Raw genomic sequence first — 55,066 nt, forward strand, 5'->3', positions numbered from 1 at the left:
TCTTGAAGGCAGGCAGGCCCAAGGCGAAGCGTTCGGCAACGTTGCGCAGCTCGCGCACGTTCCCTGGCCAGTCGTGGGACATCAGCCGCGAAAGGGTCTGGCTGTCCAGTTGCGGCAACTCCCGATCAAAGCGCAACGCCGATTGCTGCAGGAAGTGCTCGAACAACTGGCGAATGTCTTCGCGGCGCTCGCGCAGGGGTGGCAATTCCAGGGTGACCACGTTCAGCCGGTAGTAGAGGTCGCTGCGGAACTGGCCGCTCTGGCCCAGGCTGGCCAGGTCGGCTTTGGTCGCGGCGATCACTCGGCAGTCCACCGGGATGCTCTGGTTCGAGCCCAAACGCTCCAGGGTGCGCTCCTGGAGTACGCGCAGCAGCTTGATCTGCAAGTTGATTGGCATGCTCTCGACCTCGTCGAGGAACAGTGTGCCGCCATTGGCATGCTCGATCTTGCCAATGCGGCGCTTGCCGGCGCCGGTGAAGGCATTGGCTTCGTGGCCGAAAATTTCGCTCTCGAACAGGTTCTCCGGCAGCCCGCCGCAGTTCAGCGCGACGAAAGGCTGGCCCTGGCGTCGGCTGAAATCATGCAGGCAGCGTGCGACAAGCTCCTTGCCCGTACCGGTTTCGCCTTCGATCAGTACGTTGGCCGATGTGTCGGCCACGTTGGTGATCAGTTCGCGCAAGTGTTCCATGGCCGGCGAGCGGCCAATGATGCGCCCCTCCAGGCTGCTCTGCTCGGCCAGCTGGCGGCGCAGGGCAAACACCTCGCGGGACAGGCCGCGTTGTTCCAGGGCTCGCCTGACCACTTCGACCAGGCGTTCTGGCGAGAAGGGTTTTTCCATGAAGTCGTAGGCGCCGTTGCGCATGGCGCCGACGGCCATGTCGATATCGCCGTGGCCGGTGATCAACACCACGGGCAGGCTGCGGTCACGGGCCTTGAGGCGGTTGAGCAGTTCCAGGCCGTCGATGCCTGGCAGGCGAATGTCGCTGACGACGATACCGGCGAAGTCATCACCGATGCGCTCAAGGGCCTGCTCGGCGCTGCCGACCCCTTCGCAGGCGATGTCTTCCAGGGCCAGGGCTTGCTGGCAGCCGAGCAGCACATGCGGGTCGTCTTCGACGATCAGGACAGTAAGGGGTGCTGGGTTCATGGATGATCTGCCGTTTCGCTAGGGGGCGTGACCAGGCGCAGGGCCAGGACGAAGGCGGTTCCGCCGTTGGCGGGGTGCTCGACGTTCAGGCTGCCCTTGGCGGCGGCGGCGAGGCTCGCCGACAGGGTCAGGCCCAGGCCCAGGCCGTGTTCGCCGGGTTTGGTGGTGAAGAAGGGTTCGAACAGGTGCTTGCGCGCCTCGGCGTCGATACCGTGGCCATTATCGCGTACCCGCAGGCGATACTTGTCGCCTTGCAGCTCACCTTCGAGCCACAGCTCAGGCAGCGGCTGGGAGGCCATGGCATCGAGGGCGTTGCCGATCAGGTTGACCAGGATCTGCTCCAGGCGCGTCTGGTCGATGGCCAGTTGGTGGTCCTCGAACTGGCTGTGCAGTTGCAGGTGGCAGGCGCTGATTCGGTTGGCAAGCACCTGCAGCGTGGCGTCGACGGCCTTGGCCAGCGATGCCTGGCCGGTGTCGTCGCCGCGTCGGGCAAACGAGCGCAGGCTGGCGGTGATGCGGCCCATGCGGTCGATCAGGTCGTTCATGGTGCGCAGGTTGGTGCTGGCGGTTTCCAGCGCGCCACGTTCGAGGAAGCGCACCGTGTTGCCGGACAAGGTGCGCAGTGCCGCCAGCGGCTGGTTGAGTTCGTGGGCGATGCTGGTGGACATCTGCCCGATGGCCGCCAGTTTGCCGGCTTGCACCAGTTCGTCCTGGGCGTGGCGCAAGGTCTGTTCGGCGTGCCGACGTTCGCGGATCTGGCCCTTGAGCCGTTCGTTACTGGCGCGCAGGTCGGCGGTCCGGTCGGCGATGCGCCGCTCCAACTGGCTGTTGGCTTCTTCCAGCGCTTCGCGGGCGGCCAAGCGGGTGGCGACCACCTTGCGCCGCTCGTTCCAGGCGATGCCGAGGATCGCCAGCAAGGCGAACGCCACGCCCACCAGAATGCCTTGCACCATCGACTCGCGGCGCAGGTCCTGTAAAGGCGTGAGCAAGGTGAAATGCCACGGCGTATCGACCAGCCGCCGCGTTTGTGCCAGGTAGGCCACCTCACGGGGCTTGCCCTGGGCGGTTTCGCTGTTGGCCGGGAACGTGAGCTTTTCCACGCCATCGGCCAGGGTCTCGCGGGCCAGGGGCTGCAACTCGTTGAGTGGCCACCAGTAGTATTGCAGGCTGCGCGCCAGGCGCTCCTTGATCTGGGGGGTTAGCGGGCGTACCGATTTCAGCCGCCGCGCCGGGTCGCTGGACAGGATGATGATGCCGTTCTCGTCGCTGACGAAGGCTTCCAGGCGCGCCCGTTGCCAGCGTTCCTCCAGGGTGTCCAGGCGCACTTTGATCACCGCCACGCCGATGATCTTGCCGTGCTCTTCCAGGCCATGGGCCAGGAAGTAGCCGGCTTCGCCGGTGGTGCTGCCGATGCCGTAGAAGCGCCCGGGTTCGCCGCGCACGGCGTTCTGGAAGTAGGCCCGGAACGACAGGTCCTCACCGAGGAACGAGTCGGCATCGCGCCAGTTGCTGGTGGCTTGTACGCGGCCGTTGGTATCCAGGACGAAGATCGCCCGGCTGCGGCTGCGCCGGTTCAGGCCTTCGAGGTATTCGTTGACGACTTGCCGGTTGGCACCGTCGGGGTCGGTGAGCAGCTGAGACACGCTGTCTTCCAGCTCCAGCAGGCTCGGCAGGTAGGTGTATTTGCTGATTTCGCTCTCGACCGTGCGCGCGTGCAGCTCCAGCTGGCGTTCGCCGTTTTCGCTGAGGGTGCGGATGCCGTTGCTTTCGCTGATCAGGTAGCCGGCCAGGCCCAGGCCGACCATCAGCAGGATGACCAGTGGCGGCAGCAGCAATTGACGGATCAGGCGGGATTTCACGGCAGGTTTGGCAGGGCGAAGAAGCGAGGGGTCGCATTTCATCACAGTGGCCTTGTCACGACCAGCGTCCGCTGCCCGATGAATGCAGGGGCAGCGGACACTGTGGCCGACTTAGTGTTGCAGGATCTTGCTGAGGAAGTGCTGGGTGCGCTGGTCGCGGGCGTTCTGGTCACCGAAGAACTCTTCCTTGGTGCAGTCTTCGATGATGCTGCCCTTGTCCATGAAGATGACCCGGTTGGCGACCTTGCGGGCAAAGCCCATCTCGTGGGTCACGCACATCATGGTCATGCCTTCGTGGGCCAGCTGAACCATTACGTCCAGTACCTCGCTGACCATTTCCGGGTCCAGCGCCGAGGTGGGTTCGTCGAACAGCATGACGATCGGGTCCATTGCCAGGGCACGGGCGATCGCCACACGCTGCTGCTGGCCGCCGGAGAGCTGGCCAGGGTGCTTCTTGGCATGCGCGCTGAGGCCGACGCGGTCGAGCAAGGCCAGGCCCTTCTTGGAGGCTTCCGCCTCGCTGCGGCCCAGCACCTTGCGCTGGGCGATGGTCAGGTTCTCGGTGATGGTCAGGTGCGGGAACAGCTCGAAATGCTGGAACACCATGCCCACCCGCGAGCGCAGTTTCGGCAGGTTGGTCTTCGGGTCGGCAATCGAGGTGCCATCGACCACGATGTCACCCTTCTGGAAGGGTTCCAGGGCGTTGACGCACTTGATCAGGGTGGACTTGCCCGAGCCCGACGGGCCGCAGACCACCACCACCTCGCCCTTCTTGACCTCGGTGCTGCAGTCGGTCAGTACCTGGAAGTCGCCGTACCACTTGTTGACGTTCTTGATGGAAATCATACGGTGATCCTTTTTTGCAGGCGCTTGACCAGCCACGAAGCGGAGAAGCTGACGAGGAAGTAGACGATCCCGGCGAAGATCAGGAACTCATGGGAGCGCCCGATGATGTCGCCGTTGGAGCGTGCCGAGTTGAGGAAGTCCACCAGGCCCACGGTGTACACCAGCGAGGTGTCCTGGAACAGGATGATGCTCTGCTGCAGCAGCAGCGGGGTCATCTTGCGGAAGGCCTGGGGCAGGATGATCAGGCGCATGGTTTGTGCGTAGTTCATGCCCAGCGCTTGCGCGGCGCCCATCTGCCCTTTGGAGATCGACTGCACACCGGCGCGGACGATTTCGCAGAAGTACGCGGCCTCGAACATCATGAAGGCGACCACGCAGGAGGTGAACGCGCCCACCGGGGTGTCCTCGCCGGTGATCCAGCGCAGCACGAACGGAACCGCCAGGTAGAACCAGGTGATCACCAGCAGCAGAGGGATCGACCGGAAGTAGTTGACGTAGGCACCTGCCAGCCGCGACAGCAGCTTGCTCGACGACAGGCGCATCAGCGCCAGGATGGTGCCCAGCACGATACCGCCGACCACGCCCATGACCATCAGCTTGAGGGTCATCAGCATGCCTTCCCAGAGGGCAGGCAGGGCCGGGATGATTTCGCTGAAATCCATTTCCATTTACTTGCCCCCCACGGAAATCAGGCCCGGCACGGCGACTTTCTTCTCGACCATGCGCATGAGCAGCATCAGGCCCATGTTCAGGGTGAAGTAGATCAGCGTGGCCAGGGTGAATGCCTCAAACAGGTTGGCGGAAAACTCGGCGGTCTGCTTGGTCTGCGCCAGCAGTTCCATCAGGCCGATCAGCGATGCCACTGACGAGTTCTTGAACACGTTGAGGAACTCGGAGGTAAGCGGCGGAATGATGATCCGGTAGGCCTGTGGCAGCAGCACGTTGTTGTAGATCTGCGGCAGGCTGAAGCCCATGGCGCGGGCGGCGGCTTCCTGGCCCCGCGGCAGCGCCTGGATACCGGTGCGCACCTGCTCGCAGACGCGGGCAGCGGTGAACAGACCCAGACAGATGACCACGCTGATCAACGCCGAAGTCGTCGGGTTGAGGTCCTGCTTGAACCATTCCTGCAGGCCTTCGGGCAGCAGGTCCGGTACCAGGAAGTACCAGACGAACAGCTGCACCAGCAGCGGCACGTTGCGGAACAGTTCCACATAGGCAGTGGCGATGCCCGATACCAGGCGATTCGGCACGGTACGCATGACGCCGAGCACCGACCCCAGCAGCAAGGCGATGATCCAGGCGGAAATGGCGATGGCGATGGTCCAGCCCAGGCCGGTGATGTACCAGTCCAGATAGGTTTCGCTGCCCACGCCGGTGGACTTGAAGAACACGCCCCAGTCCCAGTTGTAATTCATCGGGATTTCCCCTCAGACGGTTGTTTCACGGGCACCTTCGAGCATCCGGGGGCGCATGGCGCCCTCGGATGAAAGGTTAGACACTAATGAGTGGCCTGCAGAATTGATTCGTGCGCGTGCGCACCAGGCCACTAGCTGAGGATCAGGACTTCTTCTCGTCCGCGGCCTTGTCGGTCGGCTCGGCGATCAGTTTTTTCAGCTCGTCGCTCATCTTGAAGTCCAGGTTCAGGCCCTTCGGTGGGATTGGCTGAGTGAACCACTTGTCGTAGCTCTTGTTGACTTCGCCCGACTTGAAGTAGGCGATGATCGCGTCGTCGACCGCTTTCTTGAACGCTGCGTCATCCTTGCGCACCATGCAGCCGTAGATTTCGTACGACTGTGGGGTACCCGTGATGACCCAGTCTTTCGGGTTGCGCGCCTTGGCCATTTCACCGGCCAGCAAGGCGTCGTCCATCATGAAGGCCACGGCGCGGCCGCTTTCGAGCATGTTGAAGGCTTCACCGTGGTCCTTGGCGGAAATCACGTTCATCTTCATCTGCTTGTCGGCGTTCATCGCCTTGAGGATGCGTTCGGAGGTGGTGCCGGCGGTGGTCACCACGTTCTTGCCGGCCAGGTCAGGGAAGTCCTTGTAGGAAGGCTGACCGTCCTTGACCTTGGTCAGCAGGCGGGTACCGACTTCGAAGATGCCCACCGAGAAGCCAACCTGCTGCTGGCGCTCGACGTTGTTGGTGGTGGAGCCGCACTCCAGGTCGACGGTGCCGTTCTGCACCAGCGGGATGCGGGTCTGGGAGGTGACCAGGTTGTACTTGACCTTGATGTCCGTACCCAGTTGCTTCTTCAGGGCGTCGACGACAGCCAGCTGAATGTCGTGCGAGTAGCCCACGGGCTCGGGCTTGCCGGCCAGGTAGGAAAATGGAATGGAGGAGTCACGGTGCCCCAGGGTGATGGTGCCCGAATCCTTGATCTTCTTCAGGGTGCCGGTCAGCTCCTCGGCCATGGCCGGCGAAGCGATGACTGCAGCCGCGATGGCGGCGCCCAGCAATTGACGAACGATGCGCATCAAATTTTCCTCGACATGTTTGTTTTTTTTATGGAGCCGTTGGCGGACTCTTTCGTTCAACGGATACAGCATGAAGCGGTGTGCATTCGGCTTCCAAGTGTAGAGCATGACTCGTGCCAAGCCCTTCCCTCGATCATAACCTCCCGAAAATGCTGGGGATGAAGGATTTATGGCGCTTTTGCGGGGAATAGGGCGCACGGACTTCCGAACGAATGGCGGATGCCTGTTCGGAAATCCGAATGAGTGGCGGGAGGGCGAGCGCCCTGAAATGAGAACACCGCCCCGGTGCCGGGGCGGGGATTGAACGTCAGGCTGCGCGAATCTGCGCCTGCAGCCTTTGCAGGTACTCACGCAGTGCCTGCTGTTCGGCCTCGGTGGTGAACAGGCCCAACTTGGTCCGCCGCCAAAGGATGTCTTCGGCGCTGATAGCCCACTCCTCGCTGCGCAGGTAATCCACCTCGCGGCTGAACAGACCTCCACCGATGGCCTGGCCCAGGTCCTGAGGCCCTTCTACACCTTCGAGCAGACGCCATACGCGATTACCGTAGGTCAGCGCCCAGCGTTTGGCGATGTCCACGGGCAGCCAGCCGCAGCGCGCCATCACGGCGTCGACCAGGGCTGGTACGGTGCTCATGTTTTCGCCGCCCGGCAGGGGTGCGCTGGCGGTCCAGCTGCCGCGCATCTGGCTGAAGTAAGGCTTGAGCTCATCCATGGCCGACTCGGCCAGCTTGCGGTACGTGGTCAGCTTGCCGCCGAACACCGACAGCAGGGGTGCCTGGCCCTCGCTGACGGACGTCGCCAGGGTGTAGTCGCGCGTGACGGCCGAAGGGTTGTCCGACTCGTCGTTGCACAGTGGCCGCACACCGGAATAGGTGTGCAGGATGTCGGCGCGGCTCAGTTGATGGTTGAAGTGGGCATTGACCACCTTGAGCAGGTAGTCGGTTTCCTGCTCGGTGATCGCGACCTTGGCCGGGTCGCCGCTGTATTCGCGGTCGGTGGTGCCGATCAGGGTGAAGCGGTCCAGATAAGGAATGCAGAAGACGATGCGCTGATCTTCGTTCTGCAGGATGTAGGCATGTTCGCCCTCGTAGAGGCGCGGCACGATCAGGTGGCTGCCCTGGATCAGGCGGATGCCATAGGGCGCGTCGAGCTTGAGGTCGTCCTTGATGAAGCTGGCGACCCACGGGCCCGCGGCATTGACCAGGGCGCGCGCGCGGATGGTCTGCAGGCTGCCGTCGGCATGCTGCAGTTCGACCAGCCACAGGCCGTCGCTGCGTTCGGCACGCAGGCAGCGAGTGCGGGTCTGGATGTGCGCACCGTTCTCCCGCGCGGCCATGGCATTGAGCACTACCAGGCGGGCGTCGTCCACGGCGCAGTCGGCGTATTCGAACCCACGGGTGATCGACGGCTTGAGCGGGTAGCCCGGGCCGAAGCGCAGGCTGCGCGAAGCGCCCAGGCGCTTGCGCTTGCCCAGGTGGTCGTATAGGAACAGGCCCGCACGGATCATCCACGCCGGGCGCAGGTGCGGGCGGTGGGGCAGCACGAAACGCATCGGCTTGACGATGTGCGGGGCCTTGGCCAACAGCACTTCCCGTTCTGCCAGTGCCTCGCGCACCAGGCGGAATTCATAATGTTCGAGGTAACGCAGGCCACCGTGGATCAGCTTGCTACTGGCCGACGACGTGTGCTGCGCGAGGTCGTCCTTTTCGCAGAGAAACACCTTCAGGCCACGTCCGGCGGCGTCGGCAGCGATGCCCACGCCATTGATGCCACCGCCAATTACGGCGAGGTCATAGCAGTCGGCGAGTGGGGGCTGGGACGAAACGGGCTGGGACACGGGCAAGGCCTCCTGGGGCTGTGCACATCGAATATGAACATTGATGTTCGTTTACGAAAATACTAGCGCAAGAGAAAGCCCGTCGCCAGTCAGTCTTTATAGAAAAAACTGATCTGATGACAATAAAGTGAACAATTACGAAAATGGCGGGCCGCCCAATGGCCCACCATTCGATCAGACCACCTCGAGGCGGATCTTGTACTGATTGAGCAACTGGCTCAGGGCCGGCGTGGGGGGCAGGTCGGTCACCAGGCAATCGACCAGGCTGATCGAGCCCAGGCGCACCATGGCATTACGCCCGAACTTGCTGGAGTCGGCCGCCAGGATCACTTGCCGTGCGTTGGTGATGATCGCCTGGGAAACGCGCACTTCCTGATAGTCGAAATCCAGCAGGCTGCCGTCTTCGTCGATGCCGCTGATGCCGACCAGTGCGAAGTCGACCTTGAACTGGTTGATGAAGTCGACGCTGGCTTGGCCGACCACGCCGCCGTCACGGCGTACCGTGCCGCCAGCGACCAGAACTTCGAAGTCGTCCTTGGCGGCCAGGATCGCGGCTACGTGCAGGTTGTTGGTGATGACCTTGAGGTGGTTGTGGTTGAGCAGGGCGCGGGCGATGGATTCGGTGGTGGTGCCGATGTTGATGAATACTGAGGCATGGTCGGGAATCTGCCGGGCCACGGCTTCTGCGATGCGTTGCTTCTCATCACGCATCTGGTCGGCGCGCATGGCGTAGGCGGTGTTTTCGATGCTCGAGTCATAGGCTGCACCACCGTGATAACGGCGCAGCAGGTTGAGTTCGGCCAACTGATTGATATCGCGGCGGATGGTTTGCGGGGTGACGATGAACAGCTGCGCCATTTCCTCGATGCTGACGTAGCCGCGTTCGCGGACCAGCTCAAGGATTTGTTGTTGGCGTGGGGGCAGATTCATGGGCGGTCCTTCTGGGCTGCCGGACAAATTCTGCAATGATGCCGTAGGAAGGGAGTGGCGGCCAGTAGACTATTGGGGCCGCTATGCGGCCCAATCGCCGGCAAGCCGGCTCCCACACCGATCAGCAGCGCGCCAGAGAATGGCGCTCTACCTGTGGGAGCCGGCTTGCCGGCGATGGGGCCATGCAGATCAGGCCTCGTGATCTTCCCAATCACGGGTACGATCGACCGCTTTGCGCCAGCCAGCGTACAGCTTTTCTTTCTGCGACTCGTCCAACTGCGGACTGAACTCGCGCTCGATGATCGCCTTGTCGCGCAACTCGTCCAGGCCACTCCAGAACCCACAGGCCAGGCCCGCCAGGTAGGCAGCGCCAAGCGCCGTGGTTTCGCGCATTTGTGGGCGCTCTACGCAGGTGCCGAGAATGTCGGCCTGGAACTGCATGAGGAAGTTGTTGGCCACTGCGCCACCGTCCACGCGCAGTTCGGACAGGCGCTGGCCGCAGTCCTGTTGCATGGCGTCGAGCACGTCGCGGGTCTGGTAGGCAATGGACTCCAGCGCGGCGCGGATGATGTGGTCGACCTTCACCCCACGGGTCAGGCCGAACAGTGCGCCACGCGCATACGGGTCCCAGTAGGGGGCGCCCAGGCCGGTGAAGGCAGGTACCAGGTACACGCCGTTGCTGTCCTTGACCTTGCTCGCGAAGTACTCGGTATCGAGGGCATCGTTGACGATCTTCAGTTCATCGCGCAGCCATTGCACGGTGGAACCGCCGTTGAACACCGCGCCCTCCAGCGCATAGGCCACTTCGCCCCGCGGGCCACAGGCGATGGTCGTGAGCAGGCCATGGGATGACTTCACCGCCTTGTCGCCCGTGTTCATCAGCAGGAAACAGCCGGTGCCGTAGGTGTTCTTGGCCTGGCCGGGCTCCACGCACATCTGGCCGAACAATGCGGACTGCTGATCACCGGCGATACCGGCGATGGGGATACCGCTCTTGGTATGGCCATAGACTTCCGACGAAGGCCGCACGTCAGGCAGCATCTGCCGAGGAATACCGAGGATTTCGAGCAGCTTGTCGTCCCACTGCAGGCTATGGATGTTGAACATCAGCGTGCGCGAGGCGTTGGTGTAGTCGGTGACATGCACCTTGCCGCCGGAGAATTTCCAGATCAGCCAGGTATCGACGGTGCCGAACAGCAGTTCGCCACGTTCGGCACGTTCGCGGGCACCTTCGACGTTGTCCAGGATCCACTTGAGCTTGGTGCCCGAGAAGTACGGGTCGGTGACCAGGCCGGTGGTTTCGCGGATGTAGTCCTCATGCCCGTCACGCTTGAGCTGCGCGCAGATTTCGGTACTGCGGCGGCATTGCCAGACGATGGCGTTGTACACCGGGCGACCGGTTTCCTTGTCCCACACCACCGTGGTTTCACGCTGGTTGGTGATGCCCAGCGCGGCGACCTGGGCATGGCTGATGCCAGCCTGGGCCAGGGCCTCGACCATGGTCGCGCTCTGGGTGGCGAAAATTTCCATCGGGTCGTGTTCGACCCAGCCGGCTTGTGGGTAATGCTGGGCGAACTCGCGCTGGGAGGTCCCGACCACATTGGCGTCGCGGTCGAAAATGATGGCCCGCGAACTGGTGGTTCCCTGGTCCAGGGCGATGATGTAGTTCTTATCCTGGGTGTCTGTCATGGTCGTAGGCCTTGCAAAATAAGGAGAACAGGGCGTCAGCATCAGTTGGCTTGAGTATCGCCCTGGCAATTGTCGTTTGTCTCTGGATTCGCGATTGACGTCGTCGGCAGGTTGCGAGCGATCAGGCCGCGATAGGTCGCGGCACCCAGGCAAGCGCCGAGGATCGGTGCAAACACCGGAACCAGGAAATAAGGGATGTCCCGACCGCCAGTGAAGGCGATTTCGCCCCAGCCGGCCAGGAACGTCATCAGTTTTGGTCCGAAGTCGCGTGCGGGGTTCATCGCAAAGCCCGTCAGGGGGCCCATGGCGCTGCCAATTACCGCGATCAGCAAGCCGATCAACAGAGGGGCCATTGCCCCACGTGGGAGGCCATTGTTGTCGTCGGTCAGGGCCATGATCACGGCCATGAGGATGGCGGTGATCACCACTTCGACCAGAAATGCCTGGCCAGTGGACAGTAACGGGTGTGGATAGGTGGAGAACACCGAGGCCAGCTCCAGGCTCTCGCTGCTGCCACGCAGCATGGCGTGGGCTTGTTCGAAATCGAAGAACAGGTTGCTGTACAAGGTGTAGACCAGCGCCGCGCCGCAGAACGCACCACCGACCTGGGCAAGCATGTAGAACGGCAGCTTGCGTTTGTCGAAGCTGGCGAACAGGGTGAGCGCAATGCTCACGGCCGGGTTCAGGTGTGCGCCGGAAATCCCGGCGGTGAGGTAGATCGCCATGCTCACGCCGACCCCCCAGATGATGCTGATTTCCCACAGCCCGAAGCTGGCGCCCGCGACCTTGAGGGCGGCGACACAACCGGTGCCGAAGAAAATGAGCAGCGCTGTGCCGAGGAATTCGGCCAGGCATTGGCTGGACAGTGTGGGTTCGCGTAGCGCAGTCGTCATGTATGACCTCGTTTTTTTTGTTGTGAGGCGCGTGGCGCTCGACAGCAAGGCCCGGTGTCTATCTCCATCGACCCCGGGCGGATACAGGAATGCACCTTAAAAGTGCACCAATTTATTCAGAAACGAAAAAATATAGACAAGAAACGCATATGTCAAAGGTCGAAAGTGAACGGCTGGTCACGTTATGAGCGCTAGATAAGGGTTCGAATGCGCACGCTAGACAGGCGCGTAAGTGATGAGCTGGCTGGGATGTGGGAATTGTCCTAAAGTAGCCGCCGACCTGTCCCTTGACCGGAGCCTTGCATGACCCCCGCCCTTGACCTCTTGAAAAAAGCCCGCGCCGAGCACCGTGTGCACAGTTATGAACATGACCCCAAGTCGGCGTCATACGGGCTGGAGGCGGCCGAAAAGCTGGGGCTCGATCCGCAGCAGGTGTTCAAGACCTTGCTGGCGAGCAGCGAGAAGGGCGAGTTGCTGGTGGCGGTGGTGCCTGTGGTCGGCACGCTGGACCTCAAGGCGTTGGCCCATGCTGCTGGCGTGAAGAAGTGCGAAATGGCCGACCCTGCGGCCGCGCAGCGCGCCACCGGTTATTTGGTAGGAGGCATCAGCCCGCTTGGTCAGAAAAAACGCCTGCGCACGTTCATCGATGACTCTGCGCAGAACTTTGCAACCATCCATGTCAGCGCAGGACGGCGGGGGCTGGAAGTCGAGTTGGCAGCGACGGTGCTGGCCGAGCATACCCAGGGCAAGTTCGCCGGGATTGGCCGAGGCTAGAAAGCAGCAGGGGCTGCACTGCAGCCCCTGCTTGATGATCAGGTCGCCGAACTGTAGCGACGAACCCCATTCTCTTGCCGCGGCAATTGCGCCGCGACACTGCCCGGCACCGGGAACAGCACCAGGTGGTCGGCTTTGACGGCAATCCCCACATCCTCGCCCAGCTGATGGTCGATATGGCTTGGGAAGATCGCTTCCAGCTGGCTGCCGGTCGGCAGCTGCAGGCGGTACAGGGTCGAAGCACCGAGGAAGCTCTTGCCGACGATGTTGGCGCGCAGTGCGCTGTCCGGCGCATGGACGATATCGTCAGGGCGTAGCAGCACGTCCACCGAACTGCCGGGAGCCATGATGTAGGCGCGGTTGCCACGCAACTCGCCCAGCTCGGTATTGACCGCCTCATGGCTGCTCATCTGACCACGGATGAAATAGCCTTGGCCGATGAAGCTGGCGACGAACGGTGTCTGCGGTTCGTGGTAGAGGTTGTAGGGCGTGTCCCATTGCTCCAGGCGACCTTCCTTGAACACCCCCACATGGTCGCTGACCGCGAACGCTTCTTCCTGATCATGGGTGACCAGGATGGCGCTGGTGCCGCGGCTCTTGAGAATGTCGCGGACCTCGTGGCTGAGGCGCCGGCGCAGCTCCACGTCGAGGTTGGAAAACGGCTCGTCGAGCAGCAGCAGTTGCGGCTCCGGGGCCAGTGCACGGGCCAGTGCGACGCGCTGTTGCTGTCCACCGGACAGTTCATGCGGGTAGCGACCGCCCAGGCCGCCGAGCTTGACCAGCTCCAGCATCTCTTCGACCACCTGCGCCTGGCGCGGGTGCTTGGCGATGCCAAAGGCAATGTTCTGTGCCACGGTCAGGTGTGGGAACAGGGCATAGTCCTGGAACACCATGCCGATTCGGCGTTTTTCCGGTGCCTGGGTAAAGCCGGCGCGGGAAATGACCTCGCCGGCCAGCTGGATTTCACCCTCGTGCACCGGCTCGAAGCCAGCGATGGCGCGCAGGGTGGTGGTCTTGCCGCATCCCGAAGACCCCAGCAGGCAACCGATGTCGCCTGCATTGAGGTGCAGGTTGAGGTTCTGGACGATGCGCTGGTCGCCGTAGCCGCAGGCGAGGTTGCGCAGGTTGAGCAGTAGGGGTTGACTCATGCGTGGTGGTAAGCCGGTTCGACAAGGTATTCGAGAAGGGCCTTCTGCGCATGCAGCCGGTTTTCAGCCTGGTCCCAGGCGACCGATCGCGGGTCGTCGAGCAGGTCCTGGCTGATTTCCTCACCGCGGTGAGCGGGCAGGCAATGCATGAACAGGGCATCGGGTGCCGCCAGGTCGAGCAGTTCGCGGGTGACCTGGTAAGGCGCGAAATGCGCCAGGCGCCGTGCAGTTTCCTCCTCCTGACCCATGGAAGTCCAGACGTCGGTGGTCACCAGGTGGGCGCCACGCACGGCTTCTTTCGGATCACGGATGATCTGTACCCGGTCACCGCCCAGCGCCATGAAGCGTGGGTCCGGCTCATAACCCTCGGGGCAGGCGATGCGCAGCTGGAAGTCGAACTGGCGGGCCGCTTCGATGTACGAGTTGCACATGTTGAAACCGTCGCCGATCCAGGCCACGGTCTTGCCCTGAATCGAACCACGGTGTTCGAGGAACGTCTGCATGTCGGCCAGCAGCTGGCAAGGATGCGATTCGTCCGACAGACCGTTGATTACCGGTACCCGCGAATTGGCGGCGAATTCGGTGAGCGTGCTGTGGGCGTGGGTACGGATCATGACCGCATCGAGCATGCTCGAGAGCACGATGGCGCTGTCGCTGATCGGCTCGCCACGGCCCAGCTGCGTATCGCGTGGGGACAGGAAGATGGCCTGGCCACCGAGCTGGATCATGCCGGCCTCGAACGACACGCGGGTACGGGTCGAAGACTTTTCGAAGATCATGCCCAGTACGCGATTCTTCAGCGGCTCGAACAGCACGCCTCGCTTGCGCAGGTCCTTCAGCTCGATGCCTCGGCGGATCACCCCGAGCAATTCGTCGGTGGTGAAGTCCAGCAGGGAGAGAAAGTGCCTAGCGCTCATGATTGACTACCTTATCTGCAACGGTATGCAGGTCGACCGTATGGTTTTTTTTGACAACGGGAGTGACCTGCGGCGTAAGCCGCACGGGGCGGACGAAATAGGGAAAGGCGCAATACTATAATTAAATGTCGCCTAAAACCAAGAGGGGAAACAGCGGCTCTGTTGCAAAGGGTGTATTTACCCGTTGAGCCCTTGCTGTTTTTTATTTGCTACAGGGGTTGTACACGGCTTGCTGGCAATTTGGCAAATGGCTTTGCCGTAGGTTGGCGTGAATCGTGCGCCTGATGTCGCGGGATTCACACCACGAAACTGGCTGGATGGGCACCGGCGCAGGGCGCATAGTCACCCTTCGACAACAACAAGGCAGAGGCGGCCATGACCAAGACCCTGCATCACCGTGCCTGTCACCTGTGCGAAGCCATCTGCGGACTGAATATCGAAGTCAGCCATGAGCCTGGCGAGCCTGCGCGCATCAGCTCGATCAAAGGCGACCCAGACGATCCTTTCAGCCGCGGTCACATCTGCCCCAAGGCCGTGGCACTGCAGGATATCCAGCAGGATCCCGACCGCCTGCGCCAACCGCATAAACGGGTTGGCGACCAATGGCAGGCTATCAGCTGGGACGAAGCGTTCGCCCTGGCCGCCGACAAGCTCTGGGCGATACAACAGGCCCATGGACGCAACGCCGTGGCGGTGTACCAGGGCAACCCCAGCGTGCACAACTACGGGTTGATGACCCACAGCAACTATTTCCTTGGCTTGCTCAAGACCCGCAACCGCTTCTCCGCCACCTCGGTGGACCAGTTGCCCCAGCACCTGACCAGTCACTTGATGTACGGCCACGGCCTGCTCTTGCCGATCCCCGATATTGATCACACCCAGTTCATGCTGATTCTCGGGGGCAATCCACTGGCTTCCAATGGCAGCATCATGACCGTGCCGGATGTGGAAAAGCGCCTGAAGGCATTGCGTGCACGGGGTGGGCGGCTGGTGGTGATAGATCCGCGACGCAGCGAAACGGCAGCGATGGCCGACCAGCACCTGTTCGTGCGCCCCGGTGGCGACGCGGCCTTGCTGTGCGGCCTGCTGCACACCCTGTTCGACGAAGGCCTGGCGCGCGGCACGCACTTGCCGGTGAATGGCCTGCAGCAGGTGCGCGAGGCGATCGTGCCGTTCAGCGCCGAGGCCATGAGTGCGCACTGCGGCATCGACGCAGCCGACATTCGCCAGCTGGCACGGGATTTCGCCGCTGCCGACAAAGCCGTCTGCTACGGTCGCATGGGGGTCTCCACCCAAGCCTTCGGCACCTTGTGTCATTGGCTGGTGCAATTGATCAACCTGGTCACGGGCAACCTTGATCGCGAGGGCGGGGCGTTGTGCACCGAGCCTGCCGTCGACTTGGTGGCGAGCACGTCGGGCGGGCACTTCAATGCGTGGCAGAGCCGAGTGTCGGGCTTGCCCGAATACGGTGGAGAACTGCCGGTGGCGGCCTTGGCCGAAGAAATGCTCACGCCTGGCGAAGGCCAGGTTCGCGCACTGGTGACCGTGGCGGGTAACCCGGTGCTGTCGACCCCCAACGGTCGTCAACTCGACAGGGCGCTGCAGGGCCTGGAGTTCATGCTCAGCATCGACCTTTATATCAACGAAACAACCCGCCACGCCGACCTGATCCTGCCATCCACTTCGGCGCTGGAAAACGACCATTACGACAGCACCTTCAACCTGCTGGCGATACGCAACGTCACGCGCTTCAACCGGGCCATTCTGGCCAAGCCGGACGGGGCACTGCATGACTGGGAAATTTTCGTAGGCCTGGCGCGGGCGTTTGCCGAGCGTGCAGGGCTGGAACTGAAACCGACCCAGCCGCCGGCACAGATGATCGACCTGGCCTTGCGCAAGGGGCGCTACGGTGATGCCTGCGCTTTCAAGCTTTCGCTGGAGACCCTGGACCAACATCCCCACGGTCTTGACCTCGGCCCCCTGCAGGCCAACCTCGGCCCGCGTCTGGGGACCGCCAGCAAGATGATCGAGGCGGCGCCTCAGGTGCTGCTGGACGACTTGCGCCGGCTTGCCTGTCAGGCACCACCGGCGGCAGGTGATTTGCTCTTGATCGGCCGTCGGCACATTCGCAGCAACAACTCATGGATGCACAATTTCCATCGCCTGGTGAAAGGCAAGCCGCGCCATCACTTGTTGATGCACCCAGAGGATCTGCAGCAACGACAGCTGCAGGATGGCCAGCGAGTACGTATCCGTTCGCGCACAGGCGTGCTGGAAGTCGAAGTGCAAGCCTGCGAAGACATGATGCCTGGTGTGGTCAGCCTGCCCCATGGATTCGGCCATGGTCGCCTGGGCGTACACCTGCAGATTGCCCAGTCGCAGCCGGGGGTAAGTGCCAACGACCTGACCGATGAGAGCCTGCGCGATCAGGTTTCCGGCAATGCTGCGCTCAATGGCGTGCCCGTGCAGGTGGAGGCCGCCTGAGCGATGGCAGAGGCCGAGCACGCCGCTCGGCTTTCCGATACAATGCGTCACCGTGCCGACGACCATGTCGGAAAGTTCAGCCGAGGTGCTACATGGATATCATCGAAACGATCAAAGAGCAGATTGCCAACAACACCATTCTGCTTTACATGAAAGGCTCGCCGAATGCCCCGCAGTGCGGCTTCTCTTCGCGCGCCTCGCAAGCCGTCATGCAGTGTGGCGAGAAGTTCGCCTACGTCGACATCCTGCAGAACCCGGAAATTCGCGCCAACCTGCCCAAGTACGCCAACTGGCCAACCTTCCCGCAACTGTGGGTAGCAGGCGAGCTGGTCGGCGGTAGCGACATCATGCTGGAAATGTTCGAGAAGGGTGAGCTGCAGACCCTGATCAAGGAAGCCGCCGCCAAGGCCAAGGCTGCCGAAGCCTGATCATCAGACAGGCAATAAAAAACCCGCTCAAGGCGGGTTTTTTATTGCCTGCGAAAATTACTCTTCGCCCATCTGCGACTGCAGGTAGTTCTCGATGGTGATCTTGTCGATCAGGCTCAGCTGAGTTTCCAGCCAGTCGATGTGTTCTTCCTCGGATTCGAGGATGTCTTCCAGCATTTCACGCGAGCCGAAGTCACCGACGGTTTCGCAGTGGGCGATGGCCGCTTTCAGATCGACCAGGCCCTGCTTTTCGATCTTCAGGTCGCACTCGAGCATTTCCTTGGTGTGCTCACCGATCAGCAGCTTGCCCAGGTCCTGGACGTTGGGGATGCCTTCGAGGAAGAGAATACGCTTGATCAGTTTGTCAGCGTGCTTCATCTCGTCGATGGATTCCTTGTACTCGTGCTTGCCGAGCTTGTTCAGGCCCCAATCTTCGTACATGCGTGCGTGCAGGAAGTACTGGTTGATCGCGACCAGCTCGTTTCCGAGGATCTTGTTGAGATGCTGGATGACGCTTACGTCGCCTTTCATTTCGGGTTCCTGCCCTGTTGAAGTATGCCAATACAGAGAAGTTTGAGCCCGATACATAGGCCTGTCAAACCTAAGTTCTTGAATAATAAGTGAAAATTAATAGGAATAAGAATGTTTGTGAACCGCGTTGGAACGCTAACTTATTGAATTTCAGGCATAAAAAAACCGGACACGAGGTCCGGTTCTTCAAATTCGGTAACATCAAGCGGCAGTAAATTCTACCGGGTAGGGCAGGGCGGCTTGCTGGCTCACCTGCAACTCGGTGATCGTTTCACGAACCACCTGCTTGGCCAGGCAGGCGCATTTGCCACATTGGCTGGCGACATTGGTCGCAGCGCGCACTTCCTTGTAACTGCAGCATCCTTCATAGATCGCATCGCGGATCTGTCCGTCGGTAACGCCGACACAAAGACACACATACATAAGGGCTGACCATCGCGGTTGAGTCGATGGATTGGAGCTTAATGTTAATGAGAATGCTTGTCAAAGGAGTTTCTGGGATGGCCGGGCTTGAGCGACCGGCGGTTGAATTCGGCCTGTCATCAGAAGCCGTGTATGATGGTCGGCCTTTGTTGGATGTCGGGCAAGCCTGCTTGGCCCGGCAAACGGTTCTTCACCCTCATCAGGAGATTACAATGAGCGTACTCGTTGGCAAACAAGCCCCCGACTTCACCGTTCCAGCCGTGCTGGGCAACGGCGAAATCGTCGACAGCTTCAACCTGGCCTCGGCCATCAAGGGCAAGTACGGCCTGGTGTTCTTCTACCCACTGGACTTCACCTTCGTCTGCCCGTCCGAGCTGATCGCCCTGGACAACCGCATTCCGGACTTCCAGGCGCGCAACGTCGAAGTGATCGGCGTTTCGATCGACTCGCACTTCACCCACAACGCCTGGCGTAACACCCCGGTCAACAATGGCGGCATCGGTCAGGTGAAGTACACCCTGGCGGCCGACATGACCCACGAAATCTGCAAGGCCTACGACGTCGAGTCCGAAGGCGGCGTGGCCTTCCGTGGCGCCTTCCTGATCGACACCAACGGTGTTGTTCGCTCGCAGATCATCAACGACCTGCCACTGGGCCGCAACATGGACGAGCTGCTGCGTCTGGTTGACGCCCTGCAATTCCACGAAGAGCACGGCGAAGTCTGCCCGGCCAACTGGAAGAAAGGCGACAAGGGCATGAATGCCTCGCCGGAAGGTGTTGCTGCTTACCTGAGCGAGAACGCTGGCAAGCTGTAATTGCCGAGCGCATAAAAAAAACCGGCCTTCGTGGCCGGTTTTTTTATGCCTGGAATTCAAGGCTTCCAGTGCCTGTTCTGGCCTTATCGCCGGCAAGCCGGCTCCCACAGGGTCACCACAGGCTTGAACATTGTGGAGTACTTGTGGGAGCCGGCTTGTCGGCGATGGGCATCTCGACTCAATCGTTGAAGTCGCGCCAGCCGCCCATCTCTTTCCAGCGATTGACGATGCCGCAGAACAGCTCGGCGGTCTTCTCGGTGTCATAACGCGCCGAGTGCGCCTCGCGCCCGTCGAAGTCGATATCGGCGCTCTGGCAGGCGCGGGCCAGCACGGTCTGGCCGTAGGCAAGGCCCGCCAGGGTGGCGGTGTCGAAGCTGGAGAACGGGTGGAACGGGTTGCGCTTGAGGTCGTTGCGCGTCACCGCCGCATTGAGGAAGCCCAGGTCGAAGCTACTGTTGTGGCCGACCAGGATCGCCCGCTTGCAGCCATTGGCCTTGAGGGCCTTGCGCACGCCACGGAAGATGTCGGTGAGCGCGCTTTCTTCGCTCACTGCCATGCGCAGCGGGTGGTCGAGCTTGATGCCGGTGAACTCCAGGGCAGCGGGCTCGATGTTGGCGCCCTCGAACGGCTCTACCCGATAGAAGTAGGTGTGCTCGGGGAACAGGAAGCCTTTCTCGTCCATGCCGATGGTCACCGCGGCGATTTCCAGCAGGGCGTCGGTGGCGCTATTGAAGCCGCCGGTCTCGACATCCACCACCACTGGCAGATAGCCACGGAAGCGCTCGGCCATCGGGTGGCGCGAGCCGCTGCCGGTTTGGCCGTCCTGGTCGTCTTCGTAGAGGTCTTCGCTCACGCGTTGTCCTCCAGCAGGCGCCAGCGCAATTTCTCACCGGCGCGCAGCGGGACCACGGTCTGCTCGCCGAATGGCAGGCTGTCCGGGGCGGTCCATTCTTCGCGGACCAGGGTAATGGTGTCGGTATTTGCCGGCAGGCCATAGAAGGCCGGGCCGTGCAGGCTGGCGAAACCTTCCAGCTTGTCCAGCGCATTGCGCTGTTCGAAGGCTTCGGCGTACATCTCGATGGCCGCATAGGCGGTGTAGCAACCGGCGCAACCGCAGGCGGCTTCCTTGGCGTGACGGGCATGGGGTGCCGAGTCGGTGCCGAGGAAGAACTTCGGGTTACCGCTGGTAGCCGCGTCCAGCAACGCCACCTGATGGGTGTTGCGCTTGAGGATCGGCAGGCAGTAGAAGTGCGGGCGGATACCGCCGACCAACATGTGGTTGCGGTTGTACAGCAGGTGCTGGGCGGTAATGGTCGCACCGACGTTGGCCGGAGCCTCGGTGACGAACTGCGCAGCGTCCGACGTGGTGATGTGCTCGAACACCACTTTCAGCGTCGGGAAACGCTCGACCAAGCGGCGCATGTGCTCGTCGATGAAGCGCTTTTCGCGGTCGAACACGTCGATCTCGCTGCGCGTCACTTCGCCGTGCACCAGCAAAGGCAAGCCAGTTTCCGCCAGCGCTTCGATGGCCGGGAAGATGTTGTCGATGCTGGTCACGCCCGAATCGGAGTTGGTGGTGGCGCCGGCCGGGTACAGTTTGGCGGCGTACACGATGCCGCTGGCCTTGGCCGCGCGGATGTCCTCGGGGCTGGTGCGGTCGGTGAGGTACAGCACCATCAGCGGCTCGAAGCGGCTGCCGGCCGGGCGGGCGGCAAGGATGCGCTCGCGGTAGGCGCCAGCTTCGACGGCATTGCGCACCGGCGGAACCAGGTTGGGCATGATGATGGCACGGGCGAAGGTACGCGCCACATCGCCAACGGTATGGGGCAGGACGGCACCATCGCGCAGATGGATGTGCCAGTCGTCGGGACGCAGGAGGGTCAGGCGATCGGACATTGGGGATTCCAGGCGGGTCGAACTCAAGCGTCAATGCTACCGGAAAACCCTGGGCGGAGCACGGCTATCAAGTTTTCCGCCGAGCGTCCGATAGCCTGCAGGTAAGCCGTCAGAAAGAGTGGAGCCGCCCGTGCGCCAGCGTTACCTAGCCCTGTTGACCCTGTTCGCCAGCCTGCCGGCCGGCGCACTGACTTTCCAGACCCGCATGGAGAACATCGCCTGGAAGGTCGAGGGTGACCAGTTCGAATGCCGCCTGATCCAGTCGATCGACGGTTTCGGCAGTGGCGAGTTCGTGCGTCGGGCGGGTGAGCAGCCGGTGTTCCAGCTGCGCTCGGACAGCAATGTCCTCGGCGCTGGGTCGGCCACGCTGCTGGCGGCCGCAGCACCCTGGCAGCCAGGGCGGGGCGATATCAACCTCGGCGCCGTGCGCATGGCTCGCAACGGTGTGTTGTTCACCTCTTCTCAAGGCCAGGCCAGCCGTCTGATCAATGGCTTGCTCGATGGGCGCAGCACCGTGGTGCGCCGTTATGCCGGTGAAGGCGGGCGGGCGATGGAAGTGCGGGTGCTGCCGGTGAGTTTTGCCAAGGCCTACAGCGATTATCAGGTATGCGCCGGCAAGATGCTGGCGATGAACTATGACCAGGTGCGCCAGACCCAGGTCAGCTTCCCTGGGGGGGGTATCGATCTGGACGCTGCGGCCCGCGCGCGCCTGGATCTGATCGTCGACTATCTCAAGGCCGATCCGACGGTCAATCACATCGAACTCAACGGCCACTCGGACAACAGCGGCAATCGCCTGACCAACCGTGACACTTCGCGCCGCCGCGCGCTGGCGGTAGCCGACTACTTCGTTGCCCATGGCATAGCGGAAGATCAAATCACCGTGCGCTTCCATGGCGAGCGGTATCCGTTGGTGAAAAACAACAGTGCTGGCAACCGCGCACGCAACCGACGCGTGAATATCGAACTGGACCGCGTAAGTCCGGTCGACAAACCTGGCGTCCAGCCGGCCCAGCAATCCGTTCCGGCGCCCTCTGCGGCGCCCGCTGCGGCCCCTGCTGCCACCGCCCCAGGCACCACCGCTAATGCAACGGGGGCGAAAGCCTCCTGAGTGCGACAGGACGTCGCGCCCTCGACAATTCCTGTCGCTTTGTCGTCAGAAGCTGTCGCCCCACTGTAAATTTTTCCGTAACGCCGGTAGAATCGGGCCTTTTCCGTACAACCCCGTGGAGTGATGGCATGGCGGACGTAAAAAAGGTCGTACTGGCGTATTCCGGCGGCCTTGATACTTCGGTGATTCTCAAGTGGCTGCAGGATACCTACAACTGCGAAGTGGTGACCTTCACCGCTGACCTGGGGCAGGGCGAAGAAGTCGAGCCGGCTCGCGCCAAAGCCCAGGCTATGGGCGTCAAAGAGATCTACATCGACGACCTGCGCGAAGAATTCGTGCGTGATTTCGTCTTCCCGATGTTCCGCGCCAACACCGTCTACGAAGGCGAGTACCTGCTCGGTACTTCCATCGCCCGTCCGCTGATTGCCAAGCGCCTGATCGAGATCGCCAACGAAACTGGCGCCGACGCCATTTCCCATGGCGCCACCGGCAAAGGTAACGACCAGGTACGTTTCGAACTGGGTGCCTACGCGCTCAAGCCGGGCGTCAAGGTCATCGCACCATGGCGCGAGTGGGACCTGCTGTCCCGCGAGAAACTGATGGACTACGCCGAGAAGCACGGCATCCCGATCGAGCGCCACGGCAAGAAGAAGTCGCCGTACTCGATGGACGCCAACTTGCTGCACATCTCCTATGAAGGCGGTGTCCTGGAAGATACCTGGACCGAGCACGAAGAAGACATGTGGCGCTGGAGCGTCTCGCCGGAGAACGCCCCAGACCAGGCGACCTACATCGAGCTCACCTACCGCAACGGTGATATCGTCGCCATCGACGGTGTCGAGAAGTCTCCCGCCACTGTGCTGGCCGACCTGAACCGTATCGGCGGTGCCAACGGCATCGGTCGCCTGGACATCGTCGAGAACCGTTACGTAGGCATGAAGTCGCGTGGCTGCTACGAAACCCCCGGTGGCACCATCATGCTCAAGGCCCACCGTGCCATCGAGTCGATCACCCTGGACCGCGAAGTCGCTCACCTGAAGGATGAGCTGATGCCGAAGTACGCCAGCCTGATCTACACCGGCTACTGGTGGAGCCCGGAGCGTCTGATGCTGCAGAAGATGATCGACGCTTCGCAGGTCAACGTGAATGGGGTGGTACGCCTGAAGCTGTACAAGGGCAACGTCACCGTGGTCGGCCGCAAGTCGGACGATTCGCTGTTCGATGCCAACATCGCGACCTTCGAGGAAGATGGCGGCGCCTACAACCAGGCCGATGCCGCAGGCTTCATCAAGCTCAATGCGCTGCGCATGCGCATTGCGGCCAACAAAGGCCGTGGCTTGCTCTAACGCACAGTTGAGCTGCAGGCAATAAAGAACCCCGACTCAGGTCGGGGTTTTTTTTGCGTCGTCACTTCATGCGTAATGTCGGGTTGTCCGAAAGGTCGCCAACCGTCAACCGAAAATAGTGTTGATTCTCCAGGTTGCAGAATAGCCAGGTGCGGCCCGATTCATGAGGCTGGGCCATGGCGTGAAGTAACTGCTCGGCAATCATTTTTTGCGCATCGGGGCCGGAAAGCATAACAGTGACAGGATCTGCATCAGTCGAGGACCGTAGCTGGCCATTACTTGCAGGCGTACTGGCGGCCTCTACTTTCAGGCTATTGGTGTCTTCGGGCTTGTACAGCGATTTGTAGTTGAAGTTAAGCGTCAGAAAAAACAAGGCCGTCAAAAAAAACGGAAAACCCACCACGAACCAGGTGTATAGGGTCTGACTTTCTTCGCTCAGGAAAGGGAGTGTCGCCAGGGCAGAGGATTCAATGATGCCGGCAAAGATGGCGATGATGGTCAGCGGGGCTGCGGGTTGGCTGGTCAAGGTGGCGGCCTCCTGCGGTTTTGCCTATCAATACCAGAGCGTCCCTCTCGACCGAATGCTGGATTCTTTCCGCGCCATGAAAATGATCCCGCTTTCTTCTTTGTTGTTGTATGTCGCTGTTGCAAAAGTAACTGCCTTGCCGTACTGCCAAGCGACTGGGCAAGGAAGTTGTAAATTCTTATTTGTAGGAAAATTCCTAAAGCGACGTAAGGCTCATCTATTCATCTATTTGCTCTGGTATTTGACACGCCACTGAGCGTGCGGCTCGGTTATGGTGAAGCGTCGTTAAAGCAAAATAATGAATGAATGGATATCGCATGAATAAAGTCCTTATCGTGGATGACCACCCGGTCATACGCCTGGCAGTGCGCATGCTGATGGAGCGGCATGGCTACGATGTGGTCGCGGAAACCGACAACGGAGTGGCAGCCTTGCAGCTTACGCGGGAACACCTCCCCGATATCGTGGTGCTGGATATCGGTATTCCCAAACTTGACGGGCTGGAGGTCATTGCCCGTTTATCATCAGCCAGTCCGGGCAGCCGAGTACTGGTGTTGACGTCACAAGCACCCGGGCACTTCTCCATGCGTTGCATGCAGGCGGGTGCTGCAGGTTACGTGTGCAAACAGCAGGAACTCACCGAACTGCTCAGCGCCATCAAAGCCGTGTTGTCTGGCTATAGCTATTTTCCCAATCAGGCTTTGCACAAGTCTCGTGGCCGAGTGGGCGCGGGCAGTGAAATGGAAATGGTCGATCGCCTGTCGGCAAGGGAGATGATGGTGTTGCAACAACTGGCGCGCGGCAGGTCGAACAAGGAAATCGCCGAGAGCATGTTCCTCAGTAACAAGACAGTCAGTACTTACAAGACCCGCTTGTTGCTAAAGCTCAACGCCCACTCGCTGGTGGATCTGATCGAGCTGGCCCGGCGACACGGCCTGACGTGAAACCTGAATGCAGGAAGCCTCCGTATGGAGGCTTTCCGTCAGGGCTACAGGTCGTAGTCGAACTCGGCGAGTTGCCGCTGCAGGCGGCGTTCTTCCAAGAGGTTGTCAATGGTGCGACGTTTGCTGAGGTTGGTTTTTGCGGGTTCCACCTGCGGTTCCGCGTCGTCGTCAGCGGTGGCAAAGTCATCTTCGATCGACAGGTCGTCTTTGTCGGTACTCATGGGTCGCTCCAAGCCAATGGGCCATTGGCCGTCCTTATAACCAGAAAGCGAGGCGTGGTAAAAAAGATTTTTTCAATCGCAACCCATGACTGTTCGCTATCGAATCAATCGTCCGAAGTCTTCTGCTTGTATTCGCACAAGTCTTCGATCCGGCAACTGCCGCATCGTGGCTTGCGCGCCTGGCACACATAGCGCCCGTGCAGGATGAGCCAATGATGCGCATCGAGCAGGTAGTCCTTGGGCACGAATTTCAGGAGTTTCTTCTCGACTTCAAGCACGGTCTTGCCTGGCGCGATGCCGGTGCGATTGCTGACCCTGAAAATGTGTGTATCCACGGCCATGGCCGGCTGACGGAAAGCGGTGTTGAGGACCACATTGGCGGTCTTGCGGCCAACACCCGGTAGCGCCTCGAGCGCCTCACGGGTTTGCGGTACTTCGCCGCCATGACGTTCGATCAGCAAGCGGCAGGCTTCGATGACATTCTTGGCCTTGCTGTTGTAAAGGCCGATAGTCTTGATGTACTCGCTCAGCCCTTCGACGCCGAGTGCATAGATGGCTTGCGGGGTATTGGCGACTGGAAACAGACGGGCGGTGGCCTTGTTGACGCCAACGTCGGTGGATTGTGCCGACAGCGTGACGGCGACCAGCAACTCAAAAGGGGTGGTGTAAGCCAATTCCGTCTTTGGATCGGGATTGTCTTCGTGCAGCCTGCGAAAGATCTCCAGGCGTTTGGCGGCATTCATGGGGTCAACGGGTTCCTTGACGACGAGAGGGGGCGCGGCCCAGAAGCAGGCGATTGTACAAGGCCAACAGTACGCCGAGCAGTAGCAGCGCGCCGGAACACAGGGCGGCCGTATGCAGGCCCAACCCCTGGTCCAGGCCTTGACGGCTGGCGCCGAGCAGCAAATAGAGCAGTAGCAGGCCAGCCAGATGCACGAGCAGTTGGCGCCAGCGACCCTCGGCTGGCAACAGCTGGTCTGCGGCCAGGCATTGCAGGCAGATCAGGGCGGGGAAGTAACCGAGCGACAAGGCCTGCGGCAGTGCCCAGGCACGCAGCGCAAGTTGCTGGCAGCTGACCAGGGCAGCCAGGAGCAACAGGCTTGCCAGCCAGTACGTCGCACCGCTGAGCCTGCCGCGCAAGGGGGCCAGCAACGCCTGGTGAAGGAGGCTCAGCGTCACCATGGCCACGCCCAGGGTGGCGGCCAGGGAAAAGGTCTGGGTGGCGCCCAGCAGCGGCGCAAGGCCGGCCACCAGCAGGCAGTGCCTATTCATGGGCGGGGCTTCCAAGTAACAGCGTGCGATGCTGGTCAAAATACACCAGTGCCTCCTGCTGCGCTGCTATCACGGCACGTGAGGTGACCGTCGCCCCAGCCAGTTGGTCGAAGTCGCCCTGGTCGCGCTTGAGCGCCCAGCGGTCGTCCAGGCGACGGTTGGAAAACTGCCTCAGCCAGTTCAGCTGCGGGTCGCTGATGCGGGCTCCAAGGCCAGGACTTTCCTGTTGCGCGATCACCTGCGTGCCGATCAACCGCCCATCCGCACTGATGGCGATGGTCAGTCGGATTGGCCCGTTATAGCCTGGGACCTGGCTCACCATTATCACCGCCGTTGGCAGCGCCCCCAGGGTGGCGCGGTAGGCAGCCGTGATCCGGCTGTGCAACGGTTGTTCCCCCGGAAGCGGCAGCGGCGTGTTCAGGGGTTGGTTGTCGTAGATTTGCTCAGGCAGGACCGCGAGAAACTGGCGCGCATGCAACTGCTGTTCGGCTTCGATGATGGTCGGGCGGGTCCATTGCCTCCATGCCAAGGTTGTCGCCACGGCCAGCCCGGCCACGAGCAGCAGCCAGGCAAAATTGCGAATGCGCGGTTTCATGGCGCGGCCTGCTGGCGTCGCAGGGCGAGCCGATCAAGGGCAGGGGCCAAGAGGTTCATGAACAGAATGGCGAATGCCGTGCCGTCCGGGTAGCTGCCCCAGGTGCGGATCAGGTAGATCAGCATGCCCGCACCAAGCCCGAACAGTAGCCTGGCCAAGCCTGCCTTCGGGCCGGACACGGGTTCAGTGGCGATGAAAAAGGCCGCCAGCATGGTCGAGCCGGAGAACAGATGAAGCAGTGGCGAGCCATTCGAATCCGAGCCGGAGCCATTCCATGCCAGCAGGCTGAACAGCATCAGCCCTGCCAGCAAGCCCGCAGGTGCGTGCCAGCTGTACACCTTGCGCTGCAACAGGAACAACCCGCCGAGCAGGAATGCCAGGTTGACCCACTCGACGCCACGCCCACCAACGGCGCCGAAGCCCGGGTGGCTGGCGAACAGTTCATCGATGGTCAAGCTGCGGTTATGACGCAGGCCGTCCAGCACGGTGGGTCGGGCCCAGGCGTCGATCTGCTCACCCCCGCCAAACACCAGGTGCAGGCTGTCGACGAACCCCGGTGATTGCTCTGGCCAATGATTCATCTGCAGGGGGAAACTCAGCAGCACGAAGGCGTAGCCCAGCATCGCCGGGTTGAAGAGGTTGCGGCCCACTCCACCGAACGCTTGCTTGCCGAGGCCGATGGCAATGGCCGCTGCGGTCATCGGCAGCCACCAGGGCGCTTGGGTGGGCAGGGCGACGGCGAGTAGCACCGCCGTTACCAAGGCGCTGCCATCGTTCAAGGTGGCCGCCACTGGCTGGCCGCGCAGGGCCAGCAGCGCGGCTTCGCAGCACACCGCGCTGCTGGCGCACAACGCCAGGCTGAACAGCAGGCCCCATCCGTGCAGCCAGAACGATGCCAAGAGACCGGGGATGCAAGCCAGCAGCACCAGGCCCATGGCCGTGCGCAAGCGCGGGTCAGGTAATGCCATGGTCGTGCCGCGGCGAAGCGTCAATGCGATGATTCAGGTTCATTGTGTGAACAATCCATTGAATCCGGAGAACGCCATGGCCATCACGCCGGCACCGACCAGGGTGATCGGCAGGCCGCGCAATGCCGCTGGAATGTCGGCGTGATCGCTGCGTTGCACCAGGTCGTCGAACAGTGCCAGCGCCAGCCAGAAGCCAAGACCGGCCATGACGCTGCAGCCCAGCGTGGCGAGCCATTCCTGCTGTTCAACCATGGCCTGCAAGGCCAAACCGAGTGCCACGGCATTGCCCAGCAAGGGCAGTGCCAGCCCCTCGCTGGGCCATTGCGGACGTAGCCTTGCCAATGCCTGCGGCACGCCCCACGCCAGCAAGCCTAGCCAGGGCAGGAGCAGGAACAGGCGCAGGTCTTCAAGCTGCCAAGGTGCTGCTACCCAGCGCTCCAGTGCTTGGCCGCCGGTTATCCCGAGGGCAATCGTCAGCGCGCACGCCAAACCGCACACCTGCACGCGCAGGCGCGAGGGCGGCTGTTGTTGCAGGAGCATGTGGCTGACCAGCGCAGCACTGACCAGGACCAGGACATAATCGTTCATATACATGACGATAGCCGTGATTCGCCAGGGCGTCTGGCCATCCGAGAGGGGATACGAATGCCCCGGCGCGAAGGCCGGGGCAGAGGGCGTTACTTGATGCGCTGGCCTGGTTTGGCACCGCTGTCAGGGCTCAGCAGGTAGATCTCTTCACCGCCTGGGCCGGCGGCCATGACCATGCCCTCGGACACACCAAAGCGCATTTTGCGGGGCTTGAGGTTGGCCACCATCATGGTCAGGCGACCTTCCAGCTTGGAAGGGTCCGGGTAGGCCGACTTGATGCCCGAGAACACGTTGCGACGCTCGTCGCCGATGTCCAGGGTCAATTGCAGCAGCTTGTCAGCGCCGGGCACGGCTTCGGCCTTGACGATCAGCGCAACGCGCAGGTCGACGGCGGCGAAGGTGTCGAACTCGATTTCCGCCGACAGCGGGTCCTTGGCCAATTCGCCATTGCCGGCCGGGGCCTTGGCTTCGGTAGCCAGCAGGTCTTCCTTGCTGGCTGCAACCATGGCCTCGACCTTGGCCGGTTCGATACGGCTCATCAGTGCCTTGAACGGGTTGAGCGTGTGGTTTTCCAGGCGCGACAGGTGATCGTTCCAGGTCAGCGGCGCGACATTGAGGAAGGCCTCGGCGTCGGCAGCCAGCACCGGCAGTACCGGCTTGAGGAAAATCACCAGCTGGCGGAACAGGTTGACGCCCTGGGCGCAAATAGCCTGGACTTCTTCCTGCTTGCCTTCCTGCTTGGCCAGCGACCAGGGCGCCTTGTCGGCGATCCAGGCGTTGGCGCGATCGGCCAGGGCCATGATTTCGCGCATGGCGCGGCCAAAGTCGCGGCCCTCGTAGGCATCGGCAATGGACGGCGCAGCGGCAAGGAAGGCTTCGGTCAGTTCCGGTGCGGCATCGCCGGCAACCATGACGCCTTCATTGCCCTTGTGGATGAAGCCTGCGCAGCGGCTGGCGATGTTCACCACCTTGCCAACCAGGTCCGAGTTGACCTTCTGCACGAAGTCCTCGAGGTTCAGGTCGAGGTCGTCGACGCCACGGCCGAGCTTGGCGGCGTAGTAGTAGCGCAGGTATTCCGGCTGCAGGTGGTCCAGGTAGGTGCGGGCCTTGATGAAGGTGCCGCGGGATTTGGACATCTTGGCGCCGTTGACGGTCAGGTAACCGTGCACGTTGACCGCAGTCGGCTTGCGGAAGCCTGCGCCTTCGAGCATGGCCGGCCAGAACAGGGCATGGAAGTTGACGATGTCCTTGCCGATGAAATGGTACAGCTCGGCCTTGGAGCCTTCGTTCCAGAACGCATCGAAGTCAAGCTCCGGGCGGCGGGCACAGAGGTTCTTGAAGCTGGCCATGTAGCCGATCGGCGCATCCAGCCAGACATAGAAGTACTTGCCGGGTTCGCCTGGGATCTCGAAGCCGAAGTACGGCGCGTCACGCGAGATGTCCCACTCCTGAAGGCCCGAGTCCAGCCACTCGGCGAGCTTGTTGGCCACGGCGTCCTGCAGGGTGCCGCTGCGGGTCCACTGCTGCAGCATGGCCTGGAAGTCCGGCAGCTTGAAGAAGAAGTGCTGGGAGTCGCGCAGTACCGGGGTGGCACCGGAGATCGCCGACTTGGGGTTCTTCAGCTCGGTCGGTGCGTAGGTGGCACCGCATTTCTCGCAGTTGTCGCCGTATTGGTCTTCGGCCGCACACTTGGGGCAGGTGCCCTTGATGAAACGGTCGGCCAGGAACATGCCTTTTTCCGGGTCGAAGTACTGGGTGACCGAACGGGTGGCGATGTGCCCGGCTTCGCGCAGGCGCGAATAGATCAGGCTCGACAGCTCGCGGTTTTCTTCACTGTGGGTGGAGTGGAAGTTGTCGAAGTCCACCAGGAAATCGGCGAAGTCGCTGCTGTGCTCGGCTTGCACGTTGGCGATCAGCTGCTCCGGGGTGATGCCTTCCTTTTCGGCGCGCAGCATGATGGCCGAGCCGTGGGCGTCGTCGGCACAGACGTAGATGCACTGGTTGCCACGTAGTTTCTGGAAGCGAACCCACATGTCCGTCTGGATGTACTCGAGCATATGGCCAAGGTGGATGGATCCATTGGCATAGGGCAGGGCGCTGGTTACGAGAATCTGACGTGGCTCGGACATAGTGGCTCGGCTACTTATTCGGCTCGGGTAAAATTGAGGGTGATCGGCCACTATAAAGGGCTCGCGAATATATTTCACCCCGCGCGCGCATCTGCTGACGATTGACGGGTTAGGATAGGCGTCTGTTTTACATTCAGTTTGCCAATGGGAGTGTCCATGAGTGTCGTCACCCGTGCCGCCGTCGAAGGCGTGCTTCGCCAGTACACCGACCCCTACCTGAACCTGGACCCGGTGAGCGCCGGTTGCGTGCGCGCCATCGATATCCAGGGCGGGCAGGTCGCTGTGCAGTTGCAGCTCGGTTATGCCGCCGGCCTGTTCAAGAACGGCTGGGCCCAGGTGCTGCAAACCGCGATCGAGAACCTCGATGGCGTCGCTTCGGCGCAGGTCTCGATCGACTGCGTGGTGGCCGCGCACAAGGCCCAGGCCCAGGTGCCGGCCATGGCCAACGTCAAGAACATCGTCGCCGTGGCGTCGGGCAAGGGCGGGGTCGGCAAGTCCACCACCGCTGCCAACCTGGCCCTGGCCCTGGCGCGCGAAGGTGCTCGGGTCGGTATTCTCGACGCTGACATCTACGGGCCAAGTCAGGGTGTGATGTTCGGTATCGCCGAAGGCACTCGCCCACAGATCCGCGAGCAGAAGTGGTTCGTGCCGATCAAGGCCCATGGCGTGGAGGTCATGTCCATGGCCTTCCTCACCGATGACAACACGCCCATGGTCTGGCGTGGCCCGATGGTATCCGGGGCCTTGCTGCAGCTGGTGACCCAGACGGCCTGGGATGACCTCGATTACTTGGTGATCGATATGCCGCCGGGAACCGGCGATATCCAGCTGACGCTGGCGCAAAAAGTCCCGGTGGCCGGTTCGGTGATCGTCACGACGCCCCAGGACCTGGCCTTGCTCGATGCCAAGAAAGGCGTGGAAATGTTCCGTAAGGTCAACATTCCGGTGTTGGGCGTGGTGGAGAACATGGCGGTGCACATCTGCTCGAACTGCGGTCATGCCGAGCACCTGTTCGGCGAAGGTGGCGGCGAGAAGCTGGCGGCGCAGTATGGGGTCGAGCTGCTGGCTTCGTTGCCGTTGTCGATGCTGATCCGTGAGCAGGCCGACAGTGGCAAGCCGACGGCGATCGCCGAGCCGGAAAGCCAGATTGCCATGGTCTATCAGGAACTGGCCCGTCAGGTCGGGGCGCGGATCGTGTTGCAGGAGGCGGCAGCGCCGGCCATGCCGAGCATTACCATCAGCGAAGATTGACCTGGCGGCTGCAAGATCTACAAGCCTGCGTCGATCGGTGTGGGAGCCGGCTTGCCGGCGATGGGGCCAGGGCAGGCAAACACCCGCTCGGGCCCTATCGCCGGCAAGCCGGCTCCCACAGGGAAACCACTGCTTTCAAAGACTGTGATCTACCTGTGGGATTTACCCAGGCATAAAAAAACCCGCCAGAAGGCGGGTTTTTTTGAAAGCTAGGAAGCTAGATCGACTTAGGCGATCTGAACTTCTTCAGCCTGCATGCCTTTCTGGCCGCGGGTAGCGACGAAAGTAACAGCCTGGCCTTCTTTCAGGGTTTTGAAGCCGTCAGCTTGGATGGCTTTGAAGTGCACGAACAGGTCGTCGCCCGACTGAGGGGTGATGAAGCCGTAGCCCTTCTCATCGTTGAACCACTTAACAACACCGGATTGACGGTTGGACATTTTTCTGTCTCCTTGGACAAAGTTGAAAACGGTCAGGAAAATCCCTGGCCGGGACTGAGCGCAAAGAGAGCAGAAAATTCAGCGATGGGCCGATCAGGATCGTGCATCAAACTAGAGATTCTCGGTGTCACGTGCAGCACAGTGGCGTCACCTTAACCCACTTTGTGCAACCTGCCAATCACCAAGATGGCCTTTGATGAAATTCAGATCGACGGCGGCCGCAAGCCCCGTCCGGCGCGGGATGTGGCATGGAACTTTAACCTGGGCGCTCGGACCGGTAAGATGCGCGTCTCGTTTTTCACCTTGTAACTCTTCAGGACACCACCGCCATGAGCATCAAATCGGACAAGTGGATTCGCCGCATGGCGCAGGAACACGGCATGATCGAACCGTTCGTCGAGCGCCAGGTGCGCGGCGAGCAGGACAGCCGGGTCATCTCTTTCGGCGTCTCCAGCTACGGCTACGACGTGCGTTGCGCCGACGAATTCAAGGTGTTCACCAACATCAATTCGGCCACCGTGGACCCGAAGAATTTCGATGCCGGCAGCTTCGTCGACGTCAAAAGCGATGTCTGCATCATCCCGCCGAACTCCTTCGCCCTGGCGCGTACTGTCGAGTACTTCCGCATTCCGCGCAATGTGCTGACCATCTGCCTGGGCAAGAGCACCTATGCGCGTTGCGGCATCATCGTCAACGTCACCCCGCTCGAGCCTGAGTGGGAAGGGCATGTGACCCTGGAGTTCTCCAACACCACCACGCTGCCGGCGAAAATCTACGCCAATGAGGGCGTGGCGCAGATGCTCTTCCTGGAATCCGATGAAGAGTGCGAAGTGTCCTACAAGGACCGTGGCGGCAAGTACCAAGGCCAGCGCGGCGTCACCCTGCCGCGGACCTGAGCCGACGAGCGCGGGGAATTCCCCGCGCCTTTGGCACTCCAACGGGTAACCGTGCCGATGTGCATGATGCGCATCGGCTCTCGTCAGGAGCAGCCAATGAAACTCCATCCCACAATCAGCGCGAAGCTGGCTGTGCTGCAGCCCAACCACGTCGGGTTGCTGTCATGGTCGTTGCTGGCCCATCCGCTGCCGATGCAGGCCGGGGGCGTGCCCCACCAGCCTGATCCCGATACCCCGCAGCCGCCCGAGCCGGGTGAAACGCAACCCATGGAGCCGGGCGAACCGACCTTGCCCGACGAGCCGCCTCCCGCGCCTGTGGCGTGATCAACCGTTCAATGCCCAGACGTCGCCATCGCCTGTGACAAATACCCGGGTGCCCGCGCCTGGGTTGACCGTCCAGCCACCGGTGAACTCACCAAAGGCCGGCAGCAGGCTGACCTGGGTATCGAGCAGAAAGCACGGCAGACGCAGGCGTTGCCGGGCCCGCCCGCGCAACAGGTAGACCGGATGCACATGGCCCGCCAGCACCGGGTGCTGGGGGTGAGCGATGGGCTCGTGCTGCAACGCGAAGGGCGCCAGCAGCCAGGGTTCATCGATCACGTCCATGGCCAGTTCGGCAGGCGGGTCGCCGGCGTGGCGGTCGTGGTTACCGCGGATAAGCACGATACGCAGCCCGCCGTGTTGGCCGCGCCATGAGCGAAGCTTGGCCAGCGTAGCGGGCGCCCGCGCCGTGCGCGCGTGAAGAAAGTCGCCGAGAATCACCAACTGCTTGCAATGGTATGCCGCCAGTAACGTATCCAGGCGCGCCAGGGTGGTGTCGGTAGTACCCCGTGGCACGGGCTGGTGCAACGCCCGGAAGCTGGCGGCCTTGCCAATATGCACATCGGCTATCAGCAGCGTGTGCCGGGCGGGCCAGTAGAGGGCTTTGTCGGGGAGCAGCCAGAGTGTCTCGCCGCAATGTTCGACCACCAGATGGCGACTCATGGCGCGCGGTCTCGCATGGCCGCTTTTTCCAGGTCCGCCACCATTCTGGCAATCCGGTCTGCCAGTTTCTCTGTGCTCAACGTTTCGCGCATGCCTTCCACCAGCAGGGCGAAGGCCAGCGGCCCCGGCCGTTGCAGTGCCCGCAGATCCAGCCGCAAGCGGCCCATCTTCAGCAACTGACGCTGCAGACGTTCGATTTCCAGCTCTTCACGCAGTACTTCATCCCGCGCCTGGCCGAGCAGCAGGTTGTTGGCGTCGTGCTTGCGAAACACCTCGAAGAACAGCCCACTGGAGGCCTGGATCTGCCGGGTGCTTTTCTGCGCAGCCGGATACCCACCGAACACCAGCCCGGCGATCTGGGCGATCTCGCGAAAGCGCCGCAGGGCCATTTCACCGGCATTGAGGCTGGCCAGCACATCCTCCAGCAAATCCTCGGCGGAAAGCGCGGCGGGCAGGTAGGTGGCCCAGTCCACAGGGCTCGGGCTGAGCAGTTCGAAGCCATAGTCGCTGACGGCGATCGACACCGACAGCGGTTGTTGCCGGCTGACCCGCCAGGCGATCAGGCTGGCCAGGCCCAGGTTGGCCATGCGCCCGGCGAATGGGTAGAGGAACAGGTGCGAGCCCTGGCGCGAGACCAGGGTCTCGGCCAGCAGTGTCTGCAGCGTGGGCAGGGCCGACCAGCGTGCCTGCAGCGCCAGTAGCGGGCGCACCGCGCGCAGCTCGGGACTGGCATAGCGGCCGTGGGCAGCGGCATCCAGTTGTTCCACCAGGGCATCGGCCAGTTCGCTGGACAGCGGCATGCGCCCGCCATTCCAGCGGGCTACGCAAGCCTTGCGAGCGCTGCTGCGGCGCACGTAGGCGGTCATGTTCTCGACCCTTACCAGCTCAAGCACCCGCCCGGCGAACACCAGCGTGTCGCCGGGGCGCAAACGGGCGATGAAGGCTTCCTCGACACTGCCCAGATGCTTGCCGCCACCGCCCTTGCTCCAGTATTTCAGTTGCAGGCTGGCGTCACTGACGATGGTGCCGATGCCCATGCGGTGGCGCCTGGCCAGTCGCTCGCTGGCGACTCGCCAGATGCCGTCGGGGTGGGCTTCGACGCGCTGATAGTCGGGGTAGGCGCTGAGCGAGCTGCCGCCATGGCAGACGAAATCCAGCGCCCATTGCCACTGGCTGTCGCGCAGCTCACGAAACGCCCAGGTGTCGCGCACTTCCGACAGCAGTTCAGCTGGGCGAAAGCCGTTGCCCAGGGCCATGCTGACCAGGTGCTGGACCAGCACGTCCATGCACAGCCGCGGCGAACGGCGAGCCTCGATATGCCCGGCGGCCAGCGCTTGGCGCGCCGCAGCAGCCTCCACCAGCTCCAGGCTGTGGGTAGGCACCAGGGTGACACGCGAGCGCCGGCCCGGCGCATGCCCGGAGCGCCCGGCCCGCTGCATCAGGCGAGCGATACCCTTGGCCGAGCCGATCTGCAGCACCCGTTCTACCGGCAGAAAGTCCACGCCCAGGTCCAGGCTGGACGTGCAGATCACCGCTTTCAGCAGGCCTTGCTTGAGGCTCAGCTCGACCCAGTCGCGGGTCGCCCGGGCCAGCGAGGCATGGTGCAGGGCGATCTGGCCGGCCCAGTCGGGGCGTGCATCCAGCAGGGCCTGGTACCACAGCTCGGCTTGGGCGCGGGTATTGGTGAACACCAGGCTGCTGGCGCTGCCGTCGAGCTCATGGGCGACCTGGTCGAGCATCTTCAGGCCCATGTGCCCGGCCCAGGGGAAGCGCTCGATCGCTGGCGGCAGCAAGGTGTCGACCACCAGGCGCTTGTCCTGACGGCCCCGTACCAGTTGGCCGCCATGGGGCAGCAGCACTTCGAGCGCATGCGGCAGGTTGCCCAGGGTGGCTGAAAGGCCCCAGGTCACCAGATCAGGCCGCCAGCGGCGCAGGTGCGCGAGGGCCAGCTGCAGCTGTACGCCCCGCTTGTTGCCGAGCAGTTCGTGCCATTCATCGACCACCACCAAGCGCAGGCTGGCGAAGTCGTGACAGGCCTGTGCGCGGGTCAGCAGCAAAGTGAGGCTTTCGGGCGTGGTGATCAGCGTGCTCGGCAGGCGCCGGGCCTGACGGGCGCGCTCTGCGCTGCTGGTATCGCCGCTGCGCACCGCAACGCTCCAGTTCAGCCCCAGGTCGTCCACGGGGGCCTGCAAGGCCCGGGCGGTATCGGCCGCCAGCGCGCGCATGGGGGTGATCCAGAGGACCTGCAGCCCTGGGGGCTGGCGCCCGGGCTCGGCAAAGGCGCGCAGCGCGGCCAGCCAGACGGCGTAGGTCTTGCCGGCCCCGGTGCTGGCATGCAGCAACCCGGATTCGCCACGGCCGACCGCCGCCCAGACTTGCCGCTGGAAGGCGAAGGGTTTCCAGCCACGCGCGGCGAACCAGGCAGTGGCGAGGTCGGTGGAAGCAGGCATGCGCGGTGTGGTCCCTGCAAGGCTGTGCTTCTACAGACCACCCTACGCTGCCATTGGTTTTACCGGTCAGTTACCCAGCAGATAGCCGCTGCGACACACCTGTTCGCCGGCGACATGGGCGATGACCATGCCGGCCGTGGCCATGCGGCGCACGCTGCGGGCATACAGCAGCCCGGACTGGCGGGTGCGCACGGCGGTCACGCGGTCGCTGAGCGGGTCGATGACTTCGGCGATCAGTTGCCCGGCTTCCACTTGCTGGCCGGGGCGCACGTGATACACCAGCAAGCCCCCGAGGGGGGTCGAAACCGGCTCGACAGCGGCCAGCGGTGTGGCGGGTTGTGGTAGCGGCGGCAAGGGCGGGGCGCTGCCCTCGATGACGCCGGCATGGGTCAGGTAGTTGAGGATCGCCTGGCTGTCCTGGCTGGCCAGGTCATGGCTGACGTCGGCCTGGCCACGCAGTTCGACGGTCACTGCGACGCTGCCCAGGGGGATCGGGAAGCGTTTACCGAAACGTTGCTGCAGTTGCCACCAGACCAGGCTGAAGCATTCGTCGAACGACTGCCCGCCGGAGTCGGTCGCCAGCAGGCTGGCCTGGGCACCCAGGTAACGGGCCAGCGGTTCGACCTGCGGCCAGGCCTCGGGCGTGGTGTAGAGGTGTTCGACGGCCTCGAAATCGCAATGCAGGTCCAGCACCAGGTCGGCGTCGCAGGCCAGCCGTTGCAAGGTCAGGCGCTGGGACTGCAGGGGCGTGTGCGCCGGGTAGGTGTCGAGGCCACGGCGCAGGTATTCGCGTATCAAGGCGAGATTGTGCTCAGGGTCCTGGGTCAGGTGGCCGTCGATCTGGTCGCCGATGCTGTCGGAAAGGTCGACGAACTTGCGATTGAAGTTCTCGCCGCTCTGCAGTTCGAAACGCCCCAGTGGCGAATCGAGCAATACCTGCTCCAGGCCTACCGGGTTGGCCACGGGCACCAGGATGATCTCGCGGCGCAGGCGCCCTTGCTGTTCCAGTTCGGCCAGGTGGCGCTTGAGGTGCCAGGCGACCAGCATGCCCGGTAGCTCGTCCGCATGCAGTGAGGCCTGGATGTATACCTTGGCGCCAGCGCGTGGTCCGAAATGGAAGCTGTGCAGCTGGCGGCTGACGCCGGGTACGGGGGAGAGCAGGTCGTGGGTCGAATGGTGCATGGTGGTCCTGGCGGCGTGGCGAAAACAATCTGCGACAAAGATAGAAGCATAAATTTGGCCACTGTGCCTCAACGCGTCGTGTTCAGGCCAGCAGTGCCTGCAAGCTCGCCAGGTCATCGGCTTGCTCCACCGGTTTATCCTGGCGCCAGCGCAGCATGCGGGGGAAACGCACGGCAATCCCGCTCTTGTGGCGCTTGGACAAGGCAATGCCTTCGAAACCCAGTTCGAACACCAAGGTCGGGGTCACGCTGCGCACCGGGCCGAAGGTTTCCACCGTGGTCTTGCGGATGATTGCATCGACCTTGCGCATTTCTTCATCGCTGAGCCCTGAGTAAGCCTTGGCGAAAGGCACCAAGGCACGCTCCGGCGTGCCGGCTGGCGCGTTCCAGACGGCGAAGGTGTAGTCGCTGTAGAGGCTGGCGCGCCGGCCATGACCACGTTGCGCATAGATCAGCACGGCATCGACGCTGAACGGGTCGATCTTCCACTTCCACCAAAGGCCCATGTCCTTGGTTCGGCCCACGCCGTACAAGGCATCGCGCTGCTTGAGCATCAGGCCCTCGACCCCCAGGCTTCGCGATTGTTCGCGCTGAACGGCGAGGTCATGCCAATCCTGTCCTTCGAGCAAAGGCGACAGCAGTACAGGCGCCAGGGGATAGTCCTCGATCAGACGCTGCAACTGCTGGCGGCGCTCGTGCTGGGGACGATTGCGCCAGTCCTCGCCCTGCCATTCCAGCAAGTCGTAGGCCTGCAATACCACGGGCGCGTCGGCCAGCAGCTTCTTGCCCAGGGTCTTGCGGCCAATGCGTTGTTGCAGCAGGGCGAACGGCTGCACGGCCGGCACCTCGGCTGTGGCGCCCGGTTTCCAGACCAGGATTTCACCGTCGAGCACGACGCCGTCCGGCAGGCTCTGCGCCAGGCCATGCAGCTCCGGGAAGCGGTCGGTAACCAGCTCTTCGCCGCGCGACCAGACCCAAACCTGGCCATCGCGCTTGACCACCTGGGCGCGGATGCCATCCCACTTCCATTCGATCTGCCAGGCACTGGGTGGACCGAGCAAGGCGTTGAACTGCTCGACGGGTGCCTGCAGGGCGTGCGCCAGAAAGAACGGATAAGGCTGGCCCCCTCGCTGACTGTGCTCATCGGCCGACTCTGCAGCGATCAGCTTGCGGTAGCTGTTGGCGCTGGGGCGGTGACTGAGGTCGGTATAGCCGACCAGGCGCTGGGCCACGCGCTTGGTATCCAGTCCGGCCAGCTGAGCCAGGGCCCGGGTGACCAGCAGCTTGGACACGCCGACGCGAAAGCTGCCGGTGATCAGCTTCAGGCACAGCATCAGGCTGGGTCGGTCGAGCTGGGCCCAGAGTGGCGGCAGGCGCTGCTGGATCGCGTCGGCGGGCAGGCCGCGAAGCGGTAGCAGATGGGCCTCGACCCAATGGGCCAGGCCGTCCTCGTTGCCGTGCGGGTTATCAGCCAGTAGCAGGGAAATGGTTTCCGCCAGGTCGCCGACGGCCTGGTAACTTTCTTCGAACAACCAGTCGGGCAGGTCGGCCAGTGCCGTCGCCAGTTCGCGCAGCACGCGGGTGGGCACCAACTGGCGTGGCCGGCCCCCGGCCAGGAAGTACACCGCCCAGGCCGCATCCTCGGCAGGGGCGGCGGCGAAGTAGTCGCGCAGTGCTTCGAGCTTGGCATTGCTGGAGGTGGTCGCATCCAGACGCAAATAAAGCGCTGCAAAGTCTTTCATGGCTCAGGTTCCGTGGCGGGCGCGTCATCCTCGTCACCGTATTCGGTCACGAATGAGCGGGCATCGAGCCCCTGTTCGCTGAGATAACGCACCAGTACGTTGACCGAACCGTGGGTGACCATGACCCGTTCGGCGCCGGTCTGGCCGATGGCCCAGAGCAGCCCCGGCCAGTCGGCATGGTCGGACAGCACGAAGCCGCGATCCACCCCGCGACGACGCCGCGTGCCGCGCAAGAGCATCCAGCCACTGGCGAACGCATCGCTGTAATCGCCAAAGCGGCGCATCCATGTGCTGCCGGCAGCGGAGGGCGGGGCCAGCACCAGGGCTTGGCGCATGAGTGGGTCGTTACGTGGGATGTCGCCGACGTAGCGGGTTGGCGGCAGGTGCACCCCAGCCTCGCGGTACACCTGGTTCAGCGGTTCGACCGCGCCATGTACCAGGACCGGGCCGATGCTCGGGTCCAGTCCGTGCAGAATTCGCTGAGCCTTGCCGAAGGCATAACAGAACAGCACGCTGGCCTTGCCCTGATCACGATTGGCCCGCCACCAGGCATTCACCCCGGTAAAAACTTCGGCTTGGATGGGCCAGCGATAAATGGGCAGGCCGAAGGTCGATTCGGTGATGAAGGTGTGGCAGCGCACAGGCTCGAAAGGCGCGCAGGTGCCGTCTGGTTCGACTTTGTAATCGCCGGAAGCCACCCACACTTCGCCTGCATGCTCCAGGCGCACTTGTGCCGAGCCCAGCACATGCCCGGCCGGGTGCAGGCTGAGGGTGACGCCGTGGTGGTGGATGCGTTCGCCGTAGGGCAGGGTCTGCAGGTCGATGTCCTGGCCCAGACGGCTGCGCAGGATGCCCGCGCCGGGGGCGGCGGTCAGGTAATGCGCGTTGCCCCTGCGGGCGTGGTCGCCATGGCCGTGGGTGATGATCGCGCGTGCCACCGGGCGCCACGGATCGATGTAGAAATCACCGGGCGGGCAGTAGAGGCCTTCGGGGCGGGTGATGACGAGGTCCATGGCGTGGGCGCTGAGTGGCGGGGTTACCTGTTGAGAGCGGTGCTGCAGGACAGAAGTTCGAGCGGCTGTTTGGGCGAAAACGGCTACCAGCTATTCGGAAATGTGGAAGCGCTTTTCACGTTTAACTATGGGCTCACATTGATGGTGCGCAACAAAAATGTTGCGTGCGACCAGCAAGTGCTGCACATTCAGTGATCAAAGGCCCGTATGAAGTACAGTGAATTTCGCCGGTGGTTACGCGCCCAGGGCGCTACGTTCGTGCCGGCCAAGGGAAGCCATTTCAAGGTTTACCTGGGTAATCGCCAGACGATTTTTCCGGATCATGGTGCCAAAGAGATGGGCGAAGGGCTCAGAAGCAAGATCCTGAAAGATCTGGGCCTGAAACAATGATGAGTTCAGGGGAGCGCACAAGATGATCTTCGATTATCCGGTGATCATTCACCAAGAAGAGGGCAGTTTCTGGATCAGCTGCCCGGATGTGCCTGAGATGGCCAGTGCTGGCGATTCAGTTGAGGAGGCACTGTACGATGCTGTAGATGCCATGGAATCCGCACTCTCTTTCTATGTGGATCAGAAAAAGGCCATTCCACTGCCTGCAGCGCCGTTATCGGATCAGCCCGTTGTACGCCTGCCGGCCCTGACAGCGGCGAAAGCAGCGCTCTGGAACACCATGGTTGCCCAGAAAGTGAGTAAAACCGAGATGGCGCGACGCCTGGGCGTCAACCGTCCTCAAGTCGACCGCCTGGTTGATCTGTTGCACCGCTCAAAGATCGAGCAGGTCGAGCATGCGCTGCATGTTCTAGGTCAGCGCATTGAGCTCGCAGTTGTAGCGGCTTGAGCAAAAACAGAAAGCCGCCAATTCTGGCGGCTTTCTCATCCCTATGCTTACCGACCTGGCACCAACGTCAATCGCTGATTGCCATACGCCCGGCCAAAGTTCTGCGGTTGCAGCGGCAGGCTCATGAACCGTCCCTTGAACCACGCATCCAGCCCATCGCTGTAATGCCCACTGGCCGGGTTGCCGGATTGGCCATTGCTGGTCAGCACCTGCAGCGGCTCTGCCTGCCCGAAGTCGACGACCATGCGCGCCGATGCCGGCAGGCGGGTGTCGAAATTGCTGCCCCAGGCATAAGGCGTCAGTGCCAAGGTGCTGAAGTCACCACCCGCGGCCATTGATGAGCGGCTGAGGGCATCGCCCAGGCCATGGTAGGCCGGGGCCGGCCAACGGTACTGGTGCAGTTTGCCCCACTGCCAGGCGCGGCGATCGGCGCCGAGTTGCGCGGTGCCTGCATCCACGGCAGCGGCCAGGCTGCGGGCGAGAATGGCCGGTTTGTCTTCCTTCTGCGGCGTGCTGCGATCATCCCAGAACGGGCTGTCCTCGCGGCCGAGCAGGTGGTCGGCCTGGGCCGAATAGGACAGCTGGGCATTGCTGACGAACGCCTGCCAGGCCGGGCCGGATTCCGGGCCAAGGTCGTCGAGGAAGGTCTGGCGTGCTACTTCCTGCAGGAACAGCTCATACAACGCCGCATCCGCCGACACCGGGCTCAGGCGGCCATCGAAGGCTTTGAGCCGCGCCAGGGCGTCGCGTGCCTTGTCGCCTTGGGCGGGGGGGAGGGCGTTGATGGCCTGCTTGAGTGGCTGGGCCATGCCGGGTGCGTCGAACATCTGCTTGAGCTTGTCCGCCAGCAGCGTTACCTGGTCGTTCTGCAGGGCCATCAGGCTGCGGCTGTCGTGCCGCCCATTGCCGGCCAGCTGGGCCAGGCGCTCGGCGCGCTCGGGGTAGTACCAGGTGTTGGACAACTGCATGCCATAGCCCCGTGGCAGGCTGCGCTGGTTGGCGTGGCCGATCCAGCCCTCAGGCGGGTCCTGGTCATAGGGGTGGAGCATCGGGTCGGCGAAGCCATCCCAGTCGTAGCGCCCGTCCCAGCCCGGCGACGGCAACAGGCCTTGGCCTTCGCGTCGGTTGGGGTAACGGCCGCTGACTTGCCAACCAATGTGCTCGGGCTCGGCGAAGACGAAGTTGAGCGCCGCCGCGGCGACTTCGCGGGTGCTGTCGAAGGCGCGCTCTACGGTTTTCGCGCGGGTCAGGTCGAACAGGGCATCGAGGCTGCGATCGCCCTTGAGCTGCGGCAGGTTCAGGGCCAGGCCCAGGCCGGCGTTGCCGGGTTGAGCGAGCAGGGTGCCATGACGGGTGTCGTACATGACTTCCCGCAGCGGTCGCTGGCCACGGACGAAGAAGGTTTCGCTGCGGGCACGGGCCGGCTGCCATTTGCCATCGGCCAGGTAGCTGAGCTGGCTGCCTTGATGGCGCAGTTGCTCCAGGTACAGGTCCTGGTTGTCGGCCATCACCGCGCTGCTGCTCCAGGCCAGCTTGCCGTTGTAGCCAGCCAGAACGATGGGCAGCCCTGGCAGCGACAGGCCGGCGACCTGATACTTGCCGGTGTGGATCTGCACCGGGCTCAGGGCCCAGGCGGCGCGGCTGTCGCTGGCCAGCAGGCTCTTGCCACTGCGGCTGCGCGGCGGACCCAGGGCCAGGTTGGCCGAGCCGGGGCTGCCGAGCAGGCCCAGGTCGGCGAGCTTCTGGCTGGCCGCGGCCAAGGCTGGCAGGCCTGGCAGCTGGCTGTTCAGGTTCAGGCCCTTGAGTTTTTCAACCTCGGCGTCTGCCAGCGGTTCGTCCGGTGCGCCGGGCAGCAACCACGCAAGTTTGTCGCTGCCCACCTGTTGTGCCAGGGCCAGGGCACTGAGCTCTTCCTGCAGGTTCACCGATTGGCTGAAGGCATACAGGCTGAAGATCAGCGCCGAGTCCTCAGGTTTCCAGTATTCCGGGCGATAGCCGCTGCTGGCGAGGTTGGCCGGCAACTTGTCGCGGTAGCGGAACAGGTAGGCGTTGACGCCGCGGGCATAGACTTCGAAGAAGCGCTTGAGGCGTGGCGAAGCATCGGCGTAGAGCTGGGTGGCATTCTGCTTGAGGTTGGCCGCTCGCATCAGGCGGTCGATGTCCAGCGCCTCGCTTCCCGCCATTTCTGCCAAACGGCCCTGGGCCAGCAGGCGCATGGCGAGCATCTGCTCGATACGGTCACCGGCATGCACATAGCCGAGGCTGAACAGGGCATCATGGAAGTTGCTGCTTTCGATCAGCGGCGCGCCCATGGCGTTGCGTCGTACCGACACGTTCTGCGCCAGGCCTTTGAGCGGTTGCACACCGGTGGTCGGTGGCACGCTGTCCTGATAGCCCCCCATCTGGCAGCCGGCAAGCCCGAGCATGCCAAGCAGCGTGGCCGTGCGGGTGAACCGCGGGCGGAAGGGGAAAAAGACGGGGGCGGCCATGACAAGGGCTCCTGCAGGGCGTGGCGGGGTTTGAAAGGCGCTAAGGTAGTGAGCGCGCAGTCGCCGTGCAAGGTGCGTTGAAGCTTTATTTACCAGCGGTCGCCAGCTTCAGGCGCAAAGCCTGAAACTGGCAGCCAGGCACCTGGTCAGGCGCCGTGGCACTTCTTGAACTTCTTCTGGCTGCCGCATGGGCAAGGGTCATTACGGCCGACGTCCTTCAGGGCGTTGCGAACCGGCTCCTGGTGGCCGTGGTTGCAATGCGGGCCGTGCACATGGCCGTGGTCGTGATCGTGGTGGTGATCATGACCGTGGTCGCAGTCTGGGCCATGAACATGGGGTTGCTGGGTCATTGCAGGGTTACTCCGGTATGAAATCGCCGGGGATTATCTCACCACTGCGCGACAAGTGCAGGTCCCGATGGATGAGCAGCCCGGTAGCCAGTTCACCCTGCAATCGGTAGCGCAGCGGTTGCTCGCTGCGCAGCAGCTTGGCCAAGGGCTTGAGCTGCTGCCAGAGGTTGGTTCGTGCGGTGATCTTGAAGGTGCGCCGGGCGTGACCACCGACACTGCGCCAGATACTCACGTCGTCCTCGACCAGCCGCAGGTCGTTGAGCCACAGCGCGTACTCCAGGTTGCGAATGAACAGGCGGCTGTCGTTGGGGTTGTCGATGCGCAGGTGCAAGACGAACTCCTGCTCCAGCAGGCGCGCCTTGACGGTTTCGACCTTGACCAGGCGCACCTCGGGGTCGCGCCAGTCGTCGTCGCCCCAGATCGCGCAGCCCGTCAGCAAGGCCAGCAGGGTGCCGAGCAGGAGCAGACGGGCTTGGGCGATCATGCTCAGTTACCGAGGTAGCTGGCGCAGCATTTCTTGAACTTCTGACCGCTGTCGCACGGGCAGGGGTCGTTGCGCCCGGCCTTGAGCTCGACGGTCGGGTCGATGAAGTACCAGCGCCCGTCGTGCTGCACAAACGCCGAGCGCTCGCGGTGCTGGTGGTCGCCCTCCTGGTCATGCCAGCGCGCGGTAAAGGTGACGAAGGCGTGTTCGGGCTGGCCGCCGAGCACCTCGGCGTTTTCCACTTCCAGGCCCAGCCAGGTGCTCTGGGCGCTCCAGGTGCTCATGGCGGCGCAGTCCAGCCCGGCCTGCTGGGCTGGCAGGGTAGTGGCGACCAGGTAGTCGATCAGGCCCAGCACGTAGGCACTGTAGCGCGAGCGCATCAGTGTCTGGGCATCCGGTGCCGGGGTACCGCCGTGGTAGTGCCCGCAGCAGGCGTCGAGCAGGTTGCCGCTGCCACAAGGGCAAACCGAGACACTCATCATCACCACCAATACTTGCCGAAGTTTTCAGGGTTGGCCCAGAACTTGGCGTTGAGCCAGTCAGGGACCTGCTTGTAGTCATGTAGATCATAGGTGAACAAGCTCAATACTTGTTCGTCGCGACGGAATTTCTCGCTGGCCGACAGGGCCAGGGCGAAAAAGTCGGTGTCCTGCCAGCCACAGGCAGGCAAATCGGCCAGTACCGCCACGCGGCTGGCATTGAGGTTGCGAATGCCCCCTAGCAGCTCCAGGCCGGTGCGCTTGGGCAGGTGTTCCAGGCAATCCACCAGCACGGCCAGGTCGAAGCGCTGAGCGGCGAGCGCGGCTGGCAGCGGGCCGGGCGCGGTGGTTTCGATGGTCACCTGCGGGTGAGCCTGGGCAAATGCCTCAAGGGCCGGGAAGCGCGTCCCCACCAGCAGCAAACGTTGCGGGGTGAAGCGTTCGAGCAAGGCCGCCAGGGCCTGCTGCGGTGTACGTTGGGAAAAACCGTCGGTCATTGCCAATCCTCGTTCAGGTTGACCAAGACTAGCGGGCCATTGCCTGCGGGCAAAGGGGCATGTGCCGGGTCGTGGCTTATTGCTGGCAGGGATTGATTGCGCGGTCTTTACTCCCAGAGATCGGTCTTATGCCGATTCCCCCTAGGAGAAGCTACAAAATGAGCATAGTACGCACAGCGATACCCCTGGTACTGCTCACCAGTGTGTTGACTGGTTGTGCAGGTTTGCAAAAAACCGACTGGCCGAAGTGTGCTGCCGTCGGGGGCATTACCGGCGCCGGGTTGGGCGCCATCGAAAGTTCATCGTGGGCGGGTTGGGGCGCGCTGCTTGGCGGCGGTCTGGCAGCCGGCTACTGCTGGGCCCACGGCGATGGCGACGAAGACGGTGATGGCGTGCCGGACAGCCGCGACAAGTGCCCGGGCACGCCACGCGGCGTGCAGGTCGATGCCAATGGCTGCCCGCCGGAACCGGCGCCGGTGGTCGAGGAAGTAGTCGTCCAGAAAGAAGAAGTCATCGTCATCCGTGATGTGCACTTCGAGTTCGACTCGGCGCGCCTGACTGCCGCCGACAAGGAGCGCCTGAACACCATCGCCACGCGCCTGAAGCAGGAAGCGCCTAGTGCTCGCCTGAGCGTCACTGGCCATACCGATAGCGTCGGCTCCGACAGCTACAACCAGAAACTGTCCGAGCGCCGTGCCCACTCGGTGACCGAATACCTGATCGAGAGCGGCGTCCCGCGCGCCAGCTTCGTCTCGGTGGTCGGTGCCGGCGAGACCCAGCCGGTGGCAGACAACGCCACGGCCGATGGGCGTTCGATGAACCGTCGCACCGAGATCAAGATCCAGCGCTGACGGCCTGCGCCCGCGCCTTGAGAAGTGGCGCGGGCGCGTCTTTACTCCTGTAAGCCGGTTGCGGCCAACGACACAGGAGCATTCATGATGAGTGTTATGTCAAAGGCGGCGTTGCCGTTGCTGGTGGTCACCAGCCTGCTCGCAGGTTGCGCCACCCACAGCGATGGCAGTGCGCCCCTCAATCAAAGGACCTGGCCGATCTGCAGCCTGCTGGGCGGTCTGGCGGGCGGTGGCCTGGGCGCCATCGAAAGTTCGAGCTGGGCCGCAGGCGGCGGTGCACTGGGTGCCATTGCGGGTGGCCTGATCTGTTATGCCCAGGACGGTGACAAAGACGAAGATGGGGTGTTCGATCGCCGCGACCGTTGCCCCGATACACCGGCCGGGACGGCGGTCGACCACATGGGCTGCCCGTTGCCGCAGTATCCGCCCAGCCAGTCTGCGCCGGAGCCTCAGCCAGAGGTGATCTCCCTCGACGACCAGGGGCAGGTGATGTTCGCGTTCAACTCCGCTGATCTCACCACGGGTCGCCAGCAGCGGCTACAAAGCCTGCTGCCGAGGCTCAACGAGTTGGGCGTGTCGCGTATCAGGGTGGTCGGCCATACCGATAATGTGGGCTCCGCCAGTTACAACCAGGCACTTTCCGAACGGCGTGCCGCCAGTGTTGCCGAGTACCTGATCAGTCAGGGGATGGCACCGCAGAAAGTCACCAGTGAAGGGCGCGGGGCCAGCGAGCCGGTGGCGGAAAACGACACCGAGGAAGGTCGTGCACACAACCGGCGGGTCGACCTGCACCTCAACTGAGCACGAGAGAGGGGCGGAAAAATGAAGTTCATCCTGGGCCTGGGCAAGGTCCTGACGATCGCATTCTGGGGCGTGGTGCTGTTCAACCAGCTGATGCCGCAACCCTTGCCGTTCAACCTGTTGATCAATGCGGCGGGCATCGCGTTGCTGGGTCTGCATGTGCTGGAAGTGCTGTTTTTCAATGGCAGCCTGCGTGGGCGTAGCCATCGTTGGTTCGATCGATTGCAGATACTGCTGACTGGGATCTTCCACGTCATGTCGATACCGCGGCAGCCACAGCTGCCGCAGCGTGGCTGACGGGCCTACATCAGCAGTCGCGAGCTGGCCACTGCCACTACCGCCAGCCCCAGCAAGAGGTTCACCCCGACCATGCGCCGGATCCGGCCGAGCACTGCCGCCCCCGCTGCCCAGTCCTCGGCCTGCACCGCCGTCTTCAACTCCGGCAACAGCAATGCCTGAATGCGCATGAACAGCGCGAACATGGCGATGCCGCCGCCAATCATCACGTGAATGTACTTGGGAGCCGTCTCGAAACCATTGAAACGCATGTGCAACATGCCGATACCACTTATCGCCAGAATGGCCACCGCCAGCCAGACCCATCGGAAAAAGCGTCGGAAAACTTCCACCCACAGGCGCAGCCGGGCCGGCCCCTCCAGGGCTGCAACCGTTGCAGGGCGTAGCACCAGCCAGGCGAAGAACATGCCGCCGACCCACACCAGGGCGGCCAGGACATGCAATGTGTAGGGTAAGGCAAAGGCGAGCATCTGGATCTCCATGCGGCACAAAGGGCAATAGCGGGGTATGATAGCCGCCCCATGCAAAACACTGAAAATATATCCAGCCCTCCGGGCGCCTGCAGACCATGATCAGCAACGAACTCAAAGCCACCATCCAGGGCGCCTACACGCGTTTTCTCGAAGCCAAGAGCCTCAAGCCGCGTTACGGCCAGCGCCTGATGATCGCCGAAGTGGCCAAGGTCCTCGGCGACATCGCCTGCGACGAAGAAGGCCGCCGTGCCGGCGAGCCCGCCGTGGTAGCGGTGGAGGCGGGCACCGGTACCGGCAAGACGGTCGCCTACAGCCTGGCCGCGATTCCGGCCGCCAAGGCCGCCGGCAAGCGCCTGGTGATCGCGACCGCGACCGTGGCGCTGCAGGAGCAGATCGTCTTCAAGGACCTGCCCGACCTGATGCGCAACAGTGGCCTGAACTTCAGCTTCGCCCTGGCCAAGGGCCGTGGCCGCTACCTGTGCCTGTCCAAGCTCGACATCCTGCTGCAGGAGGGCCACGCGCAGTCGGCCACTGCCCAGCTGTTCGAGGAAGAGGGCTTCCACATCGAGGTGGACGAGCGCAGCCAGAAACTGTTCAACAGCATGATCGAGAAGCTGGCCGGCAATCGTTGGGACGGTGACCGCGACAGCTGGTCCGAAGCCCTGGAAGACCAGGACTGGGCGCGCCTGACCACCGACCACAGCCAGTGCACCGGCCGCCATTGCCCGAATTTCCAGCAGTGCGTGTTCTACAAGGCCCGCGAAGGCATGGGCAAGGTCGATGTGATCGTCACCAACCACGACATGGTCCTGGCCGACCTGGCCCTGGGCGGTGGCGCGGTGCTGCCCGACCCGCGCGACACCATTTACGTGTTCGACGAAGGCCACCACCTGCCAGACAAGGCCATCGGCCACTTCGCTCACTATTCGCGGCTGCGCTCCACCGCCGACTGGCTGGAGCAGACCGCCAAGAACCTGACCAAGCTGCTGGCTCAGCACCCCTTGCCGGGTGACCTGGGCAAACTGATCGAGCAGGTGCCGGAGCTGGCGCGGGAAATCCGCACCCAGCAGCAGTTCATGTTCACCCTGTGCGAGCAGGTCGCGGACTTTCGCCCCAGCGAAGACACCGAAGGGCGCGAGCGCCCCCGCTATCGCTTCGAGGGCGGCGTGGTGCCTGAGCAGATCCGCGAAGTCGGCATCGAGCTGAAAAAAGGCTTTGCCCGCCTCAATGATCTGTTCACCCGCCTGGCCGACCTGCTCAAGGAAGGCATGGACGGCGAGGTCAACATTGGCATCGCCAGTCACCAGGCCGAAGAGTGGTATCCGCTGTTCGGCAGCCTGGTCACCCGGGCCCAGGGCAACTGGGAGTTGTGGGTCGCCTTCACCGCCGAAGACCCGCAAGACAGCCCACCCATGGCCCGCTGGCTGACCCTGGCCGAGAGTGGTGCGTTGTTCGATATCGAAGTCAACGCAAGCCCTATCCTGGCTGCCGAGATGCTGCGCCGCAGCCTGTGGAGTGTGGCCCATGGTGCGCTGGTGACTTCGGCAACCCTCACCGCATTGGGCAAGTTCGACCGCTTCCGCATGCGTTCGGGCTTGCCACGCGACGCCGTGACCTGTGTGGTGCCCAGCCCGTTCGTCCACGGCGACGCCGGCCTGCTGCGGGTGCCCGACCTCAAGGCCGACCCGCGCGATGCGGCCGCGCATACCGCCGCGATCATCCGCGAGCTGCCCGCTATCGTCGAGGACGCCCGCGGCGCCCTGGTGCTGTTCTCCTCGCGCAAGCAGATGCAGGAAGTGTTCGACGGCCTGGACCGCGATTGGCGCAAGCTGGTGCTGATCCAGGGCAACCTGTCCAAGCAGGAAACCCTGAACAAGCACAAGGCGCGGGTCGACGATGGCCAGCACAGCGTGCTCTTCGGCCTGGCGAGTTTCGCCGAAGGTGTCGACTTGCCGGGTGCCTACTGCGAACACGTGGTGATCGCCAAGATCCCCTTCGCCGTACCGGATGACCCGGTCGAAGCGGCGTTGGCCGAGTGGATCGAAGCCCGCGGTGGCAACCCGTTCATGGAAATTGCCGTGCCCGACGCCTCGCTGAAGCTGATCCAGGCCTGCGGCCGTCTGCTGCGTACCGAACAGGATCGCGGCGTTATCACCTTGCTCGATCGGCGCTTGGTCACCCAGCGCTACGGCAAGGCTATTCTCAATGCGCTGCCGCCCTTCCGGCGGGAGATTTCCTGACGGCCGGAGCATCCTGCTCCGGCCTGTTGTCCATCACTCGGTCGTGGGCTCAAGTGGGCCTTGAAGGAGAGCCTGAGCCCTATGATCCGTCGCACCTTGCCTGCAGTTCTTACCCTGTTGCTCAGCACGCCCTTGCTGGCTGGGCAGCAGACGCTGTTCAGCTTCGTGCGCCCGGCCTCGGTGGTCACTGTGGCAACCGAAGGGTCTGGCATGCCGCAGTACAACGCGGAACAGACCACGGAAGGCGAGGTGTTGCGGCGCGTGGTGTTCAACCCGGTCGAACGGCCAACCTTGCGCCTGAGCCCGCAGACGGGCGTGTGGGATTGGTCAGCCGGACAGTTCCTCACCTTGCGCTTGCAGAGCGCGATGGATTGGGCACTGACCGTCGATGTCACGGTACTGGGCAGCGACGGGCGTACCCTGACCAGCCGCATTGACCTGCCAGCGGGGCCCGCGCAAACCGTCATGGTGCCGCTCAAGCCCACTTCGCCCTTGAGCCAAGGCATGCGCGCCGGCCCGCCGATGCCTTGGGTATTCGAAGGCCAACGCCTCCTGTTGACGAGTAGCGCAGGTGAAATCGACCTCAAGCAGGTAGTGTCCGTCAGCCTGACCATTCCCGCGCCCAAGGTGGCGCAGAACCTGCTGATCGAAAAGGTCGGCATCCAGGATGATGACCTGGCCTACCAGGCGGCCTACCACGCGCTGATCGATACCTATGGTCAGTCCACCCGTGGCCGCTGGCCCGAAAAAATCGTCAACGACGAACAGCTGAAGGCCGCGGACAGCCGTGAGCAGCAGCAACTCAAGGGCTGGTTGGCCGAGCGCCAGAAACAGCCGCTGGATACCTACGGTGGTGTGGTGGCGGGACCTGCGTTCGAAGCCAAGGGCTTCTTCCGTACCGAGAAGCGCGATGGCCGTTGGTACCTGGTAACCCCTGATGGCCACCCGTTCTACTCCCTGGGGGTCAACGCCGTGACCGCTGATGGCGGGCGTACCTATGTCACGGGGCGCGAAGGCATGTTCGCTGCATTGCCGGGCCAAGACGACGCGGCGGCAGCTTTCTATGGCGAAGGCAACAACGACGATGGCAATGCTTCGTCGCAAGGGCGCGCCTTCAAGCAAGGGCGGTGGTTCGACTTCTATGCCGCCAACCTCCAGCGCACCTATGGCAAGCCGTGCGCGCACGTGGAGGGGCAACCGGCCGCCGACTGCCCGCCGCCTGCGCTGGACATTGCCCGCTGGCAGGCGCATACCCTCGACCGCCTGCAGGCCTGGGGCTTCAACACCCTGGGTAACTGGAGCGACCCTGGGTTGGCCCAGGCCAAGCGCCTGCCGTACACCTTGCCGCTGTCGATCGTCGGCGACTATGCCAGCATCAGTACGGGCATGGACTGGTGGGGCCGCATGCCCGACCCATTCGACCCGCGTTTCGCCATGGCCACCGAACGTGCCGTGGCCATCGCTGCCCGCGATCACCGCGACGACCCTTGGCTGATCGGTTACTTCGCCGACAACGAACTGGCCTGGGCGGCGCCTGGCAACGACCCCAAGGCACGTTACGGCCTGGCTTACGGGACCCTGCGCCTGACCACCGATGTGCCGGCCAAGCGCGCGTTCCTCAAGCAGTTGCGCGACAAGTACCGCAACCAGGCGGGCTTGTCCAAGGCCTGGGGTATCGACCTGCAGGCCTGGGAGCTGATGGAAGACCCAGGCTTCGAGGCACCGTTGCCCAACCCCGAGCACCCGGAAATCGAGCGTGATTTCCAGTATTTCCAGCAAGTGTTCGCGCAAACCTATTTCAAGACCATCTCCGACTCACTGAAATGGCATGCCCCCAACCATCTGTTGCTGGGGGGGCGCTACGCGGTGAGCACCCCGGAGGCGGTCAAGGCCTGCGCCGAGTTCTGCGATGTGCTGAGTTTCAACTTCTATACCCTCAAGCCCGAAGACGGCTACGACTTCTCTCGTCTGGCCGAACTGGACAAGCCGGTGCTGGTGTCGGAATTCCAGTTCGGCTCACGTGACCGTGGGCCGTTCTGGCCCGGGCCTCTTGAAGTGGCGCGAGAAGAGGACCGTGGGCCGGCGTATGGCAACTTCCTCAAGGCGGCGCTGGCCCAGCCGATGATCGTTGGCGCCCATTGGTTCCAGTACCTTGACCAGCCTGCCAGTGGTCGTTTGCTCGATGGCGAGAACGGCCATCTGGGCCTGGTGGCAATTACCGATGTGCCGTTTGCGGGCTTTGTCGAAGCGGTGCGCAAGAGCAATCTGGCGGCCGTTGGTCAGTTGCATAGCCAACTGGAAAAGCCAGCCCCTTGAGCTCGGCATGGCAGTGCAGCCTATCGCTGAACATTCGGCATGGAATTTTCTCCATGACTCGGCGCTGCCCAGTAGGCAAAACCCTTAACTGCTGAAACAATGCACGCCATTTTTCGGCAAGGTCGTACGGAGAGCAGGCGGGTGCAGATCCAGGGTCACTATGAGCTGAAATTCGAGGCAGTGCGCGAAGCGTTCGCCGCATTGTTCGATGATCCCCAGGAGCGCGGTGCGGCGTTGTGCATCCAGGTCGGCGGCGAAACCGTGATCGATTTGTGGGCAGGCAGCGCCGACAAGGACGGCCAGCAAGCCTGGCACAGCGATACCATCGCCAACCTGTTCTCCTGCACCAAGACCTTCACCGCCGTTACCGCCCTGCAACTGGTGGGCGAGGGCAAGCTGGCCCTGGATGTCCCCGTAGCGCGCTATTGGCCAGAGTTCGCCCAGGCGGGCAAGGACGGCATCACCCTTCGACAGCTGCTCAGCCACCGCGCCGGTTTGCCAGCGATTCGCCAGTTGCTGCCGGCGCAGGCGCTATACGACTGGCAAGCGATGGTCGATGCCCTGGCCGCCGAAACACCCTGGTGGACGCCCGGCACCGAACATGGCTATGCCGCCATCACCTACGGCTGGCTGATCGGCGAGCTGATCCGACGAGCAGATGGACGTGGCCCGGGCGAGTCGATCGTCGCGCGTACCGCGCGCCCACTGGGGCTGGACTTCCATGTCGGCCTTGCGGACGAAGAATTTCATCGGGTGGCGCATATCGCGCGCGGCAAAGGCAATGCTGGCGATGCGGCGGCCCAGCGCCTGCTGCAGGTGACCATGCGTGAGCCGGAGGCGCTGTCGACCCGTGCCTTCACCAACCCACCGGCGATCCTCACCAGCACCAACAAACCCGAGTGGCGGCGCATGCAACAGCCCGCGGCCAACGGCCATGGGAACGCTCGTAGCCTGGCGGGCTTTTATGCCGGTTTGCTCGACGGCAGCCTGCTGGAATCCGAACTGCTCGACGAACTGACCCGCGAGCACAGCATTGGCCAGGATCGGACCCTGCTGACCCAGACCCGATTCGGCCTGGGCTGCATGCTCGACCAGCCCGATGTTGCCAATGCCACCTTCGGTCTCGGTGCCCGTGCCTTCGGTCACCCAGGCGCCGGCGGCTCGGTCGGTTTCGCCGACCCTGAGCACGATGTGGCCTTCGGATTCGTGGTCAATACCCTTGGCCCTTACGTGCTCATGGACCCAAGGGCCCAGCAGCTGGTACGGGTCCTTGGGACGTGCCTTTGATCGGGTAACGCGGGTATTGCACGGCCCCTTTGTTATCCTCAATGCCAGCGCACTGCGGTGTGCTGGCGAAAATTCTTTCTAATTCATGGTGTATCGCTGATGTCTTCACATAAAACCTTAGCTCTCGCCCTGTGCCTGACCGCCATGACCGGCTGTGCCAGCCATTCTCAGGATGCATCGAAAGGTGGCGCCAGCGCCTGGTGGCCATTCGGTTCGGACAAGGTTGCAGAGCAGGAAGTGAAGCAAGCCGTCAACGAAAAGGTCGCCAAGGCCGATGCCAAGTCGGAAAGTGCCAGCCGCTGGTGGTGGCCATTTGGCGGTGACGACAAGCAGGCCAAGGGGCCAGTGGTACCGAAGATCGACCAGAAAGCCACCCAGGCATGGCTTGACGAATACGAGCCGAAGCTGCGCGAAGCCATCAAGGACAGCAAGCTGCAACTGGAGCGCCGCGAAAACGTGCTGGCGGTAACCATCCCGGTCGACAGTTCGTACAACCCGGATCGTCCCAACATGCTGCTGCCGATGAGCCTGGGCCCGATCACCCGCGTGGCCAAGGCAGTCGAGGGCGACCCCAAGACCGCCGTGCTGGTACTCGGCCATGCCGACACCAGTGGCGTGGCCGCTACCAACCAGAAGCTCAGCCTGGAGCGCGCCGCATCGGTTTCGGCGATCTTCCGCCTGAGCGGTTTGAAGCGTGACCGCCTGAGCCTCAAGGGCATGGGGTCGGAAATGCCGCGTGCTGCCAACGACAGTCCCGAAGGCCGTGCCCTCAATCGCCGCGTGGAAATGCTGTTGACCCCACAAAACACCATGGTCGCGCTGTTGGCCAAGTACCAGCAAGCCGCACCAGCGCCGACCCCGGCCTCCATGGTCGCCGTGCAGGATGCCAAGGCGCCGGCCGCCAAGGCTGTCGACAGC

At 62.9% G+C, this 55,066-nt stretch carries 55 protein-coding genes (2 of these 55 cut by a window edge); 19 read left to right on the forward strand and 36 right to left on the reverse strand.

All coding sequences use genetic code 11. The annotated features are described in order from the left end of the window. The 10 genes from ACIPZB_RS14105 to ACIPZB_RS14150 form a co-directional block, all read right to left on the reverse strand. Positions 1-1,147: the 5' portion of a sigma-54-dependent transcriptional regulator gene (locus ACIPZB_RS14105; protein ID WP_400640820.1), read on the reverse strand. 182 nt of this gene lie to the left of the window's left edge; the window shows 1,147 of its 1,329 coding nt (coding positions 1-1,147); the start codon lies at positions 1,145-1,147; its stop codon lies off the left edge, out of view. Then, on the reverse strand, positions 1,144-3,048 hold the full coding sequence (locus tag ACIPZB_RS14110; RefSeq protein WP_400640822.1) for an ATP-binding protein: 1,905 nt from the start codon (positions 3,046-3,048) through the stop codon (positions 1,144-1,146). The genes ACIPZB_RS14105 and ACIPZB_RS14110 overlap by 4 nt, the downstream gene beginning before the upstream one ends. Positions 3,049-3,117: 69 nt before the next feature. After that, a complete protein-coding gene (locus ACIPZB_RS14115) occupies positions 3,118-3,852 on the reverse strand; it encodes an amino acid ABC transporter ATP-binding protein (RefSeq protein ID WP_008094571.1) in 735 nt (244 codons plus the stop codon). Then, complete coding sequence (locus tag ACIPZB_RS14120) at positions 3,849-4,520, reverse strand: amino acid ABC transporter permease (RefSeq protein ID WP_400640824.1); 672 nt, start codon at positions 4,518-4,520, stop codon at positions 3,849-3,851. Before ACIPZB_RS14120 ends, ACIPZB_RS14115 begins: the two co-directional genes overlap by 4 nt. After that, positions 4,521-5,267, reverse strand: coding sequence for an amino acid ABC transporter permease (locus tag ACIPZB_RS14125; RefSeq protein WP_110636214.1), 747 nt, complete (start codon positions 5,265-5,267; stop codon positions 4,521-4,523). It abuts the gene before it with no gap. 142 nt (positions 5,268-5,409) lie between these two features. After that, entirely contained in the window at positions 5,410-6,327 is a 918-nt protein-coding gene (locus ACIPZB_RS14130; RefSeq protein WP_400640826.1) for a glutamate/aspartate ABC transporter substrate-binding protein, read from the reverse strand. 307 nt (positions 6,328-6,634) lie between these two features. Continuing rightward, on the reverse strand, positions 6,635-8,164 hold the full coding sequence (gene glpD / locus ACIPZB_RS14135; RefSeq protein ID WP_400640828.1) for a glycerol-3-phosphate dehydrogenase: 1,530 nt from the start codon (positions 8,162-8,164) through the stop codon (positions 6,635-6,637). Positions 8,165-8,338: 174 nt separating this feature from the next. Then, positions 8,339-9,094 carry a DNA-binding transcriptional repressor GlpR gene (gene glpR / locus ACIPZB_RS14140; RefSeq protein ID WP_400640830.1) on the reverse strand — a complete coding sequence of 252 codons (756 nt, stop codon included), beginning with the start codon at positions 9,092-9,094 and terminating at the stop codon, positions 8,339-8,341. Positions 9,095-9,283: 189 nt separating this feature from the next. Next, complete coding sequence (glpK, locus tag ACIPZB_RS14145; protein WP_008094560.1) at positions 9,284-10,783, reverse strand: glycerol kinase GlpK; 1,500 nt, start codon at positions 10,781-10,783, stop codon at positions 9,284-9,286. A 41-nt stretch (positions 10,784-10,824) separates the two neighbouring features. After that, positions 10,825-11,676, reverse strand: coding sequence for an MIP/aquaporin family protein (locus ACIPZB_RS14150; protein WP_400640833.1), 852 nt, complete (start codon positions 11,674-11,676; stop codon positions 10,825-10,827). A gap of 303 nt (positions 11,677-11,979) precedes the next feature. Here ACIPZB_RS14150 and ybaK point away from each other — a divergent pair, with 303 nt between their 5' ends. Next, positions 11,980-12,450, forward strand: a complete 471-nt coding sequence (ybaK, locus tag ACIPZB_RS14155) for a Cys-tRNA(Pro) deacylase (protein ID WP_008094555.1) — start codon at positions 11,980-11,982, stop codon at positions 12,448-12,450. 38 nt (positions 12,451-12,488) lie between these two features. Here ybaK and ACIPZB_RS14160 read toward each other — a convergent pair whose 3' ends face one another. Next, positions 12,489-13,598: an ABC transporter ATP-binding protein gene (locus ACIPZB_RS14160; protein WP_400640835.1), complete on the reverse strand. Its 1,110-nt coding sequence runs from the start codon at positions 13,596-13,598 to the stop codon at positions 12,489-12,491. Further along, entirely contained in the window at positions 13,595-14,515 is a 921-nt protein-coding gene (gene argF / locus ACIPZB_RS14165; protein WP_008099563.1) for an ornithine carbamoyltransferase, read from the reverse strand. Before argF ends, ACIPZB_RS14160 begins: the two co-directional genes overlap by 4 nt. 375 nt (positions 14,516-14,890) lie before the next feature. On the opposite strand from argF, the gene ACIPZB_RS14170 reads away from it, so the two are divergent. Both ACIPZB_RS14170 and grxD read left to right on the forward strand, forming a co-directional pair. Beyond that, complete coding sequence (locus ACIPZB_RS14170) at positions 14,891-16,999, forward strand: molybdopterin oxidoreductase family protein (protein WP_400640837.1); 2,109 nt, start codon at positions 14,891-14,893, stop codon at positions 16,997-16,999. Positions 17,000-17,091: 92 nt separating this feature from the next. Further along, complete coding sequence (grxD, locus tag ACIPZB_RS14175) at positions 17,092-17,427, forward strand: Grx4 family monothiol glutaredoxin (protein WP_400640839.1); 336 nt, start codon at positions 17,092-17,094, stop codon at positions 17,425-17,427. Between the two features lie 57 nt (positions 17,428-17,484). On the opposite strand, the gene bfr is transcribed toward grxD, so the two are convergent. Together bfr and ACIPZB_RS14185 are read right to left on the reverse strand one after the other, a co-directional pair. Further along, positions 17,485-17,958, reverse strand: a complete 474-nt coding sequence (gene bfr / locus ACIPZB_RS14180) for a bacterioferritin (protein WP_008099568.1) — start codon at positions 17,956-17,958, stop codon at positions 17,485-17,487. A 201-nt stretch (positions 17,959-18,159) separates the two neighbouring features. Then, the gene (locus ACIPZB_RS14185; protein WP_008099571.1) at positions 18,160-18,381 is read right to left on the reverse strand and encodes a bacterioferritin-associated ferredoxin; all 222 of its coding nucleotides are present in this window, start codon (positions 18,379-18,381) and stop codon (positions 18,160-18,162) included. Positions 18,382-18,593: 212 nt separating this feature from the next. Here ACIPZB_RS14185 and ACIPZB_RS14190 point away from each other — a divergent pair, with 212 nt between their 5' ends. After that, the gene (locus ACIPZB_RS14190; RefSeq protein ID WP_008099573.1) at positions 18,594-19,196 is read left to right on the forward strand and encodes a peroxiredoxin; all 603 of its coding nucleotides are present in this window, start codon (positions 18,594-18,596) and stop codon (positions 19,194-19,196) included. A gap of 178 nt (positions 19,197-19,374) precedes the next feature. On the opposite strand, the gene rnt is transcribed toward ACIPZB_RS14190, so the two are convergent. Beyond that, positions 19,375-19,986 (reverse strand): ribonuclease T, encoded by a 612-nt coding sequence (rnt, locus tag ACIPZB_RS14195; protein ID WP_400640950.1) that lies wholly within the window; start codon positions 19,984-19,986, stop codon positions 19,375-19,377. A 59-nt stretch (positions 19,987-20,045) separates the two neighbouring features. Further along, the gene (gene pyrC, locus ACIPZB_RS14200) at positions 20,046-21,092 is read right to left on the reverse strand and encodes a dihydroorotase (RefSeq protein ID WP_400640842.1); all 1,047 of its coding nucleotides are present in this window, start codon (positions 21,090-21,092) and stop codon (positions 20,046-20,048) included. 130 nt (positions 21,093-21,222) lie between these two features. Between pyrC and ACIPZB_RS14205 the strand changes: the two genes are divergently transcribed. Both ACIPZB_RS14205 and ACIPZB_RS14210 read left to right on the forward strand, forming a co-directional pair. After that, positions 21,223-22,203: an OmpA family protein gene (locus ACIPZB_RS14205; protein ID WP_400640844.1), complete on the forward strand. Its 981-nt coding sequence runs from the start codon at positions 21,223-21,225 to the stop codon at positions 22,201-22,203. A 128-nt stretch (positions 22,204-22,331) separates the two neighbouring features. After that, positions 22,332-23,549 carry an argininosuccinate synthase gene (locus tag ACIPZB_RS14210; RefSeq protein WP_400640846.1) on the forward strand — a complete coding sequence of 406 codons (1,218 nt, stop codon included), beginning with the start codon at positions 22,332-22,334 and terminating at the stop codon, positions 23,547-23,549. Between the two features lie 61 nt (positions 23,550-23,610). Here ACIPZB_RS14210 and ACIPZB_RS14215 read toward each other — a convergent pair whose 3' ends face one another. After that, the gene (locus ACIPZB_RS14215; protein WP_400640848.1) at positions 23,611-24,075 is read right to left on the reverse strand and encodes a hypothetical protein; all 465 of its coding nucleotides are present in this window, start codon (positions 24,073-24,075) and stop codon (positions 23,611-23,613) included. A gap of 317 nt (positions 24,076-24,392) precedes the next feature. Between ACIPZB_RS14215 and ACIPZB_RS14220 the strand changes: the two genes are divergently transcribed. Then, positions 24,393-25,019, forward strand: a complete 627-nt coding sequence (locus tag ACIPZB_RS14220) for a response regulator transcription factor (protein WP_008099586.1) — start codon at positions 24,393-24,395, stop codon at positions 25,017-25,019. Positions 25,020-25,063: 44 nt separating this feature from the next. Here ACIPZB_RS14220 and ACIPZB_RS14225 read toward each other — a convergent pair whose 3' ends face one another. The 7 genes from ACIPZB_RS14225 to metG all read right to left on the reverse strand — a co-directional run bounded on the left by ACIPZB_RS14225 (position 25,064) and on the right by metG (position 30,792). Continuing rightward, positions 25,064-25,240 (reverse strand): PA3496 family putative envelope integrity protein, encoded by a 177-nt coding sequence (locus tag ACIPZB_RS14225; protein WP_008099588.1) that lies wholly within the window; start codon positions 25,238-25,240, stop codon positions 25,064-25,066. Positions 25,241-25,344: 104 nt separating this feature from the next. Next, on the reverse strand, positions 25,345-25,983 hold the full coding sequence (nth, locus tag ACIPZB_RS14230; protein WP_008099591.1) for an endonuclease III: 639 nt from the start codon (positions 25,981-25,983) through the stop codon (positions 25,345-25,347). Between the two features lie 4 nt (positions 25,984-25,987). After that, positions 25,988-26,512, reverse strand: coding sequence for an Rnf-Nqr domain containing protein (locus tag ACIPZB_RS14235; protein WP_400640851.1), 525 nt, complete (start codon positions 26,510-26,512; stop codon positions 25,988-25,990). Then, positions 26,505-27,107 (reverse strand): RnfABCDGE type electron transport complex subunit G, encoded by a 603-nt coding sequence (locus tag ACIPZB_RS14240; RefSeq protein ID WP_400640853.1) that lies wholly within the window; start codon positions 27,105-27,107, stop codon positions 26,505-26,507. Before ACIPZB_RS14240 ends, ACIPZB_RS14235 begins: the two co-directional genes overlap by 8 nt. After that, positions 27,104-28,075: an RnfABCDGE type electron transport complex subunit D gene (locus ACIPZB_RS14245; RefSeq protein WP_400640855.1), complete on the reverse strand. Its 972-nt coding sequence runs from the start codon at positions 28,073-28,075 to the stop codon at positions 27,104-27,106. Before ACIPZB_RS14245 ends, ACIPZB_RS14240 begins: the two co-directional genes overlap by 4 nt. Positions 28,076-28,114: 39 nt before the next feature. Further along, a complete protein-coding gene (locus ACIPZB_RS14250; protein WP_400640857.1) occupies positions 28,115-28,663 on the reverse strand; it encodes an Rnf-Nqr domain containing protein in 549 nt (182 codons plus the stop codon). A gap of 89 nt (positions 28,664-28,752) precedes the next feature. Continuing rightward, positions 28,753-30,792, reverse strand: coding sequence for a methionine--tRNA ligase (gene metG, locus ACIPZB_RS14255; RefSeq protein WP_400640859.1), 2,040 nt, complete (start codon positions 30,790-30,792; stop codon positions 28,753-28,755). A gap of 156 nt (positions 30,793-30,948) precedes the next feature. Here metG and apbC point away from each other — a divergent pair, with 156 nt between their 5' ends. Then, on the forward strand, positions 30,949-32,043 hold the full coding sequence (gene apbC, locus ACIPZB_RS14260; protein ID WP_400640861.1) for an iron-sulfur cluster carrier protein ApbC: 1,095 nt from the start codon (positions 30,949-30,951) through the stop codon (positions 32,041-32,043). Between the two features lie 227 nt (positions 32,044-32,270). On the opposite strand, the gene ACIPZB_RS14265 is transcribed toward apbC, so the two are convergent. Then, positions 32,271-32,480 (reverse strand): cold-shock protein, encoded by a 210-nt coding sequence (locus ACIPZB_RS14265; protein WP_003254922.1) that lies wholly within the window; start codon positions 32,478-32,480, stop codon positions 32,271-32,273. 329 nt (positions 32,481-32,809) lie between these two features. On the opposite strand from ACIPZB_RS14265, the gene dcd reads away from it, so the two are divergent. Beyond that, positions 32,810-33,376, forward strand: a complete 567-nt coding sequence (gene dcd, locus ACIPZB_RS14270) for a dCTP deaminase (RefSeq protein ID WP_008096785.1) — start codon at positions 32,810-32,812, stop codon at positions 33,374-33,376. 96 nt (positions 33,377-33,472) lie between these two features. Then, a complete protein-coding gene (locus tag ACIPZB_RS14275; protein ID WP_008096783.1) occupies positions 33,473-33,700 on the forward strand; it encodes a hypothetical protein in 228 nt (75 codons plus the stop codon). On the opposite strand, the gene pdeM is transcribed toward ACIPZB_RS14275, so the two are convergent. The 5 genes from pdeM to ACIPZB_RS14300 all read right to left on the reverse strand — a co-directional run bounded on the left by pdeM (position 33,701) and on the right by ACIPZB_RS14300 (position 40,746). Then, positions 33,701-34,360, reverse strand: a complete 660-nt coding sequence (gene pdeM / locus ACIPZB_RS14280) for a ligase-associated DNA damage response endonuclease PdeM (RefSeq protein ID WP_400640864.1) — start codon at positions 34,358-34,360, stop codon at positions 33,701-33,703. Further along, the gene (locus ACIPZB_RS14285) at positions 34,357-36,810 is read right to left on the reverse strand and encodes a ligase-associated DNA damage response DEXH box helicase (protein WP_400640866.1); all 2,454 of its coding nucleotides are present in this window, start codon (positions 36,808-36,810) and stop codon (positions 34,357-34,359) included. Before ACIPZB_RS14285 ends, pdeM begins: the two co-directional genes overlap by 4 nt. A 66-nt stretch (positions 36,811-36,876) precedes the next feature. After that, positions 36,877-37,992: a succinylglutamate desuccinylase/aspartoacylase family protein gene (locus tag ACIPZB_RS14290; RefSeq protein ID WP_400640868.1), complete on the reverse strand. Its 1,116-nt coding sequence runs from the start codon at positions 37,990-37,992 to the stop codon at positions 36,877-36,879. 82 nt (positions 37,993-38,074) lie between these two features. Further along, positions 38,075-39,733 (reverse strand): ATP-dependent DNA ligase, encoded by a 1,659-nt coding sequence (locus ACIPZB_RS14295; protein ID WP_400640870.1) that lies wholly within the window; start codon positions 39,731-39,733, stop codon positions 38,075-38,077. Continuing rightward, a complete protein-coding gene (locus tag ACIPZB_RS14300) occupies positions 39,730-40,746 on the reverse strand; it encodes a ligase-associated DNA damage response exonuclease (protein WP_400640872.1) in 1,017 nt (338 codons plus the stop codon). Before ACIPZB_RS14300 ends, ACIPZB_RS14295 begins: the two co-directional genes overlap by 4 nt. Positions 40,747-40,953: 207 nt before the next feature. Between ACIPZB_RS14300 and ACIPZB_RS14305 the strand changes: the two genes are divergently transcribed. Continuing rightward, positions 40,954-41,136, forward strand: a complete 183-nt coding sequence (locus ACIPZB_RS14305; RefSeq protein WP_400640874.1) for a type II toxin-antitoxin system HicA family toxin — start codon at positions 40,954-40,956, stop codon at positions 41,134-41,136. Positions 41,137-41,158: 22 nt separating this feature from the next. Beyond that, positions 41,159-41,584 carry a type II toxin-antitoxin system HicB family antitoxin gene (locus tag ACIPZB_RS14310; protein ID WP_400640875.1) on the forward strand — a complete coding sequence of 142 codons (426 nt, stop codon included), beginning with the start codon at positions 41,159-41,161 and terminating at the stop codon, positions 41,582-41,584. Positions 41,585-41,631: 47 nt separating this feature from the next. Here ACIPZB_RS14310 and ACIPZB_RS14315 read toward each other — a convergent pair whose 3' ends face one another. The 5 genes from ACIPZB_RS14315 to ACIPZB_RS14335 form a co-directional block, all read right to left on the reverse strand. Beyond that, positions 41,632-44,073: a penicillin acylase family protein gene (locus tag ACIPZB_RS14315; RefSeq protein WP_400640877.1), complete on the reverse strand. Its 2,442-nt coding sequence runs from the start codon at positions 44,071-44,073 to the stop codon at positions 41,632-41,634. Between the two features lie 146 nt (positions 44,074-44,219). Continuing rightward, complete coding sequence (locus ACIPZB_RS14320; RefSeq protein ID WP_008090658.1) at positions 44,220-44,423, reverse strand: SEC-C metal-binding domain-containing protein; 204 nt, start codon at positions 44,421-44,423, stop codon at positions 44,220-44,222. A gap of 7 nt (positions 44,424-44,430) precedes the next feature. Continuing rightward, complete coding sequence (locus ACIPZB_RS14325) at positions 44,431-44,907, reverse strand: LEA type 2 family protein (protein WP_400640879.1); 477 nt, start codon at positions 44,905-44,907, stop codon at positions 44,431-44,433. Positions 44,908-44,909: 2 nt separating this feature from the next. Then, positions 44,910-45,386 (reverse strand): YchJ family protein, encoded by a 477-nt coding sequence (locus ACIPZB_RS14330; RefSeq protein ID WP_400640881.1) that lies wholly within the window; start codon positions 45,384-45,386, stop codon positions 44,910-44,912. 2 nt (positions 45,387-45,388) lie between these two features. Further along, positions 45,389-45,883, reverse strand: coding sequence for a DUF6231 family protein (locus ACIPZB_RS14335; RefSeq protein ID WP_008090639.1), 495 nt, complete (start codon positions 45,881-45,883; stop codon positions 45,389-45,391). 158 nt (positions 45,884-46,041) lie between these two features. Between ACIPZB_RS14335 and ACIPZB_RS14340 the strand changes: the two genes are divergently transcribed. From ACIPZB_RS14340 to ACIPZB_RS14350, 3 genes are all read left to right on the forward strand, one after another. Beyond that, positions 46,042-46,734, forward strand: coding sequence for an OmpA family protein (locus ACIPZB_RS14340; RefSeq protein ID WP_400640883.1), 693 nt, complete (start codon positions 46,042-46,044; stop codon positions 46,732-46,734). Between the two features lie 87 nt (positions 46,735-46,821). Then, a complete protein-coding gene (locus tag ACIPZB_RS14345) occupies positions 46,822-47,535 on the forward strand; it encodes an OmpA family protein (protein WP_400640885.1) in 714 nt (237 codons plus the stop codon). Positions 47,536-47,556: 21 nt separating this feature from the next. Next, positions 47,557-47,832, forward strand: a complete 276-nt coding sequence (locus tag ACIPZB_RS14350; RefSeq protein ID WP_400640887.1) for a DUF1145 domain-containing protein — start codon at positions 47,557-47,559, stop codon at positions 47,830-47,832. Positions 47,833-47,837: 5 nt separating this feature from the next. Here the strand turns inward: ACIPZB_RS14350 and ACIPZB_RS14355 are convergent, their stop codons facing one another. Then, on the reverse strand, positions 47,838-48,302 hold the full coding sequence (locus ACIPZB_RS14355) for a CopD family protein (protein WP_008090634.1): 465 nt from the start codon (positions 48,300-48,302) through the stop codon (positions 47,838-47,840). A gap of 98 nt (positions 48,303-48,400) precedes the next feature. Between ACIPZB_RS14355 and dinG the strand changes: the two genes are divergently transcribed. The 4 genes from dinG to ACIPZB_RS14375 all read left to right on the forward strand — a co-directional run. Continuing rightward, complete coding sequence (dinG, locus tag ACIPZB_RS14360; protein WP_400640889.1) at positions 48,401-50,545, forward strand: ATP-dependent DNA helicase DinG; 2,145 nt, start codon at positions 48,401-48,403, stop codon at positions 50,543-50,545. An 81-nt stretch (positions 50,546-50,626) separates the two neighbouring features. Then, positions 50,627-52,861 carry a beta-agarase gene (locus ACIPZB_RS14365; protein ID WP_400640890.1) on the forward strand — a complete coding sequence of 745 codons (2,235 nt, stop codon included), beginning with the start codon at positions 50,627-50,629 and terminating at the stop codon, positions 52,859-52,861. Positions 52,862-53,002: 141 nt separating this feature from the next. Continuing rightward, the gene (locus tag ACIPZB_RS14370) at positions 53,003-54,148 is read left to right on the forward strand and encodes a serine hydrolase domain-containing protein (protein WP_400640892.1); all 1,146 of its coding nucleotides are present in this window, start codon (positions 53,003-53,005) and stop codon (positions 54,146-54,148) included. Positions 54,149-54,247: 99 nt separating this feature from the next. Continuing rightward, positions 54,248-55,066, forward strand: partial view of an OmpA family protein gene (locus ACIPZB_RS14375; RefSeq protein WP_400640894.1) — the 5' portion only. 165 nt of this gene lie beyond the right edge of the window; the window shows 819 of its 984 coding nt (coding positions 1-819); the start codon lies at positions 54,248-54,250; its stop codon lies off the right edge, out of view.

The sequence above is a fragment of the Pseudomonas sp. NPDC089396 genome, from assembly GCF_044749545.1.
Taxonomy (GTDB): Bacteria; Pseudomonadota; Gammaproteobacteria; order Pseudomonadales; family Pseudomonadaceae; genus Aquipseudomonas.

Excerpts from the sequence above, each read along its gene's own strand:
- ACIPZB_RS14115 (WP_008094571.1), bottom strand. The coding sequence starts at position 3,852 with ATGATTTCCATCAAGAACGTCAACAAGTGGTACGGCGACTTCCAGGTA.
- ACIPZB_RS14110 (WP_400640822.1), bottom strand. The coding sequence starts at position 3,048 with ATGAAATGCGACCCCTCGCTTCTTCGCCCTGCCAAACCTGCCGTGAAA.
- argF (WP_008099563.1), bottom strand. The coding sequence starts at position 14,515 with ATGAGCGCTAGGCACTTTCTCTCCCTGCTGGACTTCACCACCGACGAA.
- ACIPZB_RS14285 (WP_400640866.1), bottom strand. The coding sequence starts at position 36,810 with ATGCCTGCTTCCACCGACCTCGCCACTGCCTGGTTCGCCGCGCGTGGC.
- ACIPZB_RS14295 (WP_400640870.1), bottom strand. The coding sequence starts at position 39,733 with ATGAAAGACTTTGCAGCGCTTTATTTGCGTCTGGATGCGACCACCTCC.
- ACIPZB_RS14305 (WP_400640874.1), top strand. The coding sequence starts at position 40,954 with ATGAAGTACAGTGAATTTCGCCGGTGGTTACGCGCCCAGGGCGCTACG.
- ACIPZB_RS14245 (WP_400640855.1), bottom strand. The coding sequence starts at position 28,075 with ATGGCATTACCTGACCCGCGCTTGCGCACGGCCATGGGCCTGGTGCTG.
- rnt (WP_400640950.1), bottom strand. The coding sequence starts at position 19,986 with ATGGCCGAGCGCTTCCGTGGCTATCTGCCAGTGGTGGTGGATGTCGAG.
- ACIPZB_RS14170 (WP_400640837.1), top strand. The coding sequence starts at position 14,891 with ATGACCAAGACCCTGCATCACCGTGCCTGTCACCTGTGCGAAGCCATC.
- apbC (WP_400640861.1), top strand. The coding sequence starts at position 30,949 with ATGAGTGTCGTCACCCGTGCCGCCGTCGAAGGCGTGCTTCGCCAGTAC.
- ACIPZB_RS14365 (WP_400640890.1), top strand. The coding sequence starts at position 50,627 with ATGATCCGTCGCACCTTGCCTGCAGTTCTTACCCTGTTGCTCAGCACG.
- ACIPZB_RS14190 (WP_008099573.1), top strand. The coding sequence starts at position 18,594 with ATGAGCGTACTCGTTGGCAAACAAGCCCCCGACTTCACCGTTCCAGCC.
- ACIPZB_RS14240 (WP_400640853.1), bottom strand. The coding sequence starts at position 27,107 with ATGAAACCGCGCATTCGCAATTTTGCCTGGCTGCTGCTCGTGGCCGGG.
- ACIPZB_RS14325 (WP_400640879.1), bottom strand. The coding sequence starts at position 44,907 with ATGATCGCCCAAGCCCGTCTGCTCCTGCTCGGCACCCTGCTGGCCTTG.
- ACIPZB_RS14310 (WP_400640875.1), top strand. The coding sequence starts at position 41,159 with ATGATCTTCGATTATCCGGTGATCATTCACCAAGAAGAGGGCAGTTTC.
- ACIPZB_RS14220 (WP_008099586.1), top strand. The coding sequence starts at position 24,393 with ATGAATAAAGTCCTTATCGTGGATGACCACCCGGTCATACGCCTGGCA.
- ACIPZB_RS14335 (WP_008090639.1), bottom strand. The coding sequence starts at position 45,883 with ATGACCGACGGTTTTTCCCAACGTACACCGCAGCAGGCCCTGGCGGCC.
- dinG (WP_400640889.1), top strand. The coding sequence starts at position 48,401 with ATGATCAGCAACGAACTCAAAGCCACCATCCAGGGCGCCTACACGCGT.
- ACIPZB_RS14275 (WP_008096783.1), top strand. The coding sequence starts at position 33,473 with ATGAAACTCCATCCCACAATCAGCGCGAAGCTGGCTGTGCTGCAGCCC.
- glpR (WP_400640830.1), bottom strand. The coding sequence starts at position 9,094 with ATGAATCTGCCCCCACGCCAACAACAAATCCTTGAGCTGGTCCGCGAA.
- ACIPZB_RS14340 (WP_400640883.1), top strand. The coding sequence starts at position 46,042 with ATGAGCATAGTACGCACAGCGATACCCCTGGTACTGCTCACCAGTGTG.
- ACIPZB_RS14300 (WP_400640872.1), bottom strand. The coding sequence starts at position 40,746 with ATGGACCTCGTCATCACCCGCCCCGAAGGCCTCTACTGCCCGCCCGGT.
- ACIPZB_RS14225 (WP_008099588.1), bottom strand. The coding sequence starts at position 25,240 with ATGAGTACCGACAAAGACGACCTGTCGATCGAAGATGACTTTGCCACC.
- ACIPZB_RS14290 (WP_400640868.1), bottom strand. The coding sequence starts at position 37,992 with ATGCACCATTCGACCCACGACCTGCTCTCCCCCGTACCCGGCGTCAGC.
- ACIPZB_RS14320 (WP_008090658.1), bottom strand. The coding sequence starts at position 44,423 with ATGACCCAGCAACCCCATGTTCATGGCCCAGACTGCGACCACGGTCAT.
- nth (WP_008099591.1), bottom strand. The coding sequence starts at position 25,983 with ATGAATGCCGCCAAACGCCTGGAGATCTTTCGCAGGCTGCACGAAGAC.
- glpK (WP_008094560.1), bottom strand. The coding sequence starts at position 10,783 with ATGACAGACACCCAGGATAAGAACTACATCATCGCCCTGGACCAGGGA.
- ACIPZB_RS14160 (WP_400640835.1), bottom strand. The coding sequence starts at position 13,598 with ATGAGTCAACCCCTACTGCTCAACCTGCGCAACCTCGCCTGCGGCTAC.
- ACIPZB_RS14355 (WP_008090634.1), bottom strand. The coding sequence starts at position 48,302 with ATGCTCGCCTTTGCCTTACCCTACACATTGCATGTCCTGGCCGCCCTG.
- ACIPZB_RS14350 (WP_400640887.1), top strand. The coding sequence starts at position 47,557 with ATGAAGTTCATCCTGGGCCTGGGCAAGGTCCTGACGATCGCATTCTGG.
- ACIPZB_RS14330 (WP_400640881.1), bottom strand. The coding sequence starts at position 45,386 with ATGAGTGTCTCGGTTTGCCCTTGTGGCAGCGGCAACCTGCTCGACGCC.
- bfr (WP_008099568.1), bottom strand. The coding sequence starts at position 17,958 with ATGAAAGGCGACGTAAGCGTCATCCAGCATCTCAACAAGATCCTCGGA.
- ACIPZB_RS14315 (WP_400640877.1), bottom strand. The coding sequence starts at position 44,073 with ATGGCCGCCCCCGTCTTTTTCCCCTTCCGCCCGCGGTTCACCCGCACG.
- ACIPZB_RS14130 (WP_400640826.1), bottom strand. The coding sequence starts at position 6,327 with ATGCGCATCGTTCGTCAATTGCTGGGCGCCGCCATCGCGGCTGCAGTC.
- ACIPZB_RS14120 (WP_400640824.1), bottom strand. The coding sequence starts at position 4,520 with ATGGAAATGGATTTCAGCGAAATCATCCCGGCCCTGCCTGCCCTCTGG.
- ACIPZB_RS14345 (WP_400640885.1), top strand. The coding sequence starts at position 46,822 with ATGAGTGTTATGTCAAAGGCGGCGTTGCCGTTGCTGGTGGTCACCAGC.
- ACIPZB_RS14210 (WP_400640846.1), top strand. The coding sequence starts at position 22,332 with ATGGCGGACGTAAAAAAGGTCGTACTGGCGTATTCCGGCGGCCTTGAT.
- metG (WP_400640859.1), bottom strand. The coding sequence starts at position 30,792 with ATGTCCGAGCCACGTCAGATTCTCGTAACCAGCGCCCTGCCCTATGCC.
- ACIPZB_RS14250 (WP_400640857.1), bottom strand. The coding sequence starts at position 28,663 with ATGAACGATTATGTCCTGGTCCTGGTCAGTGCTGCGCTGGTCAGCCAC.
- ACIPZB_RS14150 (WP_400640833.1), bottom strand. The coding sequence starts at position 11,676 with ATGACGACTGCGCTACGCGAACCCACACTGTCCAGCCAATGCCTGGCC.
- ACIPZB_RS14125 (WP_110636214.1), bottom strand. The coding sequence starts at position 5,267 with ATGAATTACAACTGGGACTGGGGCGTGTTCTTCAAGTCCACCGGCGTG.
- pdeM (WP_400640864.1), bottom strand. The coding sequence starts at position 34,360 with ATGAGTCGCCATCTGGTGGTCGAACATTGCGGCGAGACACTCTGGCTG.
- ACIPZB_RS14185 (WP_008099571.1), bottom strand. The coding sequence starts at position 18,381 with ATGTATGTGTGTCTTTGTGTCGGCGTTACCGACGGACAGATCCGCGAT.
- dcd (WP_008096785.1), top strand. The coding sequence starts at position 32,810 with ATGAGCATCAAATCGGACAAGTGGATTCGCCGCATGGCGCAGGAACAC.
- ACIPZB_RS14235 (WP_400640851.1), bottom strand. The coding sequence starts at position 26,512 with ATGAATAGGCACTGCCTGCTGGTGGCCGGCCTTGCGCCGCTGCTGGGC.
- ybaK (WP_008094555.1), top strand. The coding sequence starts at position 11,980 with ATGACCCCCGCCCTTGACCTCTTGAAAAAAGCCCGCGCCGAGCACCGT.
- pyrC (WP_400640842.1), bottom strand. The coding sequence starts at position 21,092 with ATGTCCGATCGCCTGACCCTCCTGCGTCCCGACGACTGGCACATCCAT.
- grxD (WP_400640839.1), top strand. The coding sequence starts at position 17,092 with ATGGATATCATCGAAACGATCAAAGAGCAGATTGCCAACAACACCATT.
- ACIPZB_RS14265 (WP_003254922.1), bottom strand. The coding sequence starts at position 32,480 with ATGTCCAACCGTCAATCCGGTGTTGTTAAGTGGTTCAACGATGAGAAG.